This window comes from Ruegeria sp. BG8 (assembly GCF_056538325.1).
Genome location: NZ_JBQFSZ010000001.1, coordinates 222610 through 279315 on the forward strand (window position 1 = coordinate 222610; position 56706 = coordinate 279315).

The 56706-nt window shown below is 56.2% G+C and carries 51 protein-coding genes and 3 tRNA genes (1 of these 54 only partly in view); 27 read left to right on the top strand and 27 right to left on the bottom strand.

Translation table 11 applies throughout. The features are described from left to right. Both ACR0DG_RS01170 and guaB read right to left on the bottom strand, forming a co-directional pair. Positions 1–1080 carry the 5' portion of an RsmB/NOP family class I SAM-dependent RNA methyltransferase gene (locus tag ACR0DG_RS01170; protein WP_480693603.1) on the bottom strand. The gene continues 78 nt to the left of window position 1, outside the view, so the window shows 1080 of its 1158 coding nt (coding positions 1–1080); the start codon lies at positions 1078–1080; the stop codon falls past the left edge of the window. Between the two features lie 81 nt (positions 1081–1161). Beyond that, a complete protein-coding gene (gene guaB / locus ACR0DG_RS01175) occupies positions 1162–2610 on the bottom strand; it encodes an IMP dehydrogenase (protein WP_480693604.1) in 1449 nt (482 codons plus the stop codon). A 217-nt stretch (positions 2611–2827) separates the two neighbouring features. On the opposite strand from guaB, the gene ACR0DG_RS01180 reads away from it, so the two are divergent. Next, complete coding sequence (locus tag ACR0DG_RS01180) at positions 2828–4873, top strand: ASKHA domain-containing protein (protein WP_480693605.1); 2046 nt, start codon at positions 2828–2830, stop codon at positions 4871–4873. A 23-nt stretch (positions 4874–4896) separates the two neighbouring features. Then, positions 4897–5754: a class I SAM-dependent methyltransferase gene (locus tag ACR0DG_RS01185; RefSeq protein WP_480693606.1), complete on the top strand. Its 858-nt coding sequence runs from the start codon at positions 4897–4899 to the stop codon at positions 5752–5754. A 1-nt stretch (position 5755) separates the two neighbouring features. On the opposite strand, the gene ACR0DG_RS01190 is transcribed toward ACR0DG_RS01185, so the two are convergent. The 5 genes from ACR0DG_RS01190 to ACR0DG_RS01210 all read right to left on the bottom strand — a co-directional run bounded on the left by ACR0DG_RS01190 (position 5756) and on the right by ACR0DG_RS01210 (position 9172). Next, positions 5756–5829 (bottom strand) — tRNA-Gly (locus ACR0DG_RS01190). 66 nt (positions 5830–5895) lie between these two features. Then, complete coding sequence (locus ACR0DG_RS01195) at positions 5896–6723, bottom strand: polyphosphate kinase 2 family protein (protein ID WP_480693607.1); 828 nt, start codon at positions 6721–6723, stop codon at positions 5896–5898. 128 nt (positions 6724–6851) lie between these two features. Next, on the bottom strand, positions 6852–7913 hold the full coding sequence (locus tag ACR0DG_RS01200) for a methyltetrahydrofolate cobalamin methyltransferase (protein ID WP_480693608.1): 1062 nt from the start codon (positions 7911–7913) through the stop codon (positions 6852–6854). A gap of 9 nt (positions 7914–7922) precedes the next feature. Beyond that, on the bottom strand, positions 7923–8849 hold the full coding sequence (locus tag ACR0DG_RS01205) for a methylenetetrahydrofolate reductase (RefSeq protein WP_480694957.1): 927 nt from the start codon (positions 8847–8849) through the stop codon (positions 7923–7925). Between the two features lie 26 nt (positions 8850–8875). Then, positions 8876–9172, bottom strand: a complete 297-nt coding sequence (locus tag ACR0DG_RS01210) for a virulence factor (protein WP_480693609.1) — start codon at positions 9170–9172, stop codon at positions 8876–8878. Positions 9173–9412: 240 nt separating this feature from the next. Here ACR0DG_RS01210 and ACR0DG_RS01215 point away from each other — a divergent pair, with 240 nt between their 5' ends. From ACR0DG_RS01215 to ACR0DG_RS01225, 3 genes are read left to right on the top strand one after another with little or no spacing between them, the layout of a single operon-like run. After that, complete coding sequence (locus tag ACR0DG_RS01215; RefSeq protein WP_480693610.1) at positions 9413–10525, top strand: Ppx/GppA phosphatase family protein; 1113 nt, start codon at positions 9413–9415, stop codon at positions 10523–10525. A gap of 13 nt (positions 10526–10538) precedes the next feature. Further along, positions 10539–10895, top strand: coding sequence for a hypothetical protein (locus tag ACR0DG_RS01220; RefSeq protein ID WP_480693611.1), 357 nt, complete (start codon positions 10539–10541; stop codon positions 10893–10895). 30 nt (positions 10896–10925) lie between these two features. After that, positions 10926–11642, top strand: a complete 717-nt coding sequence (locus tag ACR0DG_RS01225; protein WP_480693612.1) for an RlmE family RNA methyltransferase — start codon at positions 10926–10928, stop codon at positions 11640–11642. A 1-nt stretch (position 11643) separates the two neighbouring features. Here the strand turns inward: ACR0DG_RS01225 and ACR0DG_RS01230 are convergent, their stop codons facing one another. The 3 genes from ACR0DG_RS01230 to ACR0DG_RS01240 form a co-directional block, all read right to left on the bottom strand. After that, a complete protein-coding gene (locus ACR0DG_RS01230) occupies positions 11644–11832 on the bottom strand; it encodes a hypothetical protein (RefSeq protein WP_480693613.1) in 189 nt (62 codons plus the stop codon). A gap of 98 nt (positions 11833–11930) precedes the next feature. Then, positions 11931–13802: a multiheme c-type cytochrome gene (locus ACR0DG_RS01235; protein WP_480707022.1), complete on the bottom strand. Its 1872-nt coding sequence runs from the start codon at positions 13800–13802 to the stop codon at positions 11931–11933. 23 nt (positions 13803–13825) lie between these two features. After that, positions 13826–14692: a YihY/virulence factor BrkB family protein gene (locus ACR0DG_RS01240; protein ID WP_480693615.1), complete on the bottom strand. Its 867-nt coding sequence runs from the start codon at positions 14690–14692 to the stop codon at positions 13826–13828. Positions 14693–14855: 163 nt separating this feature from the next. On the opposite strand from ACR0DG_RS01240, the gene ACR0DG_RS01245 reads away from it, so the two are divergent. The 8 genes from ACR0DG_RS01245 to ACR0DG_RS01280 all read left to right on the top strand — a co-directional run bounded on the left by ACR0DG_RS01245 (position 14856) and on the right by ACR0DG_RS01280 (position 23271). Beyond that, entirely contained in the window at positions 14856–15941 is a 1086-nt protein-coding gene (locus ACR0DG_RS01245) for an AI-2E family transporter (RefSeq protein ID WP_480693616.1), read from the top strand. Between the two features lie 3 nt (positions 15942–15944). Beyond that, on the top strand, positions 15945–17057 hold the full coding sequence (locus ACR0DG_RS01250) for an acetoin utilization protein AcuC (protein ID WP_480693617.1): 1113 nt from the start codon (positions 15945–15947) through the stop codon (positions 17055–17057). Between the two features lie 95 nt (positions 17058–17152). Beyond that, positions 17153–18130: an AAA family ATPase gene (locus ACR0DG_RS01255; RefSeq protein ID WP_480693618.1), complete on the top strand. Its 978-nt coding sequence runs from the start codon at positions 17153–17155 to the stop codon at positions 18128–18130. An 18-nt stretch (positions 18131–18148) separates the two neighbouring features. Beyond that, positions 18149–19096, top strand: coding sequence for a DUF58 domain-containing protein (locus ACR0DG_RS01260; RefSeq protein WP_480693619.1), 948 nt, complete (start codon positions 18149–18151; stop codon positions 19094–19096). Next, positions 19093–19566, top strand: a complete 474-nt coding sequence (locus ACR0DG_RS01265) for a DUF4381 domain-containing protein (RefSeq protein ID WP_480693620.1) — start codon at positions 19093–19095, stop codon at positions 19564–19566. Before ACR0DG_RS01260 ends, ACR0DG_RS01265 begins: the two co-directional genes overlap by 4 nt. Beyond that, complete coding sequence (locus ACR0DG_RS01270) at positions 19563–20546, top strand: VWA domain-containing protein (protein WP_480693621.1); 984 nt, start codon at positions 19563–19565, stop codon at positions 20544–20546. Before ACR0DG_RS01265 ends, ACR0DG_RS01270 begins: the two co-directional genes overlap by 4 nt. Next, a complete protein-coding gene (locus ACR0DG_RS01275) occupies positions 20543–22048 on the top strand; it encodes a VWA domain-containing protein (protein ID WP_480693622.1) in 1506 nt (501 codons plus the stop codon). Before ACR0DG_RS01270 ends, ACR0DG_RS01275 begins: the two co-directional genes overlap by 4 nt. After that, on the top strand, positions 22045–23271 hold the full coding sequence (locus tag ACR0DG_RS01280; protein WP_480693623.1) for a hypothetical protein: 1227 nt from the start codon (positions 22045–22047) through the stop codon (positions 23269–23271). The genes ACR0DG_RS01275 and ACR0DG_RS01280 overlap by 4 nt, the downstream gene beginning before the upstream one ends. 3 nt (positions 23272–23274) lie before the next feature. Here ACR0DG_RS01280 and ACR0DG_RS01285 read toward each other — a convergent pair whose 3' ends face one another. Then, positions 23275–23955, bottom strand: a complete 681-nt coding sequence (locus tag ACR0DG_RS01285) for a Crp/Fnr family transcriptional regulator (protein ID WP_480693624.1) — start codon at positions 23953–23955, stop codon at positions 23275–23277. 199 nt (positions 23956–24154) lie between these two features. Between ACR0DG_RS01285 and ACR0DG_RS01290 the strand changes: the two genes are divergently transcribed. From ACR0DG_RS01290 to cls, 3 genes are all read left to right on the top strand, one after another. Beyond that, positions 24155–25765 carry an arylsulfatase gene (locus ACR0DG_RS01290; protein ID WP_480693625.1) on the top strand — a complete coding sequence of 537 codons (1611 nt, stop codon included), beginning with the start codon at positions 24155–24157 and terminating at the stop codon, positions 25763–25765. A gap of 62 nt (positions 25766–25827) precedes the next feature. Beyond that, a complete protein-coding gene (locus ACR0DG_RS01295) occupies positions 25828–26802 on the top strand; it encodes an HAD family hydrolase (RefSeq protein ID WP_480693626.1) in 975 nt (324 codons plus the stop codon). A 22-nt stretch (positions 26803–26824) separates the two neighbouring features. Beyond that, positions 26825–28237 carry a cardiolipin synthase gene (cls, locus tag ACR0DG_RS01300; RefSeq protein ID WP_480693627.1) on the top strand — a complete coding sequence of 471 codons (1413 nt, stop codon included), beginning with the start codon at positions 26825–26827 and terminating at the stop codon, positions 28235–28237. On the opposite strand, the gene ACR0DG_RS01305 is transcribed toward cls, so the two are convergent. Continuing rightward, positions 28234–28668 carry an ion channel gene (locus ACR0DG_RS01305; RefSeq protein WP_480693628.1) on the bottom strand — a complete coding sequence of 145 codons (435 nt, stop codon included), beginning with the start codon at positions 28666–28668 and terminating at the stop codon, positions 28234–28236. The genes cls and ACR0DG_RS01305 overlap by 4 nt on opposite strands. Positions 28669–28833: 165 nt before the next feature. Here ACR0DG_RS01305 and ACR0DG_RS01310 point away from each other — a divergent pair, with 165 nt between their 5' ends. The 3 genes from ACR0DG_RS01310 to ACR0DG_RS01320 are packed head-to-tail and all read left to right on the top strand — an operon-like array spanning position 28834 to position 32922. Continuing rightward, entirely contained in the window at positions 28834–29481 is a 648-nt protein-coding gene (locus ACR0DG_RS01310; protein ID WP_480693629.1) for an ABC transporter ATP-binding protein, read from the top strand. Continuing rightward, complete coding sequence (locus ACR0DG_RS01315; RefSeq protein ID WP_480693630.1) at positions 29478–31892, top strand: ABC transporter permease; 2415 nt, start codon at positions 29478–29480, stop codon at positions 31890–31892. Before ACR0DG_RS01310 ends, ACR0DG_RS01315 begins: the two co-directional genes overlap by 4 nt. Beyond that, on the top strand, positions 31882–32922 hold the full coding sequence (locus ACR0DG_RS01320; RefSeq protein WP_480693631.1) for a lipocalin-like domain-containing protein: 1041 nt from the start codon (positions 31882–31884) through the stop codon (positions 32920–32922). The genes ACR0DG_RS01315 and ACR0DG_RS01320 overlap by 11 nt, the downstream gene beginning before the upstream one ends. Before the next feature lie 6 nt (positions 32923–32928). Here ACR0DG_RS01320 and ACR0DG_RS01325 read toward each other — a convergent pair whose 3' ends face one another. From ACR0DG_RS01325 to ACR0DG_RS01340, 4 genes are all read right to left on the bottom strand, one after another. Further along, positions 32929–33360, bottom strand: coding sequence for a universal stress protein (locus ACR0DG_RS01325; RefSeq protein ID WP_480693632.1), 432 nt, complete (start codon positions 33358–33360; stop codon positions 32929–32931). Next, a complete protein-coding gene (locus ACR0DG_RS01330) occupies positions 33357–35966 on the bottom strand; it encodes a TRAP transporter permease (RefSeq protein ID WP_480693633.1) in 2610 nt (869 codons plus the stop codon). Before ACR0DG_RS01330 ends, ACR0DG_RS01325 begins: the two co-directional genes overlap by 4 nt. Before the next feature lie 103 nt (positions 35967–36069). Beyond that, on the bottom strand, positions 36070–37038 hold the full coding sequence (locus ACR0DG_RS01335; protein ID WP_480693634.1) for a TAXI family TRAP transporter solute-binding subunit: 969 nt from the start codon (positions 37036–37038) through the stop codon (positions 36070–36072). 371 nt (positions 37039–37409) lie between these two features. Further along, a tRNA-Leu gene (locus ACR0DG_RS01340) sits at positions 37410–37495 on the bottom strand. 144 nt (positions 37496–37639) lie between these two features. Here ACR0DG_RS01340 and ACR0DG_RS01345 point away from each other — a divergent pair. Continuing rightward, positions 37640–38218 carry a YqaA family protein gene (locus ACR0DG_RS01345; RefSeq protein ID WP_480693635.1) on the top strand — a complete coding sequence of 193 codons (579 nt, stop codon included), beginning with the start codon at positions 37640–37642 and terminating at the stop codon, positions 38216–38218. Further along, positions 38215–38679 (top strand): disulfide bond formation protein B, encoded by a 465-nt coding sequence (locus tag ACR0DG_RS01350; RefSeq protein WP_480693636.1) that lies wholly within the window; start codon positions 38215–38217, stop codon positions 38677–38679. Before ACR0DG_RS01345 ends, ACR0DG_RS01350 begins: the two co-directional genes overlap by 4 nt. On the opposite strand, the gene ACR0DG_RS01355 is transcribed toward ACR0DG_RS01350, so the two are convergent. After that, positions 38676–39263: an HNH endonuclease gene (locus ACR0DG_RS01355; protein WP_480693637.1), complete on the bottom strand. Its 588-nt coding sequence runs from the start codon at positions 39261–39263 to the stop codon at positions 38676–38678. The two genes, ACR0DG_RS01350 and ACR0DG_RS01355, sit on opposite strands and share 4 nt — an antisense overlap. Before the next feature lie 210 nt (positions 39264–39473). Here ACR0DG_RS01355 and ACR0DG_RS01360 point away from each other — a divergent pair, with 210 nt between their 5' ends. Together ACR0DG_RS01360 and ACR0DG_RS01365 are read left to right on the top strand one after the other, a co-directional pair. Further along, positions 39474–40079 carry a pseudouridine synthase gene (locus ACR0DG_RS01360; RefSeq protein ID WP_480693638.1) on the top strand — a complete coding sequence of 202 codons (606 nt, stop codon included), beginning with the start codon at positions 39474–39476 and terminating at the stop codon, positions 40077–40079. 31 nt (positions 40080–40110) lie between these two features. Then, positions 40111–40536 carry a VOC family protein gene (locus ACR0DG_RS01365; protein ID WP_480693639.1) on the top strand — a complete coding sequence of 142 codons (426 nt, stop codon included), beginning with the start codon at positions 40111–40113 and terminating at the stop codon, positions 40534–40536. A 2-nt stretch (positions 40537–40538) separates the two neighbouring features. On the opposite strand, the gene ACR0DG_RS01370 is transcribed toward ACR0DG_RS01365, so the two are convergent. The 4 genes from ACR0DG_RS01370 to ACR0DG_RS01385 are packed head-to-tail and all read right to left on the bottom strand — an operon-like array spanning position 40539 to position 42635. Continuing rightward, positions 40539–40841, bottom strand: coding sequence for a putative quinol monooxygenase (locus ACR0DG_RS01370; RefSeq protein WP_480693640.1), 303 nt, complete (start codon positions 40839–40841; stop codon positions 40539–40541). Next, a complete protein-coding gene (locus ACR0DG_RS01375) occupies positions 40835–41338 on the bottom strand; it encodes an N-acetyltransferase family protein (protein ID WP_480693641.1) in 504 nt (167 codons plus the stop codon). The genes ACR0DG_RS01370 and ACR0DG_RS01375 overlap by 7 nt, the downstream gene beginning before the upstream one ends. Positions 41339–41340: 2 nt before the next feature. Continuing rightward, positions 41341–42006 (bottom strand): alpha/beta hydrolase, encoded by a 666-nt coding sequence (locus ACR0DG_RS01380; protein ID WP_480693642.1) that lies wholly within the window; start codon positions 42004–42006, stop codon positions 41341–41343. Next, the gene (locus ACR0DG_RS01385; protein WP_480693643.1) at positions 42003–42635 is read right to left on the bottom strand and encodes a DNA-3-methyladenine glycosylase family protein; all 633 of its coding nucleotides are present in this window, start codon (positions 42633–42635) and stop codon (positions 42003–42005) included. Before ACR0DG_RS01385 ends, ACR0DG_RS01380 begins: the two co-directional genes overlap by 4 nt. A 101-nt stretch (positions 42636–42736) precedes the next feature. On the opposite strand from ACR0DG_RS01385, the gene ACR0DG_RS01390 reads away from it, so the two are divergent. Further along, positions 42737–43957: an MFS transporter gene (locus tag ACR0DG_RS01390; protein ID WP_480693644.1), complete on the top strand. Its 1221-nt coding sequence runs from the start codon at positions 42737–42739 to the stop codon at positions 43955–43957. Between the two features lie 3 nt (positions 43958–43960). Here the strand turns inward: ACR0DG_RS01390 and ACR0DG_RS01395 are convergent, their stop codons facing one another. Genes ACR0DG_RS01395 through cysS form a run of 3 tightly spaced genes read right to left on the bottom strand, consistent with a single transcriptional unit; the run spans position 43961 to position 47771 of the window. Further along, positions 43961–44743: a squalene/phytoene synthase family protein gene (locus ACR0DG_RS01395; protein ID WP_480693645.1), complete on the bottom strand. Its 783-nt coding sequence runs from the start codon at positions 44741–44743 to the stop codon at positions 43961–43963. Next, on the bottom strand, positions 44740–46374 hold the full coding sequence (gene cimA / locus ACR0DG_RS01400) for a citramalate synthase (RefSeq protein ID WP_480693646.1): 1635 nt from the start codon (positions 46372–46374) through the stop codon (positions 44740–44742). Before cimA ends, ACR0DG_RS01395 begins: the two co-directional genes overlap by 4 nt. After that, a complete protein-coding gene (gene cysS / locus ACR0DG_RS01405; RefSeq protein WP_480693647.1) occupies positions 46374–47771 on the bottom strand; it encodes a cysteine--tRNA ligase in 1398 nt (465 codons plus the stop codon). Before cysS ends, cimA begins: the two co-directional genes overlap by 1 nt. Before the next feature lie 263 nt (positions 47772–48034). Between cysS and ACR0DG_RS01410 the strand changes: the two genes are divergently transcribed. Further along, the gene (locus ACR0DG_RS01410; RefSeq protein ID WP_480693648.1) at positions 48035–49222 is read left to right on the top strand and encodes a pyridoxal phosphate-dependent aminotransferase; all 1188 of its coding nucleotides are present in this window, start codon (positions 48035–48037) and stop codon (positions 49220–49222) included. Positions 49223–49228: 6 nt separating this feature from the next. Here the strand turns inward: ACR0DG_RS01410 and ACR0DG_RS01415 are convergent, their stop codons facing one another. Then, the gene (locus tag ACR0DG_RS01415; protein WP_480707024.1) at positions 49229–49795 is read right to left on the bottom strand and encodes an outer membrane protein; all 567 of its coding nucleotides are present in this window, start codon (positions 49793–49795) and stop codon (positions 49229–49231) included. A 370-nt stretch (positions 49796–50165) separates the two neighbouring features. Here ACR0DG_RS01415 and ACR0DG_RS01420 point away from each other — a divergent pair, with 370 nt between their 5' ends. Further along, complete coding sequence (locus tag ACR0DG_RS01420; protein ID WP_480693650.1) at positions 50166–51710, top strand: trimethylamine methyltransferase family protein; 1545 nt, start codon at positions 50166–50168, stop codon at positions 51708–51710. Between the two features lie 301 nt (positions 51711–52011). Here the strand turns inward: ACR0DG_RS01420 and ACR0DG_RS01425 are convergent, their stop codons facing one another. Continuing rightward, positions 52012–55626, bottom strand: a complete 3615-nt coding sequence (locus ACR0DG_RS01425; RefSeq protein WP_480693651.1) for a vitamin B12-dependent ribonucleotide reductase — start codon at positions 55624–55626, stop codon at positions 52012–52014. A 531-nt stretch (positions 55627–56157) separates the two neighbouring features. Between ACR0DG_RS01425 and ACR0DG_RS01430 the strand changes: the two genes are divergently transcribed. Then, positions 56158–56595 (top strand): hypothetical protein, encoded by a 438-nt coding sequence (locus ACR0DG_RS01430; RefSeq protein WP_480693652.1) that lies wholly within the window; start codon positions 56158–56160, stop codon positions 56593–56595. A gap of 7 nt (positions 56596–56602) precedes the next feature. Here ACR0DG_RS01430 and ACR0DG_RS01435 read toward each other — a convergent pair. Continuing rightward, positions 56603–56679: transfer RNA gene (locus tag ACR0DG_RS01435), tRNA-Pro, on the bottom strand. Between the last annotated feature and the right edge of the window lie 27 nt (positions 56680–56706).

Below are 56706 nucleotides of genomic sequence, written 5' to 3' on the forward strand. Positions count from 1 at the left end.
TTCGGGAAATGATGTCGTGAACGCGTCTATGACGCCCGCGTTTTCCGGGTTCAGCATCGAGCACGTGGCATAGGCTAAAACCCCGCCTTCGCGTACCATTTGGGCGGCCTGTTCCAGGATTTGCAATTGTAAGGCACACAGTTCATCCAGCCGATCTTGGGTCAGGGCCCATTTACCCGCAGGCGCACGCCGCCACGAACCGCTGCCCGAACAGGGCGCATCGACTAAAACAACATCAAAGGGTGCTTGGTGCTGTAGTGTACCCGGCTCAAGAATCGTTACTTGTGCTCCTGCCCTTTCAGCCCGCGCAGGCAAGTCCTGCATCCGGGCGACGTTCGCGTCATGAGCGTATACGTGCACATCCTTATGCGCGGCCAAGGCAAGCGACTTGCCCCCGCCACCTGCACAATAGTCCAGAACGCGAAACCCTGGACGTAGGTCAAGTTTTTCAACAACGGCTTGACTGGCCGCATCCTGAAGCTCGACTAAACCGTCCAGATAAGCAGCGCTGCGCGCGATTTTGCGCGCGCCCTCGACAACCTCCAGCGCAGTTTCACATGCCGGGTGCGGCTGCGCAGCTATGCCGTCTGCCTGCAAGGCATCAATCGCATCTGCCCTTCCCGCCTTGAGAAGATTGACCCGCAAATGCACAGGGGCCCGATTTTGCAAGGCGCGAGCAACCGGAATGGTTTCGTCACCAAGAGAGTCACTGAACAGGGGCCACAGCCATTCAGGAATATCGTATCGCGCGGCATCTGACGTGAATTCTGAACCGACTTCTTCAGGCTTTACTGGCGCTGGCGTATGACGCTCACCAGTAAAGAAGTCGCCGGGCTCAATCTCGGCGGCGCGCAATGATCCGATCATCAACCCACGCCCGGTTTCACCCCCACCCAGCGCGGCGAACGAGCGTCGACACCTGATCGCATCAAACACGTGGTCCCTGACGGCTGCCCTATCCTTGGATCCGGCAAACCGGCTGCGCCTGGCCCATCCCGTCAGGGCTTTTTCTACGGGCGCGCCGTTCAGGATCTCATCAAGAATTTCGATTGAGGCTTGTACGCGTGCGGCGGGTGTCATGGAAAGATCCGTTTCGGATGCGGCTAAGAAAGCAAAAACGGCGCCCATACAATAAGGGCGCCGCTCCAGACGTGTCAGGTATCACATAATCCGGTAATTCGGGCTTTCGCGCGTGATCTGAACATCATGCACGTGGCTCTCTTTCAGGCCAGCGCCGGTGATTTTGACAAAGCTACAGTTGCGCCGCATCTCTTCCACAGTCGCGCAACCGGTGTATCCCATTGCTGCGCGAAGCCCGCCGACCAACTGGTGAACAACTGCGCTGGCTGAACCCTTGTAGGGCACCTGCCCTTCGATGCCTTCTGGCACAAGCTTGTCATTCGCTGCGTCTTTTTGAAAGTACCGATCAGCAGAACCGCGTGCCATAGCGCCAAGGCTGCCCATTCCACGGTAAGATTTGAATGACCGACCCTGATACAAGATAACTTCGCCGGGGCTTTCATCCGTACCAGCGATCATCGACCCAACCATGGCGCAGGATGCACCAGCGGCGATCGCCTTAGCAAAATCGCCTGAGAACTTGATGCCACCATCTGCGATAACCGGCACATCTCCGGCAGCAGACGCGCAATCCATGATCGCCGTCAACTGAGGTACTCCGACCCCCGCGACCATCCGCGTTGTACAAATCGAACCCGGTCCGATCCCAACTTTGATCGCATCGGCACCAGCGTCGATCAGCGCCTTGGTGGCTTCGCCCGTGGCGACGTTACCCGCGATGATTTGCACTTCGTTGGACAGTGTCTTGACCCGCTTAACCGCATCCAGAACGCCTTGCGAATGGCCATGCGCGGTATCGACAACAATGATATCCACACCGGAATCCACCAACTGCTCGGACCGTTCGAAACCTGCATCGCCGACCGAGGTTGCTGCAGCGACCCGCAGGCGCCCCAGTCGGTCCTTACATGCAGTCGGGTTCAAAACAGCCTGCTCAGTGTCTTTCAGGGTCAACAACCCGGTCAGCTTGCCCGACCCGTCAACAACCAGCAGCTTTTCGATCCTGCGCGCTTTCATGAGGCTTTTTGCCTCTTCCAGATCAGCAGGTTCCTGAAGCATCGCCAGATTTTCGGTCGTCATCATTGCTTTGATCGGCTGGTCATCCGAGGTCGCAAACCGCATGTCGCGGTTGGTCACGATCCCTACGACGCGTCCCTCGGGGTCTACGACGGGAAAACCGGTAAAGTTATACCGTTCGACCAAAGCCTTAGCGTCAGCCAGCGTCTGATCCGCCCGCAATGTGACCGGATTATAGACAATACCGGATTCAAACCGCTTGACCCTGCGTACTTCGCGGGCCTGTTCCTCGGTCGAGAGGTTCTTGTGGATTACACCGATCCCACCTGCCTGTGCCATGGCGATGGCCATGCGCGCCTCGGTCACCGTATCCATGGCCGAGCTTAGCAGCGGGATGTTCATGGTGATTTCACGCGTCACGCGCGTGGTTGTATCTGCCGTTGCGGGCAGCACAGAAGATGCGCCCGGAACCAGAAGAACGTCGTCAAAGGTGAGTGCCTCACGAATCTGCATCTACTAACCCCATGCAAAAGCCCGTTTGGCGGTGACCCTATTGCATGGATTGACCAGAAGGGAAAGCCCCTTCCAAACCGAGACTGCCCCAGCGCGCCAATCCCGCGGCAGAAAACGACGCTCGCCGTGCAAATCGTGCCGCTAAATGCCCTTTCCCTTTGAGCCTAAACTCATATCTTGCACCGCATACGCGCGAATACAAAAAGGTATGTCCCTGATGACCACCGAACCACTTGTCGTCTTTACCCCATCCGGCAAACGAGGGCATTTTCCCATTGGCACTCCGATTCTAACGGCAGCCCGGCAATTGGGCGTCGATCTGGACTCGGTCTGCGGTGGGCGTGGGATCTGCTCGAAATGTCAGATCACACCCAGCTATGGCGAGTTTCCAAAGCATGGCGTTACGGTGGCTGAGAATGCCCTGAGCGAATGGAACGCGGTCGAACAGCGTTATGACGACAAGCGCGGCCTGAAACCGGGCCGTCGCCTGGGATGTCAGGCATCGGTGCAGGGTGACGTCGTCATCGACGTACCGCCAGAAAGCCAAGTGCACCGTCAAGTGGTTCGCAAAGCTGCAGCTGCCCGCGCTATTACCATGGATCCGGCCACGCGCCTGTATTTCGTGGTGGTGGAAGAGCCAGACATGCATTCACCCACAGGTGACCTCGAGCGGTTGGAACGCGCCTTGCGTCAGCAATGGAACATCGACGCGGTGACAGCAGACCTTTCTTTAATGTCCAAATTGCAACCTGTTCTGCGCAAAGGCAAATGGGAGGTTACGGTCGCCGTCCACAAGGGTCACAAAGACACCGTAGGCCGTATCGTCGAAATCTGGCCCGGCCTGCACGAAAACGGCTTGTACGGCCTGGCAATCGACCTCGGCTCGACAACTATCGCGGCTCACCTGACCGATTTGGAAACCGGTGAAGTCAAAGCGTCATCGGGACTTATGAACCCACAGATTCGTTTTGGCGAAGACCTGATGAGCCGGGTTTCCTACGCCATGATGAACCCCGGTGGCGATCAAGAAATGACGAAGGCCGTGCGCGAGGCGATAAATGATCTGACCACTTCGATCGCGGATGAGGCCGGAATTGACGCCGCGCTGATCGTCGAGACTGTTTTTGTGTGCAACCCGGTGATGCACCACCTGCTGCTGGGCCTCGACCCGGTTGAACTGGGGCAAGCGCCATTTGCGCTGGCTACTTCTGAAAGCATGTCCCTGCCCGCGCGCGAAATGGATCTGACCAAAATGAACCCGCGCGCGCAGATCTACATCTTGCCCTGCATTGCGGGTCATGTCGGTGCCGACTGTGCCGCCGTTGCGCTGTCCGAGGAACCCGGCAAATCCGAAGACCTTGTTCTGATTGTGGACGTGGGCACCAACGCCGAAATCCTGCTGGGCAATACCAGCCGCGTTCTTGCGTGCTCGTCTCCCACCGGCCCTGCTTTTGAAGGCGCGCAAATCAGCTCGGGTCAGCGTGCTGCCCCCGGTGCGATCGAACGGATTGAGATCGACCCCTTGACCAAAGAGCCGCGCTTTCGCGTCATCGGCTCGGACAAATGGTCGGACGAAGACGGCTTTGACCAGGATGTCGCGACAACGGGCATTTCAGGCATATGCGGGTCGGGCATTATCGAAGCCGTGGCCGAAATGCGCATTGCGGGCCTCTTGGACGAAAGCGGCCTTATCGGTTCGGCCGAGCAAACTGGTACAGCGCGCTGCATACCCGAAGGCCGCACCCACGCTTACCTGATCCACGATGCAAGTGCCGATGGCGGTCCACGCATTACAGTGACCCAAGGCGATATCCGCGCGATTCAACTTGCGAAATCAGCGCTCTACGCCGGTGCCCGCCTGTTGATGGACGAAATGAATGTCGACACGGTGGATCGGATCGTTCTGGCCGGCGCGTTTGGTGCGCATATCTCGACCAAACACGCAATGGTGCTGGGTATGATCCCGGATGCGACTTTGGAAAAAGTGTCCAGCGCAGGTAACGCCGCAGGAACCGGCGCGCGTATCGCGCTGTGCAATATCGGGTCGCGTGCCGAGATCGAACGGGTTGTGCGCGAAATCACCAAAGTTGAAACCGCGATCGAGCCCAAATTCCAAGATCACTTCGTGGCCGCAAACGCGATCCCCCACAAAACGGATCCTTTCCCAGAGTTGGCGCAAGTGGTCACCCTGCCCTCACCGTCCTTCAACACGGGCGGCGGAGATGAGGAAAAATCTGGTCGTCGTCGCCGCAGAAGGTCATAGTCACCGTAACGAACGGAGGCGTCATGTCATTAGCGAACGAAGAACAGGCCGAGTTTTGGGGTAAATCACCTTCGGGCGCAAAGTGGCTGACCTATGAGGGCCAGATGGACACCCTTCTGGCCCCGGTTCTTGATTTGGTCATGCAGCGCGCCTCGCTTGCCCCCGGACAACGTGTATTGGATATCGGGTGCGGCACGGGGGCAAGCTCTGTTCTGGCGGCACAGGCTGTCGGGCCCGACGGTCACGTTCTGGCCGCGGACTTTTCGCAACCGTTTTTGGATCGGGCGGCACAACGGGCATCCGACGCCGGGCAAAGCAACATCACTTTTCAATACGCTGACGCCCAAACCTATCCGTTTCCTGAAGGCGACCGGGACGCGATGATCTCGCGTTTTGGTGTCATGTTTTTCGAAGACACCGTTGCCGCATTTGCCAACATGGCCAAAGCGCTCAAACCAGGTGGGCGGATGACTTTTGCTGCTTGGGGGCCGTTGTCGGACAATCCTTGGTTCCGCCTGCCCCATATCGCGGCGACCGAACGTCTTGGAACACCGCCCAAAATGGACAGAAACGCCCCCGGACCGTTGGCATTTCACGACCGGGATCGGGTTTGCGGTTTGCTTGAACAGGCCGAACTGACCCAAATTCAGATTGACGCCGTGCCCTTGTCTTTGCCGGTTCACGGAACAATCGATGAATGCGCAGCGCTTTGCACGCGCATTGGCCCCGCCGCGCGCGTCATCGCACATTTCGATGGCACACAGGACGATATCGCGGCTATCCGCCAAGCCGTAGCCGGGCAGTTCAGTCCCTATGTGCAGGGCGACGACGTAGAAATTCCAGCGGTCATCAACCTGTTTCAGGCGCGTCGTTCCCAGTAGCTGGAGCGGGTAACGGGAATCGAACCCGTAACAAGAGCTTGGGAAGCTCGTGTGATACCTTTTCACCATACCCGCGCTGCTGCTGGAAATAGCATTTCGAGCTGCGGAACTTCAAGCGCCTTTCCCTGATTCTAGCTTGGTTTATTCTGTTCGGGCGCGCAGACTGTCGATCAATGATTGTTCGACATCCAACGCCTCGGATGCCGCATCCAACGTACGCTGATCCAGATGCTGCGGACTTAGGTCGACACCTTCCGAGAAAGCGTCGACGATCGCCCGCATTGCAGTGATCCGCGCATATTTCTTGTTGTTCGATGGTATGACATGCCACGGCGCAATTTCAGTCGAAGTCCGTGCGAGCATTTCATCCACCGCTACTTCGGCCGCAGCCCAGCGTTCTCGGTTTCTGAAATCTTCATAGGTCAGTTTCCAACGTTTCATCGGGTTCTGAAGGCGTTCCGTGAACCGTGCCATTTGCTCGTCTTCCGAGATATGGAAAAACAGTTTCACGATGCGGGTGCCATCATCCACCAGCATTCGTTCAAATTCATTGATTTCGCGATATCCAGCCCGCCAGCGGTGTTCCGGTGTGAACTTTTCCAAACGCTCAACCAAGACCCGGCCATACCAGCTGCGGTCAAAGGCCGAGATCGCGCCCCCAGGCGGCAGCCGTTCCCAAAACCGCAACAGGTAATGCCGGTTCAGATAGTAGTTTCGGGGCGCGCCAATCGGCCAAACCTTAAAGCTGCGTGGGTCCAGTGCCTGACTGATACGGCGTATCGTGCCGCCCTTGCCTGCGGCATCCCAGCCTTCGAACACCAGAACGCCTTTGAGGCCGTGAAACAAAAACGCCTGTTGGATCAAGGCCAATTGCGCCTGTAGCGAAACAAGCTTTTCAAAATACGCTTTCTTTCCCAACCGCTTTGTCAGGTCTGCATCGGCAAGTTTCGGGGAATGGTGTGCGCTCATGAAAAACTCGGTTGCGATGGTGAATAAAGACCGAGTGTCCCTTATGCCGCAGCTTCCGGCATTGATCGGTATCAAACAAAAAAGACCGGGCAATATGCCCGGCCTTAAAATCGCAACTGTCAGATCGCTTAAGCGCGGCGGCGACGACCACCACCCCGACGGCCCCCTGCAGCACCAGCTGCACCTGCTTCATCCGGGCTTTTGTTGAACTTGATCCACTCACCACCATGAGGGTCGTTGTTCGTCAGCAGGTTGGCCGCACGGATGGCTTCCATTTCCTTACCCGCGCGCGGTTTGGTCGACCCTAGTCCGAACAACTGGCAGAACGTTTCGTCATCCATGTCCGCAGGCAGAACGATACCCTTGGCCTCGACCTCTGCTTTTTTCTCGGCCAATTTCTTGGGGCCGACCGGCAGCGCAACCGGGTTCATGATCGCCGAGGTCATACCTGCGCCCATTGCCATCGGCAGGAACGCGTTGTTGATGCCATGACGGTTCGGCAGACCGAACGAGATGTTGGACGCACCACAGGTCGTGTTTACGCCCAGCTCTTCGCGCAGACGACGGACCAAAGCAAACACCTGCTGACCAGCGGTTGCCATAGCACCAATTGGCATAACCAGCGGGTCGACCACGATGTCATGCGCAGGAATGCCGAAATCGGCAGCGCGCTCTACGATCTTCTTGGCCACTTCGAAACGAACATCGGGGTCTTCCGAGATACCGGTGTCATCGTTCGAAATCGCAACGACTGGAACGTTGTATTTTTTGACCAGCGGCAGGATCTGCTCAAGCCGCTCTTCTTCACCGGTGACCGAGTTCAGCAGCGGACGTCCTTCGGCAGTCTGCAATCCCGCTTCCAGTGCGCCCGGTACCGACGAGTCGATGCACAGCGGTACATCGACCAGACCCTGAACCAGATCGACGATCTTGGTCATGAGCGGAGGCTCGGTTTCATTGGGGTTGGGGTTCGAGTTGTATACAACACCCGCGTTGATATCCAGAACGGTAGCGCCTGCTGCGACCTGTGCCAGCGCGTCTTTTTCTACGGTCGAGAAATCGCCCGCTTCCAGTTCTGCCGCCAGTTTCTTGCGCCCGGTCGGGTTGATCCGCTCGCCGATCACACAGAACGGTTCGTCAAAGCCCAGAACGGCGGTTTTTGTTTTTGATTCTACGACTGTACGGGTCATGTCCGTTCCTTAGGAGTTTGCAGGCTTTGCCGAGGCGCCGCCGTTGTTAATTGCCCAGTTGGCGTTGGTCTTGATGCCGCCAAGCGGGAAGAAGTGCACGTTTGTGATGTTGAAGTCCGGGTTCGCCGCCTTGTGGTTTGCCAACTCGGTCAGAACGTCTGTCGGCTCATAGGGCAGCAACAGTTTGGATACGTCCATCGCACGTTTTTGCAGGACCTTCAGCGATGGCCCAACACCACAAGCGATTGCGAACTTGATCAGTGTCTGCAGCTTGGCCGGACCCGCGATACCGATATGGATTGGCAGGTCGATGCCTGCGGCCTTCAAACCATCTGCCCATTCGATGATCGGCTTGGCGTCAAATGCGAACTGTGTTGCCAGTGCCATTTCGGCATCGGTAGTCTCAGAGAATTTCTGCTTCCAACGCAGCGCATCGTCGACATTCTTGGTCGAGCCGTCCGGGTCGATGTCTTTGTTGCCCTCAGGATGGCCCGCGACGTGCAGACGTTTGAAGCCAGCTTTGTCGAACAGACCGCTTTCAAGCAACTGCATCGAGCTGTCGAAATCACCATGCGGCTTGTCCACGCCACCAGCCAGCAACAATGCTTGATCCACACCTGCTTCGCCTTGATACATGGAAATCCAGTTTTCCAGCGTCGCGGCATCCTTGATGATCCGCGCAGGGAAATGCGGCATAACAGGGTATCCGTCGGCGGCAAGACGCTTGGCCGTTTTGACCATGTCTTCGATAGGAGTACCTTCGATATGGGCGATGTATACGCGGGTGCCTTCGGGCAGCAGGACGCGGAAATCTTCGACCTTTTCGGCGGTGCGCGGCATCACCTCGATCGAATAGCCCTGCAAAAAGGCTTCGACAGTCGGGTTTACCGGGGTGTTTTCTACTGCATCACGTTTCTTGAAGTTCAGCAAAGCCATCGCGGCCTCCCATAAAGATTTAGGGCTCATGCCCAACCGTCATTTGCGATCAGCGCCTTTATCCGGTCCTGATCATATTCCGTTTCGAGGCGCGTCGCTTCTGCCTCGGCTATCTCGGACGGATCGCCCTCGACGGCAAAGGGTTCGGCCTTGCGCCATTCGGCCAGGTAGGCATCGCTGTCCTTGGCATTCACCTTCATGGCTGCACGGTCGATTGCTTGTTCAAACCGTTCTTCCAACTGCCGTTTCGCACCGCGACGGCCTTTGCCGACGATGACTTGAGCGGGAATGTCGCGCCAATAAACAATGGTGACGTCAGGCATCGCCTTTGATTCCTCCTAACCAGATGGGCTGGTTCTAAACATCTATATGGGCAAGCGTCGGTCGATTTTCGACACACGGGGTATTTCAAGCGACCTTTTTGCCGACAATGGAATACCAACCTTGTAACGAACTATGTGCAAACACCCACATCAAAATTCTCATCACTTTAATGAGCGTCTTGCGCGATTCAGGTGCGCGACCTATGGTCGGGGTAACTCGAAAATCGGAGGGCGTTAAAGATGGCGCCCAAGCGTCCCAAAGGTGCGGGCGCGTTCCCGAAGGCGGTCGAAAGCCCCGCGCCGGCAAGGCCCGATCCAGACGCGTTGTATGCGGCACTGGATTTGGGAACAAATAGCTGCCGCATGTTGATTGCCCAACCCAAGGGCAGTGGATTTCATGTGGTCGACAGTTTCTCCAAGTCGGTCCAGTTGGGCGCTGGCTTGGAAAGGACGGGACGTTTGTCTCGGTCTTCGATGGCGCGCACCATTCAGGCTTTGCGCATCTGTCAGCAAAAGCTAAAACGCAACAAAGTCAAACGGATGCGCCTGGTCGCGACCGAGGCTTGTCGGCGTGCCAAAAACTCGCGCGAATTCATCCGCCAGGTCAAACGCGAGACGGGGCTGAACCTGGAAATCATCCAGACTGAGGAAGAGGCGCGCCTTGCCGTCATATCCTGCGCGCCTTTGGTATCGACCAAAACCGAGCAGCTGCTTGTCGTGGACATCGGTGGCGGCTCGACCGAGCTGGTTTGGATAGACATCTCATCCGTTCCGCGTCGTGACCGACCCGCAGCGATCATGCGTCTGCACCATGGATTTCACGCCGCAGAAAGCCCCTTCCCTGCCGCCAAAGTTGTGGACTGGATCAGCGTTCCGCTGGGCGTCGCAACGCTGCGCGACCAGTTCAACGATGTCGAGGACGACTCGGCGCGTTTTGCATTGATGAGCTGGTTTTTCGAGGAAAATCTGGCTGATTTCGCCCCCTACAAGGACGAACAGGCCCGAGAAGGCTTTCAGATCGTTGGCACCAGTGGAACTGTCACGACTGTCGCCGCATCCCATCTGGGGCTCAAACGCTATGACCGGACCAAGGTCGATGGCCTGCGTATGACCAGCGATCAGATTGACAAGGTGATCCGCGGCTACCTCGAGCTTGGCCCACAGGGACGCCGTCGCGATCCGCGCATCGGGGACGACAGACAGGCCCTGATCATGTCGGGTTCGGCTATTTTGCAGGCGCTGTTGCGGTGCTGGCCCACCGATCGTCTTTCCGTCGCAGACCGAGGGCTAAGGGAAGGCCTTCTTTACGCGCAAATGAGCGCGGATGGTGTGTTGGAAGACGGACCATTCTGAGGCCTGGTCCGGCATGCCCCTGACAACCGTTGCCATCGCATACCGGACCTCTACTGCCGCGACCGCGATCTGCGCTCTGGAATCTGCCGGCTTTGATGTTTTCTGCCCCGGGTTTCATGTCGCAAATACCCTGCCGCATTACGCGCTTGGCATTGGTGGCATTGCTATCGCCGTCCCGGACCCTCAGGCAACAGACGCGCTGACATTGCTACATAGTTTTTCTGCGCCACAGACTGACCCGGATACAATTCGCTACAAAGCCCTGAATGGGTTGGGATGGCTGGCCTTTGGTGTTTCTTCCCCTTGGCCCGATCTGTTATTGAAAGATATGCCGCGCCAATGCCTTGATACCGACGAGGTGAACCGCTAAGGGCGCTCCAGCCTTCAGGAGACCGATTTCATGGCCAAAAAACCCAGTGGCAAAAACACCTCTGGCCGCGGGCAGCGCGACCTGAAGGTAAAGGTAAAAACCGCACGTGGTCGCAAGCTTAGCTCTACGCGCTGGCTGGAGCGTCAATTGAACGACCCGTATGTCAAACGCGCACAAGCCGACGGGTATCGCGGGCGCGCTGCCTATAAGATACTGGAGTTGGACGACAAGTTTCGCTTTTTAGTCCCCGGCGCGCGCGTCGTCGACCTTGGTTGTGCACCCGGCGGCTGGCTTCAGGTCGCTGTTAAGCGTGTGAACGCGCTGGGTGAGAAAAGTGGCAAGCGGATCGGAACCGTATTGGGCGTAGACCTGCAAGAGGTTGAACCTGTTGCAGGTGCCGAAGTGCACCAGCTTGATTTCATGGAAGACGATGCCGACGCCAAGGTAAAAGAGTGGCTGGGCGGTAAGGCGGATGTTGTCATGTCCGACATGGCCGCTGCCTCTTCTGGGCACAAGCAAACGGATCACCTGAGGATCATGGCTTTGTGTGAAACAGCAGCCTACTTCGCTTTCGATGTGCTTGAGGAAGGCGGCACATTTGTCGCCAAGGTCCTTGCTGGCGGTGCAGAAGGTGACCTGCAGAAGCTGTTGAAGCAGAAGTTCAACAAGGTTTCGAACGTGAAGCCCCCGGCCTCACGCTCCGACAGTTCCGAAAAGTTCGTGGTCGCGACAGGGTTCCGCGGCTGACTTAATCTTCAAGCGAGATCTGATCACCTGCCAGAACCTGCTCACGAAGGGATGCGGACGCAATTCCCTGCATCAGCAAAGCCTCGCCGTGATTGAGGTATTCGGGTTGGCGGGTCCGCAAATCCTCGATCCGTTGCGACAAGGATAAGGGTCGCTGGAGCTGCGAGGAATGTACCGGTTTGTCGAACATGGGTCACCTTTGAACAAGACGGGCATTGCGCCCTGCCATATGTGTTAAAGGTGAATTTTGCCCTGAAAATGGCTGAAAACAGGCGTTGCCATGCCGTTTCAGCGGCTCAACTGGTCTTGCAACTGCAACAAACCAGGGTGGTCAGGGACCCGCGACAACCCTTGCTGCAACACGTTAAGCGCGGCGCCTGTTCCTTTGTTAAGCTGTACAAGCTGGACCAGGATCGGCCAAGCCTCTGCGCGCTGCGGGTCCAGCAGGACAACCTCGCTAAAGGCACGCTCGGCCGCTTCTGCGTTCCGAAATGTCAGCGCCATCCCCCCCAAAACCATATGGGTTTCCGGAAAGTCGAGGCGGTTGGACAATGCGCCCTGCCACTCGGACATTGCTTGTCCAGACGCCTCTTGTTGTTGCGCGCTCATCGCTTGCGGGGGGATGGTCAGAAACTCTTTGGCGGCCGAAATACGCACGTTTCGCATAGGGTCCGACAATAATGGCGTAAGTCTTTGCACCTGCTCTGGCACCGACGCGAACCGTTGCAAAACAACGGCGTTCGCACGCACAAGCGGGTCCTCATCAGACAAAAGACCGGTGGTTTGCGCGGCGATTTCCGGCGACCCGAACTCCTGCAGCAAATAAGCAGCGGTTGCCCGTACTATTCCTGCCCGATTGGTGTCCATAGCCACGTCCAAAAGCGCCGCCGGATCGGTGGTTGCTCCGGTCAAAAACTGGTTAAAGACAGTTCCGTAGTGCGGCTTCCGTTCCACGGACTCGGGGAACCATTCTTCCAACTGCGCTGCAGCCCATGCCTGCCCTTGATCACGATGGCAATCGGTGCATGCATCTTCGCCCAGTGCCAGATCAGGACGCGGTATGCGAAAACTGTGATCCCGACGACCATCAACCCCCATATAGACACGCTGGATCATGTGGCAGGACTTACACTGCGCGCCCTCGCTGTCTTCGGGATGATGGTGATGCGCAGCTGTGTCGTATTCCTTGGCTGCCAACGTCGGGAACCGTGGGTTTCCCGCAGGCGAATGGCATTGGGTACAGACGCCGTTTCCGTCCGCCCTGAGCGTCGCGCTGTGCGGCTCGTGACAATCCATGCAACCGACGCCTTGCGCGTACATCTTGGATTGCAGAAAAGAGCCATAAACATAAACTTCGTCCAGGATCTGTCCGTCCGGGTGATACAGCCCTGGTCGCAGCACGGCGAGGTTGTAGGCATCGTGGAAAGGCGTTCCCGGTACCGGATTGCCGTCTCCGTGTTCTTCGCGACGTGAATGACAACCGGCGCATTGCTGGATTTCGGCTTCGGTCTGTCCCTGCCCCCATTCCATCGTAAAGCCATATTCGGTCAAGCCGTCAACGACAGACTGACCTTTTGTCCAATCGACATGCGCAGAACCGGGGCCATGACAAGCTTCGCAGCCCACGCCGATTTCAGATTGCAGCGAACTGTACGATCGCGACACAGGATCATATTTCTTTTCAAAGCCAGTCGCATGGCACTCGGCGCAGCGCGCATTCCAGTTTTTATACGGTCCTGTCCAGTGCAATCCGTCATCCGGTGGTAAATCCTGATCCGGATACAAATGAAACCAGCGCTTTTCTTCCGTGTCCCAAACGACGTCAAAGCTTTGCAAACGTCCGGGTTCGGTTTCGAAAAGGTATTGCTGAAGCGGTGCAATTCCTACGACAGAGTGAACACTGTATTCGGTTGTCACCCCGTCCTTTTCTGTCACCTTTGCGCGTAAACCATCATCGTTATTGAAGGTGACGGACATCCCATCATGGTCGAACCGCGTTGAGTCAAAATCAGCCTCAAGACTTCCGCTGTGTGATTGCGTCCAAGCCAAAGCGTGGTGCGATTGCGCCCAAGCTGATGCCTCGGCCTCGTGGCAGTCAGAACATTGATCCGATCCGATATACGAAGGGGTTTGAGCAAACGCCAGAGCAGGCGTGACCAAGCCTAATACGAGCCAAAGCAGCCTCAAAACGAAATCCCACTATCGGTATTTTGTAAATCCATCAACGCGCCGTTGAACTCGGCCCCAAGGATCAGGATAGCTGCGCAGAGATACAGGAAGATCAAAGCCGCCATTGCCCCTGCCAAACCTGCGTATGTTGTGCTGTATGATGCGAATTGACTTATATAAATTGAAAACCCCCAACCGCCTGCAGCCCAAAGCGCAAGGGTCAGGATAACGCCGGGCAAAATTTGCAGTATTGAGTGTCGTCGGGTCGGTAAAATCAAATGGGCAAGCAGCACGGTGCCCGCCGGAACGGCCACCGTGAATGTCCACCTCAGCCGATCTACTGACAGCCACTGGGAAACGTTCACATCCGTTCTTTCCGAGACCAGTTTGGTATAAAACGGCAAGACGACTTCAACGGCCGCAATGGCCAGAATTGTAGCCCCCCCCACGATCACCAATCCAAGGCACAGCAGTCTTGTTTTCCAAAACGGCCAGCTATCGTGGTCATGATAAGCTTGGTTCATAGCCGCCCGCACAGCAACGACGCCATTCGAAGCAAAGAAGATCGCCAACAACCCGCCCAGTGTAATGACGCCCGAGCCTGATTGCTGCAAAACCGCCCGCAATTCGGCGACGATCGGCTCGGCCACATCTCGTGGCCAGGCGCCAAAAATCAATTCGATCAGTTCTTCGGTCACATAGCCTTGTGACAGCGCTCCCGCCAACGCCACCGTGAACAGCACAAAAGGAAACAGCGCCATCATCAAAGACATCGCAACGTGGCTGCTCATCACCAAGCCGTTTTTGGCACCAAAGCGCCCAAGCGCCAACCACAACGCCTGCAATGGTCGCCACAGAGAAGGAATCACACTGGAATTCATGGGGTAAGCCTAACCTGACCGTCGCGATCACAGAACCGTCAAAACCCCACTGGCTGCAAATTAACTTGGTCAAATAGTTGGACGCATTGCATAATTCAGCAGGCTGTGCAGGATCAAGGCACTCAGGCACCGTTTCCGCACCCGTTTTGCGACAGGCTAGTTGATGACCATTGACCCAAACGAAACCGCATCTCGACCCCGGCTGAGGCTGTCGGTCGTACGAGACGCGGCGATTGTCGCAACACTCATTGTGCTTGCCCTCTATGCCGGAGCAGCATTCCTGATCCCGCTGACCATGGCGCTTTTGATAAATGTTCTGATTATGGCGCTGAGCGACCGGGTCATTTCAGTCACCCGCGCCCCTGTTTGGCTGGCAAATATCGCCGGCGTTACAGTCGTTTTGGCCGGATTGTTCATGATCATGTACATCCTCGGCAGTCAGGCGACACAATTTGCCCGGTCGATCAGCACTTACGAAAGCCAATTTGACGGGGCCGTAAACCGGATAACTGGCCTTGTGGGCAATGATGTTACCAACTTTATCCGCGATAACCTGATCAACATTGATATGTCTTATGTGGCGCGCATCATGCTGGGCAGCGCCACGTCGCTGCTCAACCACTTTTTTCTGATCAGCCTGTACGTCGCCTTCCTGATGGCCGAGCGACTGGCCTTTCGAAAGAAAATCCGGCTTGCCGCTGGAAACCCGCAAACCGGGGCTGAGTTCGCAACAGTGATCGAAGCGATCTCATACAGCTTGCAACGTTATGTTGGGGTAAAGACGTTTATCAGCCTGATCACGGCTGGCATCAGCTATTCGGTGTTTCGGCTACTTGGCCTGGAATATGCCGAGACATGGGCGGTTCTTACCTTTGCTTTGAACTTCATCCCTTCGATCGGCTCAATCATCGCCGTGGTGTTTCCTGCGATGATCGCACTTGTGCAGTTTGAAACCATCGGGCCATTTTTGATCATCGTCTTGGGATGCGGAACCATTCAGTTCCTGATTGGCAACTTTGTGGACCCGGCAATGCTGGGCCGATCGCTGAACATGTCGACCTTTTTGGTTATTCTGGCGCTGATGTTCTGGACCACCGTCTGGGGCATGATCGGAGCTTTCCTGAGCGTTCCCCTCACTGTCTGCATCCTGATCGTGTTCAGCCATATCCCTGCACTGCGTCCCATCGCGATATTGATGTCGCTGGACGGCAAATTGGGTGAAGACCAAAGTCCGCGATCTATAAACTAAGAAATGCAGCGCCCCATTTTCATCGGTTCCGAGATTTATCGAAACTCGACCTTTGGCTCAAAGCACCCTCTGGCCATTCCAAGGGTTTCAACGGTTATGGATTTGTGCCGAACGCTTGGCTGGCTGGATGCCGGAAATTTCCGTGTAAGCCCGCGCGCAAAACCCGCTGCACTGCACGCGTTTCATGCCCCAGACTATATAGATGCGTTGCAACAGGCTGAGGCTCAACAGTCTGTCACCGAAGATACACGACAAAAATACGCGCTGGGCACTCTGTCCAACCCGGTATTCGCTGAGATGTACCGGCGCCCCGCGACCTCCGCTGGCGGTTCGATGCTGGCGGCTGAACTTATCCGTGATGGTGGCGTCGTCTACAGCCCGGCAGGTGGTACTCATCATGGCATGCCGGACCGGGCCAATGGGTTTTGTTTCTTAAATGATCCGGTTTTGGCAATCCTTACCCTATTGAATTCAGGGTTAGAGCGGATCGTATATATCGACATCGACGCGCATCATTGTGACGGTGTCGAGGTCGCGTTCCGGGGCTCACAACAAGTCCGGATGGTTTCGATCCACGAAGAACGTCGCTGGCCCTTTACCGGTTTGCTGGGTGATGACGCGGATGGAGCCGCGTTTAACTTGCCGGTTCCGCGTAACTTGAACGATGATGAGTTCTACGCAATTTTGGACGAGTTGATCATACCAGCCACCGAAACCTTTGAGCCGCAAGCGATAGTTCTGCAATGTGGCGCAGATGCAGTAGCCGAAGATCCCCTATCCAGATTGGCTTTATCCAACAACGCGCACTGGTACGCTGTTCGTCAGTTGAAAGACCTGACATCGCGGTTCCTTGTGCTGGGCGGTGGCGGTTATAACCCATGGTCTGTCGCTCGGCTTTGGACCGGTGTCTGGGCCACGCTGAATGGGATTGAGATTCCTGATGCGTTGGGACCGGACGCACAGGCCGTTTTACGCGACCTCACGTGGTACCGAAAAGCCGGAAAAGCACCGCCGGACAATTGGCTGACGACGCTGCGCGACTTTCCCAACCACGGCGAAATCCGACCACGTCTGCGAGAGGATTTGGGTCAATTGAAAGAGCGCATACGACGGTAGATCGATTTTGACAAACCTGCTAACCTTCGGCTAAGCAACAGAAAATCCTCAGCAAGACGTCACTACTTGCCCACTAACACGGTTTGGATCGAAAAATGAATGCACATAATCAGATAGTTGATCTTAAATCGCGAATGGGACAGGCGATTATCGGCCAGACCGATGTGATTGACCGGTTGATCATTGGCTTGCTGGCAAATGGTAACCTTTTGATCGAGGGCTTGCCGGGGCTGGCGAAAACCCGTGCGGTTAAGGCGATGGCACGGAATCTAGATGCCAGCTTTAGCCGTATTCAGTTTACGCCCGATCTGTTGCCGTCTGACGTGACCGGGACTGAGGTCTATCAACAGACAGAATCCGGTGGCAGCTTTCGATTTGAACATGGGCCGATTTTCGCGAACATCGTGCTGGCTGACGAAATCAACCGGGCACCGGCTAAAGTACAAGCTGCTCTGCTCGAAGCGATGGAGGAAAGACAGGTCACTGTTTCGGGCACAACGCACAAAATGGAGCCGCTGTTCATAGTGCTGGCCACCCAGAACCCGATTGAGCAAGAAGGCACCTACCCTCTGCCCGAGGCGCAAATGGACCGGTTCTTGATGCATGTCCAGATCACCTACCCGCCGGTCGAGGATGAAGTCGAGGTCATTCGCCTTGTCCGCGGCGAAGAAATTGCGGCTAACACCTCGACGTCTTCTGAAGCGCCTGCCGCCATACCTCAGGAGGTTGTCTTCACCGCCCGTTCCGAGATTGGGCAAATACACGTCTCGGATGCGATGGACCTGTACATGGCTGACCTTGTCCAAGCGACACGTACGCCCGACAAGCTTGATGAAAACCTCGGTCGTTGGATCGAGATTGGTGCGAGCCCACGCGCCTCGCTGGCGTTAGACAAATGCGGTCGCGCTCATGCCTGGTTAAGTGGGCGGGACTATGTTGATCCAGCAGACATCCGCGCCATCGCGCACGATGTTTTCCGCCACCGCATCACCCTGAGCTTTGAGGCACAGGGGGACGGAAAAACACCTGATGATGTCATCGCCGAAATCCTACGCCTCGTCGCGTTACCTTAAACTTAAGGAACCAGCTGAGTGGCCCAAATCGCCGCATACTCTGATGACCGACGCATCCATGTGGATGCGACACATCTGCTGCGACTAGGGTCCAAATCCAGGGCTATTACCCTTTTACCGCATCAGCCGGCCCGCTCGATCCTAAACGGCCGCCATGCCTCGCGCCTGCGCGGACGCGGATTGAATTTCGAAGAACTTCGCGCGTATTTACCCGGCGACGACATTCGCACGATTGATTGGAAGGTCACAGCGCGCACAGGCGAGCCCCACGTCCGCGTTTACACCGAGGAACGCGACCGTCCTGCGCTTTTACTGGTGGACCAGCGTGTGTCGATGTTCTTTGGAACCAAGGTGTACATGAAATCGGTAATCGCCGCCGAGGCTGCGGCCATTGCCGCCCACCGTGTTCTGGGACAAGGGGACCGGGTTGGCGGTATAGTTTTCGGGGATTCAACCCTTGCCGAACATCGCCCGCAAAGGCGTAACAAAGCCCTGATGCAGTTTTTGACCTCGATAGGTGCGATGAACTGCAGCCTGAATGCCAAGATGCGCACGGCCCCAACAGTGACACTCAACAATGTCCTGCAGCAAGCCGCACGTCTCGCGCATACCAACGGTCTTGTCTGCGTGTTCTCGGATTTCGATGGTCTAAACGAGGATTCTGAGAGGCTATTGAGCCGAATTTCGCGTTCCAACGATCTGATATTATTTAATATATCAGACCCGAGCGCTCAGGCCGTGCCTCAGGGGGCGAAGTTCACCGTGTCAGACGGCGCGCGACAAATCGAAATCGACGGCAATGACCCTCAATTAACAAGCCGCATCGAATCTGCCCTGCACAGCAGACTGTCAAACCTGTCTGTTTGGTCCAAGCGATATGGGTTTCCGATCGTTCCGCTAAACACCGAAGAACCGGCGCTAGATCAACTCTTACGGCTCTTTGGTCACCGCAGGGGACGAACATGAGTGTCGACGTGGAAGGCAAAACCCTTGTCGAGCTTTTGGATATGCTCGAACCCGCTCCGCCGCCTGTACCAATTCCTATGACACCTCAAACGGTAGGGTGGCTTGTGGTATTGGTATTACTATTGGGTGCCCTAGCCGCTGCCTTTGTCTTACTCAGGCGACATCGCAACAGAAATGCCTATCGACATCACGCTCTTAGGCAGATCGAAGAGGCTAATGGCGACGTCGGTAAAATCGCGGAAATCCTGCGCCGCACCGCGCTGGCCGCTTACCCGCGTGCGCGCGTGGCCGGTCTGTATGGCCCGGACTGGGTGAACTTTCTGAACAGCACGTCCAAGGCGTCTTTCAGCGCAGCGGCCGGGCAATCGCTGACAGAAGCACCCTATAAAAAGTCCGTATCCAATACAGAGGTTGTGCAAGCTGCCCAAGTCTGGGTCAGAACCCACCAAGTGCAAGGAATACCCAATTGATTTCCTTTGCTGCACCATGGTCGTTCTTGATGCTGCCCTTACCGGTTTTGATCTACTGGTTGGCACCCCCCTACCGCGAGCAAACTTCCGCAATCAGAATTCCGTTCTTTCGCCATGTCGCGCAAGCCAGCGGGATTGAGCCGCAGTCCGGTTCCATGATCCGGTCGCGATCGGGTTTTGCGACTGCCGTTGTAGTTTTGGTCTGGTGCCTACTGGTAACGGCCCTTGCGCGACCAGAAAGACTGGCGGATCCGATCATCGTGGAAAAATCCGCCCGCGACGTTGTTCTTGCGCTCGATATTTCCGGTTCTATGGATCAAAGGGATTTTGCGGCGACCGATGGCGCTCCGACGCAGCGTTTAGAGGCCGTCAAGGACGTCCTGCGTGACTTCATTGCCGCGCGCGATGGTGATCGGATGGCTCTGATCATTTTTGGAACACGCGCCTTTGTTCAGGCCCCATTTACTGAAGACCTAAACAGCCTGAATGGTTTTCTTGATCAGACGGCTGTTGGGATGGCAGGCGCCAACACCGCGTTGGGCGATGCAATCGGGCTGGGGATACGAACCTTCGACTCCAGCGAGGTGGATCAACGCCTGATGATCGTCCTTAGTGACGGTGCCGATACGTCCAGCCGTATGACGCCCGTCAACGCCGCTGCGGTGGCTGCTGACAAGGGGGTTGTCATAAACACAATTGGCGTCGGAGACCCGAATGCAAGTGGCGAAGACCGTGTCGACCTACAGGCGCTACAGGACATCGCCGCGCGCACAGGCGGGCAGTATTTCTTCGCCAATGATCAGGCCGCACTTGCCCAAATTTACCAGCAGATCGATGCACAAAACCCGCGTGTGGTTGAGACCCAAAGCTATCGCCCCCGCGAGAACCTCGGCCAATACCCGCTTTTGGCAGCCGTGATCCTTGTTCTACTGACCGCCTCGGCACTGCACGTGAACCAGCACCGCAGGAGCGTCCAATGATCGGAACGCTTGCCGAATTTCACTTTATCCGCCCGTCATGGCTGTTGCTGTTGATACCCATTGCCCTTCTTTGGTGGGTCATGAGACCAAAACCAACTAGGCAGTCGGCTTTGCAAGCCGGTATTGCACCGCATCTGGCACAGGCTTTGCAAGTCGGCAGCAATGGCGCGCGCCGGGTCACACCAGCAGATGTCTCGATGTTAGTGGCAGCCCTACTTACGCTGGCAGCCGCTGGCCCAACTTGGTCGCGCGCACCAAATCCATTGCTGGCGGACGCCGCCCCTCTGGTTATCGCCCTCAAAGTCACTGAGAGCATGGAAACCGCGGATTTGGTGCCATCCCGACTTGAACGCGCGAAATTCAAGATAGCGGACCTAATCAATGCGCGCGCAGGTGCTCAAACTGCGTTGATTGCTTACGCCGGAACACCGCATCGCGTGGCACCGTTGACAGAAGATGCGAACATCCTTCAACCTTTGTTAGAAGGCCTGACCCCTGCTGTAATGCCAAAACCCGGGGATGCCGCGGCCGATGCGTTGGCGGTCGGATTGGACGTACTGGAAACCAGCCAAGCACCGGGTTCCATCCTATTCGTTCTGGATGACATAGCCCCGTCAGAAATCGAAGCTATGAACACTAATGCAGCGCAGCTCTTCTTTCTGACGATGCTCCCAAATGGTGCCGAGATCTTACAGTTGAACAAGCTAAGCAATGCAACCGTCGTGCCATTCTCGAACGGCGATCAGGACGTGGATCGACTGGTCCAAAGCATCCAGACAGCTTACGGCAACGCGCTTGATGATGACGAACGAGTTGAATGGCAAGACCGGGGCTGGATACTGGCCTGGCCTGCAGCTTTGCTAACACTGCTGTGGTTCAGGCAAGGTTGGGTGATCCGCTGGCTCTTTCTGGCCGCAATAATCATGTCCCCGGCAGCACCTGCGCGGGCGGATGGTTGGCAGGATTGGTTTCTAACGCCTGATCAACAAGGTCAAATCGCGATGAACCGCAAGCAATACGCACGTGCGGTAGGCTTGTTCCAAGACCCTTATCATCGGGGTTACGCTTTGTTGAAAGCTGGAAAATACCCGGACGCTGCCGCCTTGCTGGCAGAGCTAACAACTCCGGAGGCCGCTTTTGCGGAAGGTATGGCACGCATTCGAAACAGAGAGTACCGCCCAGCGATTACAGCTTTTGAGACCGCATTGGAACGCCGTCCGGGATGGCCAGAGGCCCAGCATAATCTTGAGGTTTCCAAAGCCATTCTGGAGTATGTCGAAGTTACGCGCGAACAATCCGATACTGGCGAAGAAGCTGGGATCGGTGCCGACGACATCGTTTTTGACAACGATGCAGCACGGGGCAACGACACGACAGTGCAGGCCCCACAAGATGGTGCAAAGCCTCTCTCGGCCGATCAGTGGATCAGCGCAATTGACACAGACATGCAGGATTTTCTGAGAAACCGGTTTTTGTTGGAAAATCAGGAGCAAGCGCAATGAGATACGCGGTTTTATTGATCCTGCTCACCTTGCCGAATTGTCTGTTTGCACAGACCGATGCAACGCCGGTCGTCTCGGTCGATGTAGTCGAGGAAACCGTCATCGTTGGACAGCCTGTCATTGTCCGTATCAAGGTTCTTGTACCGACTTACATGCCAAACCCTCCAGTGTTTCCGACACTGGAGCAAGAAGACCTTTTGGTGCGTTTACCTGAACGAGCCTCGGGTCCTGTAAGCGAAGTTCTGGATGGGCAGACATGGTCCGGCGTGCAACGCAGTTACCGCCTCTACCCACTGTCGCCCGGCCTTGTGGAATTTGCACCTCAAACTGTGTCTGTGACTTACGCTGACCCAGAGACAAACGACCCGCTTGAGGCATCCATACCGATACCGGCCATTTCCCTCACGGCCACCATTCCCGATGCCGCGCGCGACCTTGATCCGCTGATCATCGCAACCGGGTTCGAACTGACGCAAGAGATCGAAGGCGCGACTGAATTAACGGCAGGAGATGCCATCACACGTCGACTGACAGCAAGCATTTCGGGAACCAGCCCCATTCTGATACCCCCGCTGCTGCCGGACGCGGGTGATCCTTTGCTACGCGCCTATCCCAAGGAACCACGGTTCTCAGAGTCCGAAGACCGTGGTGTTTTATCCGGCAAACGCGTCGACGAAACGACTTACCTTGCCCAAGCTGGAGGGCAGACATCACTGCCAGAGATTACCGCGCGCTGGTTCAATTTGAACACAAATAGTGTTGAAGAAATTACCATTCCTGCGGTGGATTTACAGCTAACCGGCCCCACGCCGGAGGCATTTCAACCACGCGAAATGCTGAACGCCCTGCCCTATATTGTTCTTTTGGGACTGCTAAGTTTCGCGACATATAAGCTAGTCTTGCCCAGATACAAAAGTTGGCGTTTTGAACGCGCGAACGCCTATCGTGCGTCTCCGGATTATGCGCTGGCGCAGCTTAAAAAAGCACTCTCCGATCACAGTTTGTCCGACACCTATTCGGCGCTGGAAACCTGGAAATCACGCATGGAAAGTTCCACCGATTTGGAGCCGTTTGGAGCCCATCTCGCAAAGATCGGCGCTGCGAAATACGCTGCCAAACCTCCTGAGGCCGAGCCCGACTGGCCCGGTGCGATTGCAGCGCTCGAGAAACTGACAACGCGTCCCCGACGAACGGTTCGGGAGCTTCCCCCGCTCAATCCCTAGAATTCAAGTTTGGCAGCTTGAGATCAACGCCAGTCGATCCTTGATCAAGATACGCCCGTAACCAATGTCAATCAGGCCCATATCCGCCAGGCGATGAAGGTTTCTGTGCAAGGTCGGACGCGACACGGCAACCATTTCTGCCAGTTCGTCCTGAGAGACGATAATCCAACCGTCTTGCTTGCATGTTCCTTCGTCAAGATGCAGCAACCGCAGCGCCAGCCGTTTTTCTGCGCCAGTAACCACAAGGTTGGCAATAATGCGCAGGGCTGTCCGCATGTTGAGGTGAGACATCTCGTAAAAATCGCGAATGTACTCCGGATGGTCCTGAACCAGTCGGTTTATCCGTGCAATTGGAAAGAACAGCGTTTCGGTGTCCTCAGTCGCGACGACGCTGACCAGCCTGAGCTCTTCGGCGAACAGGGCTAAGTCTCCAATCCAGAAACCGGCACCCGCCCGGTGGACCACAAATTCCTGACCATCATCCGCTGGCGCGGACACTTGAATACCCCCGGACAAAACAGCGTACACGCCGTCCACAGGATCGCCGTAGTGATACAACGGCTCTCCGCATTTGAACGCTTTGGCCATACCGCATGACAATAAATCGTTCTGAAACCGCTCAGATCGGTTCGAGAACCAAGCCGTATTCTGCAACAGCTTAGAATTATTGGTTTTATCTAACATTAGTACTTTCCAATATAATCATATGATAGATTCAAATTCCACCTCGTATCTTAGACTGGCAGAGTTCGATTCTACGGCCTGAACTTAGTTTCTGCCCTGATCGAATGCATTCAAAAAAGCGGTATTTCAACGACTTACCGTCTTTTTCTTTCAAATACATCTTAGGGCCGTTTCGGCTGAACTAGATCAGGAGAACACAATGTCACCACCACGTTTGAGGACAGACGGCTGGCGTAATAAATTACGTCAGGTTGCCGTGGCTACATTCGCCGTTGCGCTTGCGCTTCCGGCTTGGGCGCAAGATCAGAAGCCCAACATTCTGGTCATTTGGGGGGACGATATCGGTCAATCCAATATCTCGGCCTACACAATGGGCCTGATGGGATATCAGACACCGAACATCGACCGTGTCGCCAAAGAAGGCATGATTTTCACCGACTATTACGGCGAACAATCCTGCACCGCCGGTCGCTCGTCCTACATCATGGGACAGTCGGTTTTCCGCACCGGCTTGTCAAAAGTTGGTCTGCCGGGTGCCGATCTTGGTATGCAGGTCGAGGACCCAACGATTGCTGGCCTTCTGAAAGACCACGGCTATGTCACCGGTCAGTTCGGCAAGAACCACCTGGGCGACAAAGATGAACACCTGCCGACAAACCACGGTTTTGACGAATTCTTCGGAAACCTTTACCACCTCAACGCTGAAGAAGAGCCTGAGAACGAAGACTACCCGGGCGATGCGGTTCTGGCCGACGGTCGGACCTTCCGCGAAGCTTACGGCCCACGCGGTGTGATCAAGTCCAAGGCCGACGGCACGATTGAAGACACCGGCCCACTGACCAAAAAGCGCATGGAAACGGTGGATGAAGAAACAGTTGCCGCCGCAATCGATTTCATCAAGCGTGCGCATGAGCAGGGGCAACCGTTTTATGTCTGGTGGAATGGCACCCGGATGCACTTCCGCACCCACGTCAAAGACGAAATGCGCGCACAGGCCAACGAAATCTTTGGTGGTGTGGCCGATGAATATACAGCGGGCATGATCGAACATGATATGCATGTCGGTCAATTGCTGGACCTGCTGGATGAGCTTGGCATCGCGGACAACACGATCGTGCATTATTCGACAGACAACGGCCCGCACATGAACACTTGGCCCGACGCCGCGTCGACTCCTTTCTGGGGTGAGAAAAATACCAACTGGGAAGGCGGATGGCGCGTCCCGTCGATGGTGCGTTGGCCGGGCAAGATCGAAGCTGGATCGGTCACCAATGAGATCGTGCACCACATGGACTGGCTGCCCACCTATCTGGCCGTCGCCGGTGATGCAGACATCAAAGAAAAGCTGAAAGCCGGGTACAGCTCGTCCGGAATGGGCCGCGACTATAAGGTGCATCTGGACGGCTACAACATCCTGCCCCTTCTGACCGGCGAAGCCACAGAAGGCCCACGCCGCGAAATCTTTTATTTCTCGGACGATGGCGACCTGACGGCGCTGCGGTTCGACGATTGGAAGCTGATCTTCCTTGAGCAGAAGGCTTGGGCAACCCTGCGTGCCTGGATGGAACCTTGGACAGAGCTGCGTATCCCGCTGATCGTCAACCTAAGACGCGATCCCTATGAGCGTGCCTATCGTACATCCAACACCTATTATGATTGGCTGCTGGACCGTGCGTATTTCCTGGTGCCCGCGCAGCAATATGTCGGTAACTTCCTGGCGACCTTCCAGGAATTCCCACCGCGTCAAAAGGCTGCAAGCTTCAACCTGGATCAGGTTATGGAAAAGCTGGCGACCCCGACCAACAACTAAGAAAAAGACAAAGGGCCGCAAAACCGCGGCCCTTTTCATCATTAAGTCAAAAGGAATTTGATATGAAAGCCGCACTACTCTCAGGGCTTTTGTCTATTACTGCTGCCACCGTCTGCGCCGATCCCCTACCCAGCTGGCAGGATGTTGAATCCAAATCGCGGATCATGGACTTTGTCGGCAGCGTCACCGACCCCAACAACATGGACTACGTAACGCCGGCTGAGCGGATCGCCGTATTCGACAACGATGGTACGTTGTGGGCCGAACAGCCGGTCTATTTTCAATTGATCTTTGCGATGGAACGGCTGGCCGAGCTTGCAGAAGCGGACCCCTCTATCCTTAGTTCACCGACCCTTGAAGCCGCCGCCAAGGGTGACGTTCAGGCAATTGTGGATGGAGGACATGACGCCTTGATAGAGGTTATCAACGCCTCCCACTCGGGTATGAGCGTGGAAGCTTTTCAAGTCTCAGTCGCGGATTGGCTTATGACGGCACGTCACCCGAAAACCGAGCTTCCGTATGACCAAATGACGTATCAGCCGATGGTCGAACTACTGCGCTATCTGAGGGATGAAGATTTTCGCACGTACATCGTTTCCGGGGGCGGTCTGCACTTCATGCGTGTTTTTGCGGAAGAGGCATATGGGATTCCACCCGAACAAGTGTTGGGCACTTATGGCGATTCAACATACGAAACCAGCGACGGAACCCCCACAATCGTGAAAGCGCCGGGAATTGCTTTCATAGACGACAAGGAAGGCAAGCCGATTAACATCGAACGTACGATTGGTCGGCGTCCGATTTTGGCCGGGGGCAACTCGGACGGGGACTTTGCCATGCTCGAGTGGACCACAGCCGGTGACGGGCCCCGATTGGGCATTTTGGTACACCATACGGACAGTGATCGGGAATGGGCTTATGACAGGGAAAGCCCGATTGGAAAACTAGTCGACGGGCTGGACAAAGGTCCTGACATGGGCTGGGTCATCGTCGATATGGCCGAGGATTGGAAACGCGTCTACACTGGGTCCGAATAGAAAGATCGGGACATCTAACCCCATGTGGACAGTCTTTGTTTCCGCCGCCATCTTTTTTCTTTACGTGGCGGCGGTTCTCTTTGCGATACGGGCAGCACAGACCGCACGAACACCACAGGGTGCAGTTGGCTGGGTGGTTTTCCTGATATCAGCGCCGGTATTTGGAGTGCCCCTGTACCTGTTTCTGGGCCACCACCGGTTTCGCGGTTACCGCATAGCGCGCAAGCAAAGCGAGACCGTGGTTGAAGGGATCAAAACCTTCGCCGACTTTTCCAAACCCGACCCGGATTCAATGCTGATTAACCCTCGCCCGTTCGAAGCGCTTGCCCACTTGCCGGTTTCGCGCGGTAACGGCGTAAGCCTTCTGATCGACGGGCAGGCCACATTTGATGCGATATTCGAGGCCATCGACGGCGCACGAAACTACATTCTGATCCAATTCTACATCGTTCGGGACGATGCGCTTGGTCAAAAGCTACAGCAAAAACTTATTGCTGCTGCTAAGCGGGGTGTGAGTGTACGTTTCATGACGGACTCGGTTGGAAGCTATGGTCTACCAACGACCTATCTCGACACCCTGCGCGCAGCGGGGATCGAGATTGCAAATCCCCGTGATCGCCGTGGTCCTCAATACAGGTTCCAACTGAATTATCGAAACCACAGAAAAACCGTGATCATAGATGGTGAAACCGGTTTTATCGGCGGCCACAATGTCGGGGTCGAGTACCTGGGACAGAGTAAATACTTCGGTCATTGGCGGGACACGCATGTCCGCATGACCGGCCATATCGTCCGCCAGTTACAACTGATATTCACAGAAGACTGGCATTGGGCCCACGAAGAAGATCTGATCGACCAATTGGACTGGGCAGGCACTGAATCCGATCAGGACATGAATGCCCTATTGGTCGCAACAGGCCCCGGCGACGAAACAGAAACCGGAGCCATGATGTTCTTTGCCGCGATTACCGAGGCAAAAGAACGCCTTTGGATCGCCTCGCCTTATTTTGTGCCCGACATCGATATCATGACGGCGTTGCAACACGCAGCCCTTCGGGGTGTTGACGTGCGAATTATGGTGCCCGAGGTGATTGACCATCGCCTGCCATGGCTGGCCGCGTTTGCATATTTTGATGAAATCCGGGACTGCGGCGCGCGTGTCTTTCGCTATACCGACGGCTTCATGCACCAAAAGGTATTTGTGGTCGACGATACACTTGCAGGGGTTGGTACGACTAATCTGGACAACCGATCCTTCCGTCTGAATTTTGAAGCGATGGCCCTGCTCTTTGATAAACGCGCGGCTGACGCGGTCGCCCAGATGTTGGAGGCTGATTTCGAAGATTGCTACGAGTTGAACAAAAAACTGCCGGAACAGCCGGTGTACATCCGCTTTGGATCGCCGATCGCGCGGCTGTTTGCGCCCATCCTTTAATTCATCAGCTCTTCCTTGAAGACTTGCGTCATCAAGGCCACCATAAACGCGGTCGACAACCCAAACGCCAGCAAACCGGTCACCGATGCAAACGCGCCAAAGATGCGCAGCTGCTCACCCAGAACGATGTCGCCGTAGCCGAGCGTCGTGAACGTCACGAGCGAGAAATACAAAGCCGAGTTCCAGTCAGGCAAAACATCCCCCAAAACCCAGACCACGGCCCATAACCAAACCTGAAACGTGTGGATGGCCACGATAAAGAACAGCGCAACACAAAGGGGCGTGGCAATCGTGATGAACCGCTTGCTGTTTTCCAGACGCAGCGACAACCCGCGGATCGTTTGCGTGCACCACGTCAAAAGCGCAATTTCGAGCACAAAACAGATACCAAGGTAGATACTGCCCCATAGAATTTGCTCGAGTAAGGTCATCGGTCAGCTGCCACTTTTTGCAAAAATCCCTTCAACAATGACTGGTTAGGTACGGCGCTACAACCCCGTCATATGCACTGCGACGAATGGAAACGAATTCGCGTCTGCACTGGACACCGAATGCCCGGAACACACATTGTTGCGGACACGGTAAGAGGCTTGTGCATGCTGCTGAATATTGAAGACGTCCGCAAATCCTATCCCGGCGGACGCCCCGTTTTGAACGGGGTCTCGTTCAACCTGGATCAGGGGCAGACACTGGCCCTGACCGGTGAAAGCGGCAGTGGCAAAAGCACCCTTCTAAACCTTGCTGCCGCGCTGGACAGCTTTGACGAAGGTGAGATTACTCTGGACGGGACAAAACTGTCCGGGTTGGATGATCCGGGCAGGGCAAAGCTGCGTCGCCACACTATTTCGATCGTTTTTCAGCAATTTAATCTGATCCCATCTTTGACGGTGGCTCAGAACATATCTTTTCATGCACGTTTGGCCGGACAGGACGACGAAGCCTGGAATGCACATCTTTCGGCTAGGCTGGGACTTTCAGAGCTAACGGACCGATATCCAGAAAATCTGTCGGGCGGACAACAACAACGCGTCGCCATAGGTCGTGCGCTTGCGTCGCGCCCGAAACTGTTGCTGGCGGATGAGCCAACCGGAAATCTGGACGAAACGGCCAGCAAAAACGTTCTGGACCTGATGCTGTCTTTGGTCGAGGAATCTGGAACCGCTTTGTTGTTGGTGACCCACTCACGAGACATTGCGGCCCGACTAGACCGCCGCCTGCATCTGACAGGCGGTCTGATCTCATGACACGGGCGATCATTCAGGCGCTGTGGTCCCATTGGCGATCGCATCGGCTGCAATTGGCGACGCTGTTGATCGGCCTTGCACTGGCCACAGCACTTTGGTCCGCCGTGCAGGCCATCAACGCCGAGGCGCGCGCCAGCTATCAACGTGCAAATGACCAGCTTGCCTTGGGACAATACGATGAGCTTCGCGATCCTTCCGGTTTGTTCCCGGTCGAGCAATACGTTGCATTGCGCAGGGCCGGTTGGCAGGTCGCAGCGGTTCTCGAAGGTCCATTGCGCATCGGCAATCAAACAGTACGGGTGATGGGGATCGATATGCTCACCTACCCCGCCCTGCCCGCCGTAACTCAGGCCGAGCAAGCAGAGACACCTCTGGAGCCTGCGGATATCCTGACCGCGCCGGGTCGGTTGCTGACGACCCCGGCTTTGGCGCAAGTATTAAACGGCGTCGAAGGTCTGCCACCGGTATTGGAAACCGATAATCTGCCTCCGGACCTTGTTTTGACCGATATCGGCGTCGCTGAAACACTACTCAACCATCCCGGGCAAGTGTCTCGGTTGATCATATTGCCGAGCCAGCCCGCGAACCTGCCGGAACTGCAGGATGTTACCCCTTCGCTCACACGGGTCGCCGCATCCTCGCAACTGGACACGGCGCAACTTACAGACAGCTTTCATTTGAACCTGACGGCTTTCGGTCTGCTGTCCTTTGCCGTCGGTTTGTTCATAGTGCACGGCACAGTCGGTCTGGCATTTGCGCAGCGGCGCGGGATGATCCGGACGTTACGGGCGCTGGGCGTATCTATGCGCCACCTCGTCTGGATGATCATGGCCGAGTTGACAGTGTTCGCCCTGATCGGAGGCATGTTGGGCCTTGTTCTGGGATACTTCATCGCTGGCGCTCTGCTGCCGGACGTCGCAGCAACCCTGCGCGGCCTGTACGGGGCATCAATTAGCGGGCAACTCGCCTTACAAGGTAAATGGATTGCAGCAGGGCTAGCGATGGCATTGAGCGGAACGCTGCTGGCCAGCGGACATGCACTGTTTCGACTTTCACGAATGCCCTTGTTAGCTGGCGCGGGCGTTCAGGCATGGCGCGGTGCGGCGTCGGAAAGATTGCTTACTCCGATCCTCGGGGTTGGCGCAATCATCGTCGGAGCTTTGGCGCAAATCTTGTTCGGAGGTTTGATCGCCGGGTTCGCAATGCTGGCGGGCCTGCTGATCGGAGGAGCCTTGTTGCTGCCCGTGTTGTTGTCATACGCCCTCAGGTTCTTGCAACGCCGCGCCAAAGGTGTGGTCGCGCAATGGATTTGGTCCGACATGCGCGCTCAATTGCCGGGCCTGTCGCTGGCCATGATGGCTCTGCTGCTTGCCTTGGCCGCGAATATCGGCGTCGGCACAATGGTTTCCAGCTTTCGGCTGACCTTCACCGGTTGGCTGGACCAGCGCCTGACCTCCGAGCTTTACCTGACGGCCCGTGACGAGCAGCAAGGCCGCGAGATCACCCAATGGCTGACCCCACGCGCAGATGCGGTACTGCCCATTCGTAGTATCGAACTAAGCCACGACACCGGGCCGCTGTTCTTATACGGCATTGTGGATGATCAAACCTACCGGGACTATTGGCCGTTGATCGCTGCCGCGCCGGATGTCTGGGATCAGGTCATGAGTGGTACCGCTATTCTGATCAACGAACAACTGGCACGCCGCGCCGATCTTTGGCCCGGTGACACCCTGACCGTTACCAGCAATGAAACCTTGCCCATTGCCGGCGTCTATTCCGATTATGGCAACCCCACGGGGCAAGCGATTGTTTCGATGGCAAAGCTGGATACGATCGCACCGGGGGCCGAGGCCCGACGCTTTGGCGTCCGGGTCGATCCAAACCGCGCCACTGAACTTGCGCAGGCCCTGCGGGAGGAATTCGGCCTTCCCCCCGGTTCCGTGATCCAACAGGCGGCAATGAAAGCGCAGTCCAAAGCCGTGTTTGAGAAAACCTTTGTTGTGACATCCGCCCTGAACGTTCTGACCCTTGGCGTTGCAGCGTTTGCCATCCTAACCAGCCTTTTGACGTTGTGGACCCAGCGTTTGCCACAGATTGCGCCGGTTTGGGCCTTGGGGTTGACCCGCGCGCAGCTGGCGCGGCTCGAGCTACTGCGCAGCGTTCTATTGGCCGCTCTGACGGCAGTATTTGCCCTACCCCTTGGCCTTGTTTTGGCGTGGACCTTGCTGGCGGTTATCAACGTCGAGGCGTTTGGCTGGCGCTTGCCGATGTATCTGTTTCCGACGGACTGGGTGTATCTGTTTGTCCTGACTTTGTTGGCGGGGGTTGCCGCGGCTGCCATTCCCGCCCTTCGGTTACTTCGACTTCCACCTGCCGATTTGCTGAGAGTGTTTGCCAATGAACGTTAGATCGCTGGTCCTTTCGTTTTTTCTGATGTTTCCGGACCTCGGCTTGGCGCAAGGCTATGCCGGATTGGGAGGATCGGCCGAAGGTTTCAACGTGCCGCAGGCAGGGTATGAATTCCAATTTCCACAAGATCACGGCCCACATCCGGCCTATCGGATCGAGTGGTGGTACCTGACGTCAAATCTAACGGGCGATGATGGGCGATCCTATGGTCTGCAGTGGACGCTTTTTCGTTCTGCACTCAAACCCAACGAGTCGGACGGGTGGCAAAGCCCTCAGCTATGGATGGGACACGCGGCGGTCACAACGCCCGAAGCACATTATTTTGCAGAACGGTTGTCGCGCGGGGGGATCGGTCAGGCGGGTGTCAACGCCGAACCGTTTGAGGCGTGGATCGATGATTGGTACATGCGCGGCCCGGATTTCGATCAGTTAGACTTGCGCGCCAATGGCGACGATTTTGGGTACCAGGTGACGTTGAACGCCAACGGTCCCTTGGTGTTTCACGGTGATGAAGGTTATTCGGTCAAATCCGCCGATGGGCAGGCCAGCTATTACTATTCTCAACCGTTTTTTGAAGTGACTGGAACGCTTCGTCTGCCCGGCGGCGAGGTTTCTGTTTCGGGACAAGGGTGGCTGGATCGCGAATGGTCTTCACAACCTCTGGCAGCGGATCAAAACGGTTGGGATTGGTTCTCGCTTAGCTTTGAGAACGGCGACAAAATGATGGCGTTCCGGTTGCGCGGGGACCGTCAGGACTTTACCGCCGCAACCTGGATCAACGCCGACGGAACAACCACCGCCCTGCCCGATGGTTCTGTGCGCATTGCGCCCCTGGACACGGCTCCAGTCGCCGGGCGAGAGGTTCCTGTTCATTGGCAGGTCACTCTTCCGGAACACAACGTGGATGTTGAGGTTTCAGCCCTAACCCCAGATGCTTGGATGGCGACACGCTTTGAATACTGGGAAGGACCCGTCATTGTATCGGGCAGCCACACTGGGCGCGGCTACCTTGAGATGACAGGCTACTAACCGCGTTTATCGCACAACGTAAACGGAAACGTTCGAGTGCCGTACAACCCGCGCCGCATTCGGCCCCAGCAGATAGTCCTTTAGATCCGGCTTGTGCGCGCCGATCACGATCAGATCCGATCCTGCACTTTCCGCCGTTTTCAGAATCTCCTGATACGCAGTTCCTGTCGCAACAACATGTCGGATTTTCTCGTTACGCTCGGGTCCCAAGGTAGACATGCATAGCTCAGAAAGCTCGGTCTGTGCTTTCTCAAGGGCTTTATCGTGAAAGTCCGTCTCAAAGAAACCCGATACCCAGCTCTCACCGAAATCCGGCAGGACAGTTACAACATCTAGTTGCGCATTCTCTAAGTCGGCCAATGCAGCGGCTTTCTCAAGCACATGTACGTCCAGACGACCGTTGCTGATATCTACGGCGCAAAGTACGGAATTTGTCATGCGAGCACCTCTTGTCTGGCGGCGCGGCCGCGTTGCAGGAAGGCGATCAGACCCAGCAATATCAAGGCCGGGATATAGACCAGTTGTTTCGGAGGCTGGCTTACTGGCAAGCTGACCGAGGTCAGACGCACCGCGTCATCCCCGTAATAGTCGAATATATCCAGATCGCCGGACACCGGAGTTCCCGGGAATGGCTCTTCGAGTTTGACCAGACCGTCTTCTTCCAGCAGCAACAGGCCCAAAGCCTCAAGGCGCGCTTCGCCTCCTTCTTCGCTTCCGACCGGCACAACGATGGTTGTGTCTGTCATCTCGAGTGTGTCGAAATCAGGCCCCGCCACGACCATTCGAACCTCGGTCCCCGGTGGCGTTTGTCCGATCGTTTCGACGAGCGCTGCGGGTTCAACCGACGTAAATGGCGGTGAAATCCGATCCATGAAGAAATCTGGTCGGAACAGCGCAAACGCGACAGCGATGAGCGCGACGCTTTCATAAATGCGGCTGTGTGTGAGGAAATACCCCATTGTGCCTGCGGTAAAGACAAGGATCGCTATCGTTGCAAAGACCGCCACTATTATGCCTTCGACCCAGGTGACATCGATCAACAGCAGATCGGTGTTGAAAATGAACACAAACGGCAGCGCAACGGTCCGCAGACTATAGAAAAACGCCGTGAACCCTGTCTTGATCGCGTCGCCACCAGACACCGCAGCGGCGGCGAAACTGGCCAACCCCACTGGTGGGGTCACGTCGGCCATGATCCCAAAGTAAAAGACAAACAGGTGTACGGCGATCAGCGGCACAATCAATCCGCTTTGCGCACCCAACTCGACCACAACACCGGCCATCAGAGAGCTGACGACGATGTAGTTCGCAGTGGTCGGCAGGCCCATGCCCAAAATCAGGCTGAGCAGCCCGACCATAACCAGCATAAGGATCAAGTTGCCGCCGGACAGGAATTCGACAAGGTCAGCCATCACCTGCCCTACGCCGGTCAAAGTTACCGTGCCCACGATCACGCCAGCAGTCGCCGTCGCCAGCGCAATACCGATCATGTTGCGCGCGCCGTCGATCAATCCTTGCCAAAGGTCCGCGACACCATCGATGAAGTTGTCGTACAGGTTGCTTTGACCGCGGAACAAAGCCTTAAGGGGTTTTTGCGTGACCAGAATGACAAACAACAGCGCCGTCGCCCAGAAAGCAGACAAACCCGGCGATTTCTGTTCGATCATCAGGAAATAGACCAGCACGATGATCGGCAGCAAATAGTGCAGACCTGCCTTGTAGATATCCGCGATGACAGGCAGCGTAACCTCTTTCGCGTTCGGATCATCGGGTTCAAGGTCAGGCACCTGAGACGCCAGATACAGCAATCCGACGTATACGGCGCAAACGATCAGGCTCAGGATCATACCTGCAGCCGATGGTGCCCAATTCGTCACTGCTTCGACCGGAAATTGCGAGCTGTAGCAGAGCCCGGCAAAGACAAGGAAGAAAGACAGCATGCCCAGGACAGTTCGCGCCAGATGCACGTCGCGATCACCCAATGTGGGCATGTTCCGCTTCACCGCTTCGAGGTGCACGATATAGACCAGCGCAATATAAGAAATCGCTGCGGGCAGGAAAGCGTGGGTGATAACCTCAACATACGAGATACCCACATATTCCACCATCAGGAACGCCGCGGCCCCCATGACCGGCGGCATGATCTGACCGTTTACAGAGCTTGCGACCTCGACCGATCCGGCCTGTTCGCTGGAAAAGCCCACGCGTTTCATCAACGGGATGGTAAACGTCCCGGTGGTTACAACATTCGCGATGGAAGAGCCTGAGATAAGCCCAGTCGCCGCCGAACCCACAACCGCAGCCTTGGCCGGTCCACCCCGCAAGTGGCCCAACGCACCAAAGGCCATCTTGATAAAGTAATTCCCGGCCCCGGCCTTATCCAGCAGTGCACCGAACAGCACGAACAAGAACACAAACTTGGTCGAAACACCCAGAGCGATGCCAAAAACGCCCTCGGATGTAATCCACATATGGCTCATCGCCTTTTTAAGGCTGGCACCTTTCCAACGAATGACTTCTGGCACCCACTCTGAGGACCCGAAGAACACATAGCCCAAAAAGATCGTAGCAATAATCGCCATAGCGGGGCCAAGCGCGCGGCGCGCGGCCTCAAACAGCAACAACAAGCCACCCAGCGCGATCCATTTATCCGTATCGTCAGCCAGACCGCCTGCGTTCACAATTTTGGTGTAGAAAAAATACCCATACAGCGCCACGAAGGCCCCAAGCGCCCCCATGATCCAGTCCTGAATCGGAATGTAGTCACGCGGGCTGGATTTCAGCGCAGGATAGGCCGCAAAGGCCAAGAACATCGCAAACGCCAAGTGAATCTGGCGCGAGTTATTAACCACACTGCCCGGCAGCACGACATTTGAGATCGGAGACGCTAGAACGACTTGAAAAATAGACCAGATCGCTGCCACGACGGCCAGAAAGATCCCAACACTGCCAACAGGGTTTCGCCCACCTGCATCGGAAGACGCGACAAGGTCCTGCAGCTCTTCTTCGGATAACGGTCGATTGGATTGTGTGTCGGAACTCATCGGAATGTCTCCCCGTTTTTTGGCCTTTGCGGCCTTATTCAGCACCCGTTCAAATCGGGCTTAAGTGACAGGGCGCCCAAAGGCGCCCTGCATCAGGTCTGGCTTATTGCACCCAGCCTTTTTCTTTGTAGTACTTCTCGGCACCCGGATGCAGCGGTGCCGACAGGCCGTCCGCAATCATTTCTTCGGGTTTGAGGTTTGCAAATGCAGGGTGCAGCTTTTTGAAGTCGTCGAAGTTTTCGAAGACCGAGCTGACCACAGCATAAACAGCGTCATCCGACACATCCGCCGATGTCACAAAGGTTGCACCAACGCCGAATGTCGTGGTTTCACCATCCGACCCACGGTACATGCCGCCGGGAATTGTGGCGGTGCGGTAGTACGAATTGCCGTCGATCAGACCGTCGATAGCGTCCCCGGTTACGTTAACCAGAACGGAATCGCAGGCAGTGGTTGCCTCTTGGATGGAACCCGACGGGTGACCGACGGTGTAGATCATCGCGTCAATCTGGTTGTCGCACAGCGCCGCCGACTGCTCGGCCGCTTTCAGCTCGGACGCCAGTTCAAAGTCGTCGAGCGTCCAACCCATCGCTTCCAGAACAACGTCCATGGTGCCGCGCTGACCAGAGCCAGGGTTGCCGATATTCACGCGTTTGCCCTTGAGGTCCTCAAAGGTGGAAATGCCCGAATCCGCACGGGCCACTACGGTAAAGGGCTCGGGGTGGACCGAGAACACCGCGCGCAGCTTGTCAAACGCGCCCGCATCCTCGAACTTCGAGGTGCCGTTATATGCATGGTACTGCCAGTCGGACTGAGCGACACCAAACTCCAGCTCGCCTTCGCGAATTGTGTTGATGTTGTAGACAGAACCGCCCGTCGATTCGACCGAGCAACGCACGCCGTGCTCTTTGCGGCCCTTATTCACCAGACGGCAAATCGCGCCACCTGTCGGGTAGTACACGCCGGTTACGCCGCCGGTACCAATTGTGATGAATTCTTCCGCATACGCTGCCGGAGCCATCAGAGCTGCGGTCACTACCGCGCCAAGGCTAAGCTTGCTGCTGTTTTTCATTTTTGAGAACTCCCAAACTTTTTTTGTGGATGAGAGACCTTTTGCAGGCCCCTCAACTGGGACCTTGCCGGTACGGCAAGCCTGCCTGTCATGCAACAGGATCAAGCATTTGAATTTAAAAAATCTCCCAACTCATTCGACGTTTCATTCAGATACTCGACTTGTCAACCCCCGCACCGGATCGAACGCGCCGGTTCCTCACATCTGATGGTGTTTTGCGAAGTTTCCCCGTAGGCAAACCGGTTGGCCACACAGGGAACACCAACTGAGTTTTGACAGCAGAATCCGGATTGCTCTTTGTTTCCGAACGAAATCCCAAAACTCACGATACAGAGGTTTGGATCTATCTAAGATAGTAGAAAAGCTTGATGTGGTGCCCAAGGAGAGACTCGAACTCTCACGCCCGTGAAGGCGGGGGATTTTGAATCCCCTGCGTCTACCATTCCGCCACTTGGGCCACGAACACTGGATTAGCGCCGACAGCCGGGAACGTCCAGAGGCAAAAACCAACCTAATTCCAGTTTGTTTTGGTTGGAGCGGTTGACGCCTCATCAGGCGCATGGTTTGGCTGGAACGGTCAGAGATTAGGAAAAAACGCTTTATGTTGCGATCGCTTTATGACTGGACCATCCGTCTGGCTGAACATCCGCACGCGCTTTGGGCGCTCGCCATTGTGGCTTTTATCGAAAGCTCGTTTTTTCCGATTCCTCCTGATGTGCTGATGATTCCCATGATTCTCGCCCGGCCGTCTCGCGCGTGGTTGATTGCGATGGTTGCCTTGGTGGCTTCGGTGCTGGGTGGTCTGTTTGGCTACGCCATCGGAGCATTCTTTTATGAAAGCATCGGCCAGCCCATTCTGGAGTCGATGGGCAAGGCGCATGCCATGGAAGAATTCAACACCCGTTTCAACGATTTCGGGTTCTGGGCCGTTTTGGCGGCGGGTGTAACGCCCTTCCCCTACAAGGTGATCACCATCATGTCCGGTTGGACAGGCATGCCGCTGGGAACTTTCATCGCAACGTCTATTCTGGCCCGCGCACTGCGGTTCTTTCTGGTGGCCGGGTTGCTATGGAAGTTCGGCGAGCCTATCCGTGACTTTATCGAAAAACGACTGGGGCTGATGTTCACCCTGTTCATCATCCTGCTGTTTGGTGGCTTCGTGGCGGTGAAGTACTTATGACACGCAACACTTTGATATTGCTGGCGGCCGGAGGCTCAACGGCATTGCTACTGGGTGCCTGGGGCTTTCAGTATATCGGCGGGCTGGCACCGTGTAAGATGTGCATCTGGCAACGCTACCCTCACGGCGCGGCGGTTTTGATAGGTGCTGCCGCGCTCGCCCTGCCGCGCGTAAACTTGCTGCCCCTGTTGGGGGCCGCCGCAGCTTTGGCAACCGCTACCATAGGAGTGTTCCACGCAGGCGTTGAGCAAAAGTGGTGGGAGGGACCGACAAGCTGCACATCCGGTGGCATTGGCGGGCTGTCCACACAAGAACTAATGGATCAGATCATGTCTGCCCCATTGGTCCGCTGCGACGACATCCCTTGGGAAATGCTGGGCCTTTCAATGGCTGGCTGGAACGCCGTAATTTCGGGCGTTCTGTGCTTGATTTGGCTCGCCGCGTGGCGGGCGAGCCGTTAAAATTCGTCGAGCTCTGCATCCCAGTACAGAAAATCAATCCAACTGTCGTGCAGATGGTTTGGTGGGAATTTACGCCCAATGTTGCGCAATGCTTCAGCGGCAGGCTGGCGAGGAGGCTTGCGTAGTGTCATTCCTGCTTGCCGAAGCGACTTGGACCCTTTGCGCAGGTTGCAGGGGCTACACGCTGCCACAACATTCTGCCAACTTGTCACGCCACCCGCAGCACGGGGTACAACATGATCAAACGTCAGATCACCACGGCTGCCGCAATACTGACAGCGGAACTCGTCCCTCAGAAATAAATTAAAGCGCGTGAAGGCCACGCGCTTTCTGGGTTTTACGTAATCCTTGAGTACAACGACCGAAGGTATTCGGATCTCGGTACTCGGGCTTCGGACGACCTCGTCGTATTCAGCCACGATATCCACCCTGTCCAGCCAGGCCGCCTTTATCGCTTCCTGCCACGGCCACAGGGACAAAGGATAGTAAGACAAGGGACGATAATCAGCGTTCAAAACCAATGCCGGATGATGCTTTAGCGCACCGGGTTCCCTGACAAATTCGGTCCTGAAGTCTCCATCCATATCTGAATCGCTCCTCGCTCTGCTCTGCCCGTTATGACACCAGAGCGGGGAACACCCGCCCCGGCCTTCACTTAACTATATATCGTGTTAAAACTCTGACAAGCCCTGAGTTTCCACAATATCTCGGGATTGGTTAAGCCGAATCCGTAACAGCATCGTGACAGTTATCCACAGGTTGCACACACCGTGTCCCTCGGGCTATGGCGAGGCATGGGCTGGTTTATCCGATTCAACAAACCTTTCGATGTGCTGCCGCAATTCACGGAACGCGCGAACGCCGATTCGCCGCGCCGTACACTCTCGGACTTTATAGATCTGCCTAACGTTTACCCGGCCGGTCGACTGGACCGGGACAGTGAAGGCCTGATGCTGTTGACCGACAATGGGCGGCTGCAAGCGCAGATTTCAGACCCCAAACATAAGATGTCCAAGACCTATTGGGTTCAGGTCGAAGGTCTGCCGGATGCAGCCGCACTAAAGGCGCTGCGCGATGGCATCGAGCTGAAGGATGGCCTGACGCGCCCCGCCAAAGCCCGTTTGATCGACGAACCTGACGGTCTTTGGCCGCGCACACCCCCGATCCGCGTACGCCAAACCGTTCCGGACAGTTGGATTGAACTGACGCTACGCGAAGGACGCAACCGGCAGGTACGCCGCATGACCGCCGCTGTCGGCCATCCGACCCTGCGCCTGATACGCGTTCGTATAGGGGAATGGTCACTGGATGGACTGGAGCCTGGACACTGGGACAGCCTTCCGGAACCTGCGCTGAACAACCCACCCTCACGCAAGCGGGATCGCCGCCAGCACAGGTGACAAAAACGCCCTTTTGTGATAGGGTTACCCCATGAAAGTCACACCGGGCATACCTTCGCCGGAAGGCATTCTGGAAGCTGCACTATACGTCGACGATCTTGACGCGGCCGAACAGTTTTACGGAGAGATTCTGGCGCTGGACAAAATTCTACGCGTCGAAAATCGGCACGTGTTTTACCGCGTCGGCGCATCCGTTCTGCTGATCTTTAACCCCGATGAAACAGAACAGCCGCCCGGAAACCCGGACTTGCCGGTGCCACCTCATGGCGCACGCGGTGCGGGGCACGTCTGTTTTTCAATGGACCGGGCCAAAATCGAGGTGATGCGCAAACATCTGATCGACTGGAATGTTCCCATCGACGCCGAGTTCGATTGGCCCAATGGCGCAAAGTCCGTCTATGTGCGCGACCCCGCCGGAAACTCGGTAGAGTTCGCTGAACCCAAACTTTGGGGCTAAGGTTATCTCAGCGGGTGCTTTTCACCACCGACAACCCGATAGACATCACGGGCGATCACGCCGACCTCACCCAACGCCGATTGGAATCTGGCCATGTGTTCCGTCGCAAAATGCGCTTCTAAGGCGGCTTGGTCTTCCCATTCTTCGTAAACACGAAATAGGTTTTCTTTTCCAAGAACTTGGCTGAACTCATAAACGATACAGCCATTTTCCTTCACCGTCTCTGCAACCATTTCCTGAGCCGCTTTGATGGCGTTTCCAACGCCTTCTGGTGCAACTTCAACCGTTCCAGTTACTACTAGCATCCTGCTTCCTTCCTCAGATGAAGTCGCTTTGAAATTCTGTCTACCGGCGTGCCGTTCTTTAGGGGCACTCCGTAAGAGACTGAAAAATCGCGAAAACCCATTTTCTCGTAATAGCTAAGACCTGTTCTATTGTCCGCACGTATGGTTGCATTCAACGACGTAAGCCCAACCGCGACTGCGTATTTTGATGTCTCGACGAACAATGCGCGCCCGGCCCCCTTCAGCACAGGATCTCGCCGGGTGAAGGTTGCGATATCGGCGCAATCTTCGGGCAAAGCCTCATTTGTTACCAACCACTGAAACCCAACCACTTCCCCTTGTGGGTCGAGCGCGACGTGACAACAGATCTTATCCGCACCGTTCAGATAACTCTGCGCAAACAATGCTTCAGAGAATGGCGTCTCAAAGGCGGTCGTCCCCCCGGTTTCAATGATCTGGTTCAGGATTTGACAGGCTGCTGCCACATCCTCTCGCATCATTGGGCGGACTATGATCATGGTCAGAGACTCAGTTTGTCGCGCATAAACGCCAGCGCAACGCTTAAGCCGTCGGGCGCGATTCCGTGGCCTGTCCCTTTCATCACGTGGGCATAGACCTCTTTAAATCCAGCCGATTGCAAGGCTTCGGCTGCCTCAGGCAACGATTGAGGTGGGACCACGTCGTCTGCATCGCCGTGCACCAACAACACGGGCATCCGGCTTACCGCCTCGTCTGGCAGCAGGTCCGGTTCCAGCAACCGACCAGAAAATGCGACGATCCCTGCCACCGGGTCCTCTCGTCGAGGGGCGACATGAAGGCTCATCATCGTGCCTTGGGAAAATCCAAACAGCACCACCTGCTCGGGCAACACGTCTTCGTCCACCATCAGGGCGTCGAGAAAGGCGTTGAAGTCCTCAACCGCCATCTCCATGCCACGGCGTGCTTCTTCCTCAGATGATCCGTCGATCCAAGGGATAGGAAACCACTGAAACCCGTTGGGCATTCCGGGAATTTGTTCGGGCGCATCGGGCGAAACAAACAAAGTGTCCGGCAGATGCTCGGCCAGCGGATCCGCAAGACCCAAAAGATCGGCTCCGTTGGCCCCGTAGCCATGCACAAACACCACAACCGATCGTGTGTCGCCCGAAACTGGCTCTTTTCGGAGCGCATTCAATACCCGTGTCATCTGATCCCTTCTCGTTCTTTGGCCACTCGGTAATAGGCCCACAACACCCGAGCCGCAACAGACCGCCACGGCGTCCAGGCTTCGGCCATTTGACGAAGCTGTTTGTCGGTCGGACGTTTCGGCAGGTCATAGAGGATACGCGCGGCTTCTTGGAGCGCGAGGTCTCCGGGCGCGATCACATCAGCCCGGCCCAGTGAAAACATGGCGTAAATCTCGGCCGTCCAGACACCAATGCCCGGAACTTCGGTCAATGTGGACACAACCTCTGCGTCAGGAACGTCTCGCAACGCTTTGTAATCAATGCGCGCCTCTGCAAGTGCACGCGCATAGCGCATCTTCTGCCGACTCAAGCCAGCTGCGCGCAGGTCGTCGTCCGACGCCCACATTATTTTCCGCGGCCCAGTCAGTTTTGCATCCTGCAGCCGTTTCCAGATTGCATTCGCCGACGCGACGCTCACCTGTTGACTGACGATCGCACTCAGAAGCTGGGCAAAACCGTCCGGTCGACGCCGCAATGGTAATGGGCCAGTCTGCTCCATCGCATAAGCCATGCGTGGGCACGCATCCGCCAGCCACGCTGCCCCCTCGGCGACACAGTCTGGGGTTTCGATGATACGTCCGACAGACATTTACGCTCCGGCTTTTGGTCACGTGCACGTTAGGGTGGTTTGTCGCAGATGCAACCCGCTTGTGCGTGTCGCAATTCACCGATACCCATTGGCGTATGACCATGACCGCAAGTGCACCAGACAACAGTCAGGCCAAACGGAATGTCGCCGTGTTGGTGGCTGCTCAGGCTGTTCTGGGTGCCCAGATGCCGATGATCTTTATCGTCGGCGGATTGGCGGGACAGTCGCTGGCGACAAACGCATGCCTTGCAACATTACCGATATCACTGATCGTTTTGGGTTCTATGCTTGCCGCGACTCCGATCTCGGCGATCATGCAACGCTGGGGGCGGCGCGTAGGTTTTCTGGTCGGCGCGACCGCAGGCGCATGTGGCGGTCTGGTCGGAGCATATGGCCTGTTTCTAGGCTCGTTTCCTGTCTTTCTGCTGGGCAGCCTGCTGACCGGCGTCTACATGAGCGCGCACGGGTTCTATCGCTTTGCCGCGGCCGATACAGCCTCGGACGAGTTTCGCCCCAAAGCGATTTCATATGTCATGGCGGGCGGGCTGGCCGCAGCCATCATTGGCCCTCAGATCGTCAAACTGACCTCAACGGCCTACGTCATCCCCTTCCTCGGCACTTATCTGGCCGTGATCGCGATGAATGTATTTGGCTCGGCCCTGTTCTTCTTTTTGGACATCCCGACGCCACCCAAGGCGCAGGAAGGATCACCTCAAGGCCGAACACGGATCGAAATGCTGAAAACACCGCGGATTGCGGTGGCAATCATCTGTGCAATGGTCTCGTACGCTTTGATGAACCTTGTGATGACATCGACTCCGCTGGCTGTCGTGGGCTGCGGGTATACCGCCAATGAAGCGGCTGATGTTGTCACAGGACATGTGCTGGCGATGTACGTTCCCAGCTTTTTCACCGGGCAATTGATCGCCCGGTTCGGTGTTGAAAAAATTGTAGCCCTGGGGCTGGCAATCCTGGCCGGTGCTGGCGTCGTCGCGTTGCAAGGCGTTGAGCTTGAGAATTTCTTTGTCGCTTTGATCCTGCTGGGTATCGGTTGGAACTTTGGCTTTATTGGCGCCACAACGATGTTGGCCGAGTCGCACAGCGTCAGTGAACGCGGCCGTATGCAAGGCTTGAACGACTTGCTCGTATTCGGGGGCGTAACGCTCGCGTCCTTGTCGTCTGGCGGCTTGATGAACTGCTCGGGTGGCTCGCCGGTTGAGGGGTGGACAGCCGTAAACCTTGCCATGATCCCCCTGCTCACCCTTGCCGGTGGCGCGCTGCTCTGGCTAGTGTTGCGCCCCAATGAGCCGGAAACAGCCTGATCGTTACCAGCGCCCCTGGGAAACTTTCCACATCAGTGACAGTCTTCGTTTGATTTCGCCTTGCGACAGTTGACCGGCGGCCACGCGATCCGGGCGCGCGACTGCCTGTGACAGAACCCATTCAGCCTGCCAACCCGCGTATAATGCTGGCACGGCTTCTTGAGAGACTGCGTCGCGTTGCGTCCGAGCCCGCAGCAACCTGTCCAACGCCGTTTGCGCAAGGGTTCGAACCCCATCCGGAGTTCCGTCCAACAGCGGAATACGGCCTCTCTCCTCCAGTTGCGGGATGGCCCGCAGCCAGTTGGCAACTCCGGTTGCATAGCCAAAATCACGCAACACAGTTTCGTCTGCTGTACCCAGTGATTGGGCAGATGCAACCAAAAGTGAACCCGCGCTTTTGTCTATATACGCATCAAAATGGGCCTGATCTTCGAACGGGTCTTTGTATATGTCCCAGCGCCTTACAGCCACATACTCATCCAAAACCCCGGCAAGTTCCGCCGACAAAACCCGAGACAATGGCGTAACGACCTCATGCTTGCGCACCGTCTTGCCTTGGGCAATCTCATCCAGCGCATCACGCCACCACTGCAGCCGCATTTCAGCAATCATCGTTTCCTGCGTCACCCACGGCGCACGAGATACTTCAACATTTAACGCATAAATTGGAAATAAAACGGCTCGGGCGGCAACCGGTGCCGCCATTGCCGCCATGAACCGGTCGGGATCAGCGCGATGCACGAGCGCGGCACAAGCCTTTACGTCTTCGTCGAAAGCGACGCTCACTCGGCCACCGCCGCCTGGGGGTTACAATCTCGCACCAGCTTCCACTGGATCGCGTCCAACAATGCTTCGAAAGAGGCATCAACTATGTTTGCACTGACGCCGACTGTCGACCACCGACGTCCCTGCCCGTCCTCGCTGTCAATGATAACCCGCGTAACAGCCTCGGTCCCGCCTTGCGTTATGCGAACCTTGAAGTCCACAAGATGCATATCGTCCAAAATGCGGGAATACCGGCCCAAGTCCTTGGACAACGCTTTCGCCAGCGCGTTCACCGGCCCCCGATCGCTGCCATCTTCGTCAAGGGATTCACTGACCGACAGTTTCTTTTCCCCATCGACTTTTACAACCACGACCGCTTCGGACAGGCTGACCATCTTGTTGTATTTGTTTTTACGCCGCTCAACGGTGACCTTGTATCGCTTTACTTCAAAGAACTCCGGTAGCTGCCCCAGCTCTTCTCGCGCCAGCAGCTCGAAACTGGCCTGCGCCGTGTCGTAGGAATACCCGTCTGCCTCGCGCAGTTTGATCCCATCCAAAATCCGCCCCAAAGCAGGATCGCCCGCATCGACTTTCAGGCCTGCTTCGGTCAGGCGCTTGCGCAGATTCGATTGTCCAGCCTGGTTCGACATGGGAATGATCCGGTCGTTACCCACGGCCTGCGGATCAATATGCTCGTATGTCGTTGGATCCTTGAGGATCGCACTTGCGTGCAGCCCCGCCTTATGCGCAAAGGCCGACGCCCCGACATAGGCGGATTGTTTGCTGGGAACACGGTTTAGGATATCGTCTAGCATTCGACTGACACGTGTTAAACCGGCCAAGGCCTGCCCGCTGACACCGATATCAAACTGAGAGGCATAGGGTTCTTTCAACAGCAAGGTCGGGATTAGCGCGGTCAGATTGGCGTTTCCGCAGCGCTCCCCCAATCCGTTCAATGTACCCTGAATTTGGCGCGCGCCAGCGTCCACAGCAGCCAGCGAACAGGCTACCGCATTTTCGGTGTCGTTATGCGTATGAATGCCCAAGCGATCGCCCGGCAAGCCTGCGGCGATAACCTTCGAAACGATCCGGGATACCTCAGCCGGCAACGCGCCACCATTCGTGTCACACAAAACGATCCAGCGCGCACCGGCTTCCAGTGCGGCACGACATACCGCAACCGCATAGTCCGGGTTATCTTTGTACCCATCAAAGAAATGTTCGGCGTCAAAAAGCGCCTCGCGCCCCTGCGCAACGATATGAGCGACCGAGGCACGAACGTTTTCCAGATTTTCCTCAAGCGTCAGCCCAAGCGCATGGGTGACGTGATAGTCATGCGACTTTCCTACAAGACAAACGGCCTGTGTGCCGGCGTTCATTACAGCCGCCAGAACATCGTCATTCTCGGCTGAGCGCCCGGCCCTTTTTGTCATGCCAAATGCCGTCAGGCATGCCTTTGTTTTCGGTGCCGCTTCAAAAAAAGCGCTGTCAGTTGGGTTCGCACCAGGCCATCCACCTTCGATATAATCTACGCCCAAAGCATCCAGTGCTTGCGCGATCTGCACTTTTTCAGCCGTTGAAAACTGCACGCCCTGCGTTTGCTGCCCATCCCGCAAGGTGGTGTCGTAAAGAAAAAGACGTTCCTTTGTCATCACACACCTTCCAGCTTTGCGGCATCAAATCCGGCGCCAGGCACCAGCTCTACCCCATCTTTGCTCATCCGAACCTCGAGACCGGCTGCCAGATACGCCGATTTCAGGCGATCCACTTCGGCAAAGTCTTTCGTTTCCATCGCGGCTGCCCTTGCGGCTGCCAGTTTCTGAGCATGCGCTGCCAAATCAACAGAGGCTGTGTCGGCCCACGCCCCCATTTCCGGCAGCAACAGGCCCAGCAATTGAGCACTGGCCAATAACCCCTGAGCATCACCATCCGAGGCCAAACGGTAGAGTTCAGCCAAGGCACCCGCAGTGTTCAGGTCATCACTGAGCGCAGCAATAACCGAGGGTGCCGCGCTGGCGGCGGGCTCGATGCCCGCTGTCAGCGCCCGCCACTTGCGCAAGGTCGCTTCTGCCTCTCGAGCCTTTTTCTCCGTCCAATCCATCGGTTTGCGATAGTGGGTTTGCAAGAATACAAACCGGATGACCTCTCCTGGCACGCCCTGTTCCAGTAGGTCATGCACGGTAAAGAAATTGCCCAACGACTTGGACATTTTCTTACCCTCGACCTGTAGCATCTCGTTGTGCAACCACACACGCGCGAATTCTCCATGCGGATGGGCGCACCGGCTTTGAGCGATTTCGTTTTCATGGTGCGGGAACATCAGGTCATTGCCGCCGCCGTGTATGTCAAAACTCTCACCTAGCAACTCATAACTCATGGCTGAGCATTCGATATGCCAACCGGGACGCCCGCGACCCCAGGGACTGTCCCACCCTGGTAGCTCGTCCGTCGATGGCTTCCACAGGACGAAATCCATCGGATTTTTCTTATACGGCGCCACCTCGACGCGTGCGCCTGCGATCATGTCATCAACCGACCGGCCAGACAAAGCGCCGTATTGGTCCTTCCAGCTATCGACCGCAAAAAGAACATGCCCCTCTGCGGCATAGGCGTGCCCTTTCTCGATCAGGTCTTGGATCATCGTGACCATCTGTTCGATGTACTGCGTCGCCCTTGGCATCTGATTGGGTTCAAGCGCGCCCAATGCGCCCATATCATGCAGGTACCATCCGATTGTCTCATCTGACCGTTCCTGAACAAGCTGCTCTAGTGTTCCGACGGCACCCGCCTTCTGCCGCGCCAAGGCGGTCGCGTTAATCTTATCGTCTACATCCGTGAAATTGCGGACATAAGTTACGTGTTGCGGCCCATAAGTGTGACGCAAAAGCCGGTACAAAACATCGAACACCACCACAGGCCGAGCGTTACCCAGATGCGCGCGATCGTAAACGGTGGGTCCGCAGACATACATCCGCACATTATCAGCACTGATCGGGACGAAATCCTCTTTCGTCCGCGTCCGCGTGTTGTGCAGTTTGATCGTCGTCATCGGTTCGCTCCTAAGAACAGCTTGGCGTCTCGCGTTGACGCGGGCTTAGCAACTTGTCTCAGGGAAGAAAACGAAAGAAACCGGCCCGCGTGAAAGATCAGCAGGGAATGCAGCACGTAATAATGATGCGTGTCACGTGTTTCATAGGCAGATGGCTACCACGGCTGCGTCCCTACGCCAAGCCCTCACGTTCACAACGCAAGCCGATTGACAAAAGCAAACCGCTCTGGCCCTGTCGGCGCAAGACCCACGCGGAGAACACCATGAAATTGTCGCAACGCATCACTCATCTGACCGAAGGCGGCAGCGACGGATGGGACGTGTTCTATCGTGCGCGTCGCATGATCAGCGAAGGTCATGCGATTACCGAGTTAACCATCGGCGAGCACGATATCAGAACTGCGCCGGTTATCCTTGACGCGATGGATCTGTCCGCACGTCAAGGGCATACGGGCTATGCAATGGTTCCGGGAACCGACCTGTTGCGGGATACTGTCGCTGCACGCGTGCAGGCGCGCACGGGGGTTCCAACCACTCGGAACAACGTCCTGATCACACCGGGTGGGCAGTCCGCTCTGTTTGCGGCACACGTCGCTGTCTGCAACCCGGGGGATGTGGGGCTGTACCTCGATCCTTACTACGCCACCTATCCCGGAACAATCCGCGGTGCGGGCGCGACCGCGCGCGCAGTACAGACAGCAGCCGAAGATGATTTCCAACCACGCGCTTCGCGGATAGATGCGGCCGCTCAAGATGCTGTTTCGTTGCTGATCAATACACCGAATAACCCGACCGGCGTTGTGTACTCCAAAGCAACCCTAACCGACATCGCCAGTCTGTGCCGCAATCGAGACCTGTGGCTTATTTCAGATGAAGTTTATGACACACAGGTCTGGGAAGGTGAGCATTTTTCGCCCCGGGCGTTGCCCGGCATGGTCGAGCGCACTTTGGTTATCGGCTCAATGTCGAAATCTCACGCCATGACCGGTTCCCGGTGTGGATGGGTAGTTGGCCCCGAAGAAGTGATCGACCATATGATCAACTTGGCGACGCACACAACTTATGGCGTTCCGGGTTTCATTCAGGATGCTGCCGCGTTTGCTTTGACGTCCGGCGATACTCTTGAGGCGGAAATAGCTGCCCCGTTTCGAAGGCGTCGCAGTTTGGCGGTCGACATATTAAAGGCGCAAAACACCGTCCATTTGGTACCGGCACAAGGTGCCATGTACCTAATGCTGGACATGCGCGCCACCGGCCTGAGCGGAGAGGCCTTTGCAAACGCGTTACTGGATACGCATGCGATAGCTGTCATGCCAGGCGAAAGCTTTGGGAAAGCTGCTGCGGGTCATATCCGCGTCGCGATGACAATTGATGATGAACGTTTTGCTACTGCACTGAAAACGATCTGTGATTTTGCGGCTGAGCTGGCAGGCCGGGACGCTGCAGAATGATGGTTCTCAGAACCGGAAAGTCGTCCGCAAATTGAACACGTTCGAATCCAACCCACCTTCGGATTGGGTAACGTCATCAAAGTTCTGTCGCAGGGCCTCGCCGCTGATGACAAAATTATCCCCGATCGGGTAGGCAACGCCAATGCCGTAAACCGCAGCCGTGTCATTATCGACAGAGGTATCCGCCCGCGCAGCACCGATTACGACATACCCCAGAGCAGAGCCAAAATCGTACCCGCCGCGCAGCTTGAGGCGGGTCATACTGTCGATACTGCCTTCGTTCTGACCAAGGTTCAGGGACAGGCGGTTATACTCAAGCTCACCACCAAGGACAAAATTCCCGAAATCATAGTCATAGCCGACATGCGGGCCAAAGCTTAAGTCGCTTCCACTTGAACCGTTTGGTCCATCGGCGTCAGCATACCCAAAGCTGAAACCGGCGTATGCACCACTCCAGTCCTCAGCCACCGCAGGGACGGTGCAGGTCACGAATAATGTGACAAAAAGGGCCGAACGGGCATTCATAAAATTCACCAAAAACCTTTCACCAAAGCTTTGGACTATGTGTTTCATCGTGTCACAAAGCTGGTCGGCAAACCTTAAAAATCAATTGAGCTCACGAAAAGCTGCTAAATAAGTGATAGAATTATAACAGGATATCCTAATTTCGCCAAAATTTCCTGATTTCGGACAAAGTGGAGTATGTTTGGCCTGTAAGATTGTTTCGCTTTTTTCCGCCGTGGTCGCAAACAGAACAGATTGTGTCGGCCAGAGTCGGAAAACTGATGGACACCAAGGTGAGGACCTTAATGCCAAGTGATATCTGGAAGATCCGTTTGATCAGCCGCACCATTGGTGCGGATCGCGGACGTGCAGCGCGCGGGCGGCCATCCGGGGCAGCCGCGTAACCGTCACTGCCACTCTCACCAACCGGAATAACAAAATGAATGATCAATCCCCTACCTCATCGCGCAGCGGCGGACGTGCAGCGCGTCGTGCGGCCCGGGCTTCGGCCCTTCCGGACCATTTGCGCCCGATCCGTCCCGGCCTTGAGGGCGGCACCTACAAGCCGCTGACCCAAACCCAAGTAGAACAGATTCACAACGCGGCGCTGACCGCCTTGGAAACCATAGGTCTTGCCGACGCACCGCAGAGCGGAATTGACTATTTGGTCGGTGCTGGCTGCATCTTGGGCGACGACGGAAGAATACGGTTCCCGCGCGCCTTGGTCGAAGACACAATTGCCAAGGCAAACCGGTCAGTTACACTGTTCAGCCGCGACGGAAAAACCGATCTGGATCTGTCGGGATCCCGCGTACATTACGGGACCGCCGGTGCAGCCGTCAGCATGGTCGACGTACAGGGGAATTCGTACCGGGATTCCACGGTGCAAGACCTGCACGACGCTGCGCGCATCTGTCAGCAACTGGAAAATATCCATTTTGTTCAACGGCCTATGGTGTGTCGTGACATTGCCGACAACATGGAGATGGACCTGAACACAATCTACGCAAGCTGTTCGGGGACATTTAAACACATCGGCACGTCCTTTACAGAACCCAGCCACGTAGCCCCGGCCATGGAGATGATCCACATGATCGCGGGCGGTGAGGACAAGTGGCGCGAACGTCCCTTTATCTCGAATACCAACTGCTTTGTTGTGCCTCCTATGAAGTTCGCGACAGAAAGCTGCGAGGTCATGGAGGAGTGCATCAAGGCCGGAATGCCGATTCTGCTGTTGTCGGCAGGCATGGCCGGAGCTACAGCACCCTCGACCATTGCCGGCGCTATCACGCAGGCGACCGCCGAATGCCTCGCTGGCTTGGTTTACGTAAATGCGGTAAAGCCCGGTGCTCCGGCGATTTTTGGCACTTGGCCGTTCGGTCTGGACCTGCGAACTGGCGCGATGTCAATCGGATCGGGTGAACAAGCATTGTTGACCGCCGGATGCGGGCAAATGCACCAGTTCTATAACCTGCCCGGTGGCGCCGCCGCAGGCGCGTCTGATTCCAAAATGCCGGATATGCAGGCCGGATGGGAACAGATGTGTTCGAACGTCATGGCCGGGCTTTCCGGTGTGAACATGGTGTATGAAGCAGCTGGAATGCATGCATCGCTTTTGGGATTCTGTTTTGAAAGCCTGATCTTGGGCGACGATCTTATAGGCCAGGCACAGCGTTGTGTGCGCGGGATTGAAGTGACAGACGAAACGTTGGCACTGGATCAGATCGCCGAGGTTTGTATGGGCGGCCCCGGACACTATTTGGGTACCGATGCGACGCTCAGCCGGATGCAAGCGGATTACGTCTATCCCACGTTTGGTGACCGAACATCGCCTAAAGAATGGGCCGAGTTGGGAAAACCAGACCTGATCGCCAAGGCTACGGCACGAAAAGAAGAGATCTTGTCTACGCCGTCACCCGCGCGGTTTGATCCGCTTTTGGATGCGGAGATACGGGCTGCCTTCAACATTCACTTGCCAGCATAACTGGCTGAAAAAAAGGGGGCCTAGGCCCCCTTTTGAGTTTCGCCATCCAGGCTCATATCGTTGACCGCCCGGTGTTTTTTTGCCTGCGGCCTGGACTGCGCATGGGACGAGCGCACCCGTCCCGTGAAAGAGTGGGAAAGAGCAATATTCCGCCCCACCCTGTTCCCGGCCCACACGGGCATGTCGGCCGAGTGGAAAAAGGCATCGTTGGTAAGTCTCGGCGCCTTTCTCCGTATTCGTCGGGACCGGGCATTCGGGGGAAAGCCCAGGTCCCTACACCCCGCCTGGCGGGGCGTTTGCCTTAGCTACACCCGCTGGTCGCCCCGCAAGTGTTGCATTTCATGCAGGTGCCGTTCCGCACCAGAGTGTAGTTTCCGCATTCGCCGCAAGGATCACCCTCATAACCCTGCATCTTGGCTTTGGTGCGTGCGTCCATGCTGGTCGCAACCACCGTTTCCGCCGGGGCATCAAAAACAGCCGCGGGTTCGGCCATTCCTGTGGCATCAGCTTGCGGTGTGAACACAGCCAAGTCCTGCGGCAACCGCTTGCGCAGATACCCAGTCGAACTGATTTGCTTAAGCACTTCCAACGACTTGGACGCTGCACTTTCACTGATCTCTGAGACGTTCGAGACACCCTCTTCCTCACCGCGACCGATATCGTCGAAGGTCGCGCCTTCGGGCTTCACATGGGCCAGATCGGTGCGGTCCAGATAGGACACGGCCAGTTCACGGAAGATGTAATCCAGGATCGACGTCGCGTTTTTGATCGAGTCGTTGCCCTGCACCATCCCAGCCGGTTCGAACTTGGTGAAGGTAAAGGCATCCACAAATTCTTCCAGCGGCACACCGTATTGCAGACCGACCGACACCGCGATGGCAAAGTTGTTCATCATCGCCCGGAAGCCAGCACCTTCCTTGTGCATATCGATGAAGATTTCGCCCAGCGAGCCATCCGAATATTCACCGGTCCGCAGATAGACCTTGTGGCCGCCCACGATGGCTTTCTGCGTGTAGCCTTTCCGACGCTCGGGCATCTTCTCGCGGTGCGAGCGGACGATTTCCTTCACGACCACCTTTTCGATGACCTTTTCGGCCAGCACGGCGGCCTTTTCGGCGGGCGTACCGCTTTCAAGAACTTCCGCCGCTTCTTCATCATCCTCAACCAGCGCAGCGGCGAGCGGTTGCGACAGTTTCGAGCCGTCGCGGTACAGCGCGTTCGCCTTCACACCCAGCGACCACGACAACTCATATGCCTTCTGGCAGTCTTCGATGGTCGCGTCGTTCGGCATGTTGATCGTCTTGGAAATCGCACCCGAGATGAAGCTCTGCGCCGCCGCCATCATGGTGATGTGGCTATCAACCCCAAGGAAACGCTTACCTTTCTTGCCGCACGGGTTGGCGCAATCGAAGATGGAATAGTGTTCCTCTTTCAGGTGCGGCGCGCCTTCCAGCGTCATGGTTCCGCAGACGTGATCATTCGCCGCTTCGATATCCGCGCGGGTGAAACCCAAGTGACGCAGAAGGTCGAAAGTCGGGTCATTCAGCTTGGTGGCCGGGATGCCCAGAACGCCGGTGCAGAAATCCTCGCCCAGTGTCCACTGGTTGAAGACGAACCGGATGTCGAACGCGCTTTCCAGCGCAGCGTCCACTTTCGCCAGCTCATTCGGGCCAAAGCCGTGGCCAGTCAGTGAGGTATGGTTGATCCCCGGCGCGTTGCCGATGGTGCCATGACCTACCGCGTAGCCCACGATCTCTTCGATCTGAGACGAGGAATAGCCCAGCTTCTCCAGCGCCGAAGGCACCGAACGGTTGATGATCTTGAAGTAACCGCCGCCCGCAAGCTTTTTAAACTTAACCAGCGCAAAATCCGGCTCAATCCCTGTGGTGTCGCAATCCATCACCAGACCGATGGTGCCGGTCGGCGCGATCACGGTCGCCTGCGCATTGCGGTACCCGTTCTTTTCGCCAAGGCTTAGTGCCTCATCCCAGGCTGACATGGCCAAGTCGATCAAACGCTTGTCCGGGCAATTGCCGTGGTCCAGAGGTACCGGCTTCACTGCCAGCTTCTCATAGCCCTCCGTGACACCCTGCGAAGCGCGGCGGTGGTTGCGGATGACGCGCAGCATGTGGTCGGCGTTGCGCTCATAGCCTGTGAAGGCACCCAGCTCCCCGGCAATTTCCGCCGAGGTTGCATAGGCCACACCAGTCATGATCGCGGTCAGCGCGCCGCAGATCGCGCGACCCTCATCCGAGTCATAGCTGTAGCCCATGTTCATCAGCAGACCGCCGATGTTCGCATAGCCCAGACCCAAAGTGCGGAAGTCATAGGACAGTTGCGCGATTTCCTTCGACGGGAACTGCGCCATCGTCACCGAAATTTCCAGCGTCAGGGTCCACAGGCGTGAGGCGTGCATGTAGTCGGCCGCTTGGAACTCACCATCCTTGAGGAAGGTCAGCAGGTTCATCGAAGCAAGGTTACAGGCCGTGTCATCGAGGAACATGTATTCCGAACACGGGTTCGAGCCGCGAATCTCACCGTCTTCGGGGCATGTGTGCCATTCGTTGACAGTATCGTGGAACTGGATGCCCGGATCGGCACAGGCCCATGCGGCGTGGCCTACCTTTTCCCACAGATCCCGCGCCTTGACGGTCTTGGCAACCTTGCCGTCTGTGCGGTTGATCAGTTCCCAATCAGCGTCTTTTTCAACAGCCGTCAGGAACGCGTTGGTCACGCGGATAGAGTTGTTCGAGTTCTGACCCGAGACCGAGCTGTAGGCTTCCGAATCCCAGTCCGTATCATAGGTCGGGAATTCGATGCTGTCGTGGCCCTGCCGCGCATAGTCCAGCACGCGTTTGATATAAGTCTCAGGGATCGCGACCTTTTTGGCCTCGCGCACAGCGGTTTTAAGGCTGTCATTCTTGTTCGGATCATAGGCGTCATCGGCGGCACCGTCCCAGCTGCGGATGGCCTCGAAAATGCCGTTCAGCATCTTTTCGTGCATCTTCGATCCGGCAACGATCGAGGCCACCTTCTGCTCTTCGATCACCTTCCATTCGATGAATTGCTCGATATCGGGGTGATCTGCATCGACGATTACCATCTTTGCTGCTCGACGGGTTGTCCCGCCTGATTTGATCGCGCCAGCGGCGCGGTCGCCGATCTTGAGGAAACCCATAAGGCCCGAGGACTTGCCGCCACCCGACAGCGCCTCGCCCTCAGCCCGCAGATGGCTGAAGTTGGTCCCGGTGCCCGAGCCGTATTTAAACAGGCGTGCCTCGCGCACCCACAGATCCATGATGCCGCCTTCGTTGACCAGATCATCATCAACGGACTGGATAAAGCACGCGTGCGGTTGCGGATGCTCATAGGCGGATTTCGATTTGGTCAGCTTGCCGGTTTTGTAATCAACATAGTGGTGACCCTGCGCAGGACCGTCGATCCCGTAAGCCCAGTGCAGACCGGTGTTGAACCATTGCGGGCTGTTCGGCGCGGCGCGCTGGGTTGCCAGCATATAGCGCATCTCGTCAAAGTAGGCGCGTGCGTCTTCTTCGGTCGAGAAATAGCCGCCTTTCCAGCCCCAATAGGCCCATGCACCGGCCAAGCGATCAAAGACCTGCTTCGAGGATGTTTCACCATCGAACTCGGCATCTTCTGCCGGAACAGAGCGCCACAGAAACTCTGGCACGCCCTTTTCCTTGACCTTTTTCAGCGCAGACGGAACGCCAGCTTTGCGGAAGTATTTCTGCGCAATGACGTCGCTTGCTACCTGACTCCAGCTTGCGGGTACTTCGATGTCATCAAGGCGGAAAACGATGGTGCCATCCGGATTTCGGATCTCGGAGGTCGCAGACACAAAGTCCAGATCTGCGTAAGCGTCTTGCCCCGATTTAGTGAACTTTCTTTCAATCTTCATGTCCGCCGCCCTAGTTCAATCAACTTGTCCTTCGGCCTCAGGTCCAAATCCGGGATCCATCAGCCTTGCCTGAAAGTTTGGGCGCAAAAGACCGGACGCTGCCTATGACAGCGCAACCCCGTTCCAACGGTTGCACGTAATAATGATGTGCGTTCCGACCCTCGCCCTATGCCTTATTCCGGTTTTACTACCAGATTTAGTGGCACCACATTCGGCTCATACAATCTGGCGTATTCACCCATAGAACGTCAACGGCCTTTTTAAGTCATTTTTGAAATCTTTTGTGTTGACCCGTTATCTTTGAGGTCGCTCGCCTGCGCTCTGCACGATTCCTCCACAAGTTCATCCACCGATCCGCCGCAAATGATCGAATACGCGTCAGTACAATTAACCGTGTATCCCGGCACAGTTATCGCCTTTTGATAAAGCGGCACTAAGATGGAGCGCAGGGAAAGGAATCAGCGCGCCCTTTTTCAAACGCTCGAAACCGAGCACCATCCAAAGCGCAACTGATTGAGGGTGCAGAGACAGATGAACGTGCTTCGATTACTTCCCCTGATGCCGCTTATCGTGGCCTGCACAACACAAGATGTGCCCCAACCAAGTCGAAGTGCACAGTTTTCGAGCTATCCAGATCGACTGTTTGAGACCTTTGAAACCAGTTGTAACGGTCCTGGCGAACAATTTCAGCGTGTCGGGAATCAGGTGTTCGAATGTACCGAGTTCCTACCCCCCGATACGACAGCTTTTCTGATTCTCAATTATGAAGGTTACCCGCAAGACTTGCCCAAAAGTGTCATGCGGCTCACTTCTACAAGAATCACAGAGGGATACCGTGTAGACGCCGAATTGTTTTTCAACGTTCCACAAAAAGACGGACCTGCGAAACAAGTTCCTGTTGAAAGCGAAACGCTGGATAGAGCGCTTAGCGCGCTCTACCAGGCAATGGGTGGTTCACCAGCATTGTAAGAAGAAATGGTCGGGGCGGCAGGATTCGAACCTACGACCCCCTGTACCCAAAACAGGTGCGCTACCAGACTGCGCCACGCCCCGGACCGTGCGCCTTCCTAACGATGACTT

Bases quoted from the DNA above. Each gene is read 5' to 3' on its own strand.
- guaB (WP_480693604.1), bottom strand. From the start codon at position 2,610: ATGCAGATTCGTGAGGCACTCACCTTTGACGACGTTCTTCTGGTTCCG.
- ACR0DG_RS01420 (WP_480693650.1), top strand. From the start codon at position 50,166: ATGAATGATCAATCCCCTACCTCATCGCGCAGCGGCGGACGTGCAGCG.
- ACR0DG_RS01430 (WP_480693652.1), top strand. From the start codon at position 56,158: ATGAACGTGCTTCGATTACTTCCCCTGATGCCGCTTATCGTGGCCTGC.
- ACR0DG_RS01295 (WP_480693626.1), top strand. From the start codon at position 25,828: ATGAAAGCCGCACTACTCTCAGGGCTTTTGTCTATTACTGCTGCCACC.
- ACR0DG_RS01360 (WP_480693638.1), top strand. From the start codon at position 39,474: ATGGGCTGGTTTATCCGATTCAACAAACCTTTCGATGTGCTGCCGCAA.
- ACR0DG_RS01355 (WP_480693637.1), bottom strand. From the start codon at position 39,263: ATGGATGGAGACTTCAGGACCGAATTTGTCAGGGAACCCGGTGCGCTA.
- ACR0DG_RS01180 (WP_480693605.1), top strand. From the start codon at position 2,828: ATGACCACCGAACCACTTGTCGTCTTTACCCCATCCGGCAAACGAGGG.
- ACR0DG_RS01315 (WP_480693630.1), top strand. From the start codon at position 29,478: ATGACACGGGCGATCATTCAGGCGCTGTGGTCCCATTGGCGATCGCAT.
- ACR0DG_RS01380 (WP_480693642.1), bottom strand. From the start codon at position 42,006: ATGACACGGGTATTGAATGCGCTCCGAAAAGAGCCAGTTTCGGGCGAC.
- ACR0DG_RS01385 (WP_480693643.1), bottom strand. From the start codon at position 42,635: ATGTCTGTCGGACGTATCATCGAAACCCCAGACTGTGTCGCCGAGGGG.
- ACR0DG_RS01415 (WP_480707024.1), bottom strand. From the start codon at position 49,795: ATGAAACACATAGTCCAAAGCTTTGGTGAAAGGTTTTTGGTGAATTTT.
- ACR0DG_RS01290 (WP_480693625.1), top strand. From the start codon at position 24,155: ATGTCACCACCACGTTTGAGGACAGACGGCTGGCGTAATAAATTACGT.
- ACR0DG_RS01265 (WP_480693620.1), top strand. From the start codon at position 19,093: ATGAGTGTCGACGTGGAAGGCAAAACCCTTGTCGAGCTTTTGGATATG.
- ACR0DG_RS01280 (WP_480693623.1), top strand. From the start codon at position 22,045: ATGAGATACGCGGTTTTATTGATCCTGCTCACCTTGCCGAATTGTCTG.
- ACR0DG_RS01350 (WP_480693636.1), top strand. From the start codon at position 38,215: ATGACACGCAACACTTTGATATTGCTGGCGGCCGGAGGCTCAACGGCA.
- ACR0DG_RS01370 (WP_480693640.1), bottom strand. From the start codon at position 40,841: ATGCTAGTAGTAACTGGAACGGTTGAAGTTGCACCAGAAGGCGTTGGA.
- ACR0DG_RS01185 (WP_480693606.1), top strand. From the start codon at position 4,897: ATGTCATTAGCGAACGAAGAACAGGCCGAGTTTTGGGGTAAATCACCT.
- ACR0DG_RS01325 (WP_480693632.1), bottom strand. From the start codon at position 33,360: ATGACAAATTCCGTACTTTGCGCCGTAGATATCAGCAACGGTCGTCTG.
- ACR0DG_RS01225 (WP_480693612.1), top strand. From the start codon at position 10,926: ATGGCCAAAAAACCCAGTGGCAAAAACACCTCTGGCCGCGGGCAGCGC.
- ACR0DG_RS01255 (WP_480693618.1), top strand. From the start codon at position 17,153: ATGAATGCACATAATCAGATAGTTGATCTTAAATCGCGAATGGGACAG.
- ACR0DG_RS01205 (WP_480694957.1), bottom strand. From the start codon at position 8,849: ATGGCTTTGCTGAACTTCAAGAAACGTGATGCAGTAGAAAACACCCCG.
- ACR0DG_RS01245 (WP_480693616.1), top strand. From the start codon at position 14,856: ATGACCATTGACCCAAACGAAACCGCATCTCGACCCCGGCTGAGGCTG.
- ACR0DG_RS01410 (WP_480693648.1), top strand. From the start codon at position 48,035: ATGAAATTGTCGCAACGCATCACTCATCTGACCGAAGGCGGCAGCGAC.
- ACR0DG_RS01390 (WP_480693644.1), top strand. From the start codon at position 42,737: ATGACCGCAAGTGCACCAGACAACAGTCAGGCCAAACGGAATGTCGCC.
- cls (WP_480693627.1), top strand. From the start codon at position 26,825: ATGTGGACAGTCTTTGTTTCCGCCGCCATCTTTTTTCTTTACGTGGCG.
- ACR0DG_RS01275 (WP_480693622.1), top strand. From the start codon at position 20,543: ATGATCGGAACGCTTGCCGAATTTCACTTTATCCGCCCGTCATGGCTG.
- ACR0DG_RS01365 (WP_480693639.1), top strand. From the start codon at position 40,111: ATGAAAGTCACACCGGGCATACCTTCGCCGGAAGGCATTCTGGAAGCT.
- ACR0DG_RS01285 (WP_480693624.1), bottom strand. From the start codon at position 23,955: ATGTTAGATAAAACCAATAATTCTAAGCTGTTGCAGAATACGGCTTGG.
- ACR0DG_RS01335 (WP_480693634.1), bottom strand. From the start codon at position 37,038: ATGAAAAACAGCAGCAAGCTTAGCCTTGGCGCGGTAGTGACCGCAGCT.
- ACR0DG_RS01320 (WP_480693631.1), top strand. From the start codon at position 31,882: ATGAACGTTAGATCGCTGGTCCTTTCGTTTTTTCTGATGTTTCCGGAC.
- ACR0DG_RS01310 (WP_480693629.1), top strand. From the start codon at position 28,834: ATGCTGCTGAATATTGAAGACGTCCGCAAATCCTATCCCGGCGGACGC.
- ACR0DG_RS01250 (WP_480693617.1), top strand. From the start codon at position 15,945: ATGCAGCGCCCCATTTTCATCGGTTCCGAGATTTATCGAAACTCGACC.
- ACR0DG_RS01220 (WP_480693611.1), top strand. From the start codon at position 10,539: ATGCCCCTGACAACCGTTGCCATCGCATACCGGACCTCTACTGCCGCG.
- ACR0DG_RS01210 (WP_480693609.1), bottom strand. From the start codon at position 9,172: ATGCCTGACGTCACCATTGTTTATTGGCGCGACATTCCCGCTCAAGTC.
- ACR0DG_RS01215 (WP_480693610.1), top strand. From the start codon at position 9,413: ATGGCGCCCAAGCGTCCCAAAGGTGCGGGCGCGTTCCCGAAGGCGGTC.
- ACR0DG_RS01375 (WP_480693641.1), bottom strand. From the start codon at position 41,338: ATGATCATAGTCCGCCCAATGATGCGAGAGGATGTGGCAGCAGCCTGT.
- ACR0DG_RS01240 (WP_480693615.1), bottom strand. From the start codon at position 14,692: ATGAATTCCAGTGTGATTCCTTCTCTGTGGCGACCATTGCAGGCGTTG.
- ACR0DG_RS01425 (WP_480693651.1), bottom strand. From the start codon at position 55,626: ATGAAGATTGAAAGAAAGTTCACTAAATCGGGGCAAGACGCTTACGCA.
- cysS (WP_480693647.1), bottom strand. From the start codon at position 47,771: ATGACGACGATCAAACTGCACAACACGCGGACGCGGACGAAAGAGGAT.
- ACR0DG_RS01345 (WP_480693635.1), top strand. From the start codon at position 37,640: ATGTTGCGATCGCTTTATGACTGGACCATCCGTCTGGCTGAACATCCG.
- ACR0DG_RS01330 (WP_480693633.1), bottom strand. From the start codon at position 35,966: ATGAGTTCCGACACACAATCCAATCGACCGTTATCCGAAGAAGAGCTG.
- cimA (WP_480693646.1), bottom strand. From the start codon at position 46,374: ATGACAAAGGAACGTCTTTTTCTTTACGACACCACCTTGCGGGATGGG.
- ACR0DG_RS01230 (WP_480693613.1), bottom strand. From the start codon at position 11,832: ATGTTCGACAAACCGGTACATTCCTCGCAGCTCCAGCGACCCTTATCC.
- ACR0DG_RS01200 (WP_480693608.1), bottom strand. From the start codon at position 7,913: ATGACCCGTACAGTCGTAGAATCAAAAACAAAAACCGCCGTTCTGGGC.
- ACR0DG_RS01195 (WP_480693607.1), bottom strand. From the start codon at position 6,723: ATGAGCGCACACCATTCCCCGAAACTTGCCGATGCAGACCTGACAAAG.
- ACR0DG_RS01305 (WP_480693628.1), bottom strand. From the start codon at position 28,668: ATGACCTTACTCGAGCAAATTCTATGGGGCAGTATCTACCTTGGTATC.